The sequence below is a fragment of the Marinobacter sp. genome (genome assembly GCF_041690615.1).
Classification (GTDB): domain Bacteria; phylum Pseudomonadota; class Gammaproteobacteria; order Pseudomonadales; family Oleiphilaceae; genus Marinobacter.
This window is the reverse complement of record NZ_JAWLGY010000018.1, coordinates 1-55,060: the sequence shown is the minus strand read 5'-3', so window position 1 is coordinate 55,060 and position 55,060 is coordinate 1. Positions and strand designations below refer to the sequence as shown.

Genomic DNA, 55,060 nt, shown 5'->3' with positions numbered 1-55,060 from the left:
CAGGAGACCCTGACCGAAGTGGTCGAGGCGCGCTCCCGGGCGACATCTATCCAGGTGGACGAGAGCATTCTCAACGATCCCCAAAAGCTGCAGCAGTTCGAGCAGGCCCAGGGCCAGCTGACCAGTGCCCTGAGCCGGTTGATGGCTGTCTCGGAGCGCTATCCCGAACTGAGATCCAACCAGAACTTCCTGACATTGCAATCCCAGCTTGAGGGCACCGAGAACCGCATTGCGGTCGCCCGGCGGGACTTTATCCAGGCCGTCGAACGCTATAACACGGAACTCCGCACCTTTCCCGGGCGCATCTGGCACAGCCTGCTCTATGGGGATATGGAACTGCGGGAGAACTTTGAGGCGACCACCGAAAACGCCGATGAAGCGCCGCGGGTCCAGTTCTGATGGCCTGGTTGCGTCCGATCCTTGCTGTGATCGCGTTATCTTTACTGCAGGCCCCGGCCTGGGGGCAGGCCGCGCCTGAATTTCCGGAACTTACGGGGCGCGTGGTGGATGAGGCCGGAATGCTCTCGCCGGATGACGAGTCCGCACTCACTGAACTGCTGGCTGCCCATGAAGAAGCTACCACCAACCAGGTGGTGGTTGTGACCCTGCCGGACCTGCAGGGCTACGAGATCGAGGAGTTCGGGTATCAACTTGGCCGGCACTGGGGTATTGGCCAGGAAGGCAGGGATAATGGCGCCCTGCTGATCATTGCCGAGGACGAACGGGCGATCCGGATCGAGGTAGGCTATGGCCTTGAGGGACAGCTGACCGACGCGGCCTCATCCGCCATCATCAACCAGGTCATTACCCCCGCATTCCGCAAGGGAGAGTTCTCCCAGGGTATTATCAATGGTGCCGGAGCCATGGTCCGGGTGCTTGGGGGTGCACCGGTGCCCGAAGGTCAGGCCGCGTCCGATCCTGAGGAAAAACCCAATCTGTTTGCGGTCATTGTCTTCTTTATCATCATCGTGTCGTTTATTTCCCTGGTCGGTGGCGGTCGGGGTGGCCGAGGCCGGGGGATCCTGGCTGCCGGCGCGCTGATGGGTGCCGGTATGGGTGGCCGCGGCGGTGGATTTGGGGGCGGCGGCTTCAGTGGAGGAGGTGGCGGCTTCGGCGGCGGTGGCGCCTCCGGTGGATGGTAGCCGGGTACGACGACAATTTCCCTGAGAGCAAGATCAGTCTATGACGCTATTGACCAGTACTGAACAGGACCAGGTCGCCGCCGCCATCCATGCGGTGGAGCAGGAAACCGATGCCGAGCTGGTGACCGTCCTGGCCCGCCAGGCCGACAACTATAGTTATATCCCGCTGCTGTGGGCCGGCATCCTGGCGTTGCTGCTGCCCGGGCTGGTGAATTATTTCACCGAGTGGTTTGGTGCCCATTTCCTGGTGCTGGTGCAGTGGGCTGTTTTCCTTGTGCTCGGTGCGCTGTTCCGCATACCCAGGGTCAATACCATGCTGATCCCCCGCCACGTGCGGTACTGGCGCGCGTCCAACCTGGCCCGCCGACAGTTTCTGGAGCAGAACCTGCACCATACGAAAGACAGCACCGGCATGCTGATCTTCGTGTCGGAAGCGGAGCGTTATGTGGAAATCCTGGTGGACCAGGGTATTTCCGCCCGGGTCGACAACAGCGTATGGGAAGACATCGTGCAGACCTTCACCCGACAGGTGCGTCAGGGACACACATGCCAGGGTTTCCTCGACTGTATCCAGGCCTGCGGCCAGCATCTCAAGGAACAGGTCCCGGCAACCCACGAGCGTAACCAGTTACCCAACCATCTGGTGATTCTGCCCTGAGCACCGCTCAGGGGATCGTTACCTCGCCGGCCATATAAAATGCCACTTTCCCGGCATTAACGTGGCGCCCGGAATCATGTTTTCCACCACAGGAAAATACGAAAACTGCCTGCGCCTGAATGCGGCCAATCCCTGGACACCCCGGATCGAGGAGGCTGTTCGTACCCTGGGCGAGCTGGCTGCTGCCGTCATATCAGACTGAGGGGCCACGCATTACCAATTCCTAATCTGACCACTATGACCCTCTTACCGCGTCTAGACTGAAGACAGCCCGATCAGCCGCGGCATGGGGTAAGAGGGAGGTTGTCCGATCTTGAAGGGATTTCTGGTAGTGCACATCTCGGCCCTGGTGGTGTGGATCGGGTGTCTGGTCTACCTGCCGGCTCTGATCGCCAGCCATATGGGCAGCAGTCACTCCCTGGAAGAACGCCCCCATCCCTACGATTCCCTTTCCCGGCTACTATTTACCCGGCTTGCGACTCCGTCTGCGCTGGTGGCGATCATTGCCGGCACGGCGGTGTTTGTTATCGATATCACCTTCCACCCCTGGCTGATCGCGAAGCTGACGGTGGTATGCCTGTTGGTGGTTCTGCATACCTTGACCGGCGTGCTGGTCGTGCGGGCGGAAAACAAACCGGAGGCGCCGGTAGCCCTCTGGAGCGGCGTGCTGATGGCGGGCAGTGTCGCTGCGGTACTGATCATTCTCTGGCTGGTGCTGGCCAAGCCGCCGGTGGAGGATTGGCTATGAGCTGGTCAGTCCACCGGCCGGTCTTCCTCCATCTTCCGGATTTCCTCGTTGCGACGGGCCCGGTCTACGCTTTTTTCCGATGCCACCCCGACGGCATGGTCGTATACCAGCTGACCTCCGAGAAAACTGGTGATACTGATCATTACCCCGCTGAGCAGGCTGACATACAATCCCCAGGGTACGATCAGGGCCTGCGCGTCGCCCAGGCGAAGCAGCCAGTTCAGGGTGGCCAGCGACAGCAACATCACGGCCATGATGCCATGGCACCAGGCGATCACGAGCCGGCGTATGGCTTTCACCAGTACCAGGTCCAGCAACCCGATGGCACCGGAAAACCACCCACCCAGCATGCCGATAGCCGCCAGCCAGGTACCCGCCCGGGCCCAGAACGCATCTCCGGAGATGGCATAGCCGATATCCGTACCAATCAGGCCCAGCAGGGCAGCCACCGGGAAATGGATCAGCATTGGGTGAATGGGGTGGCCGAACAGCGCCATCCGGCTGCGAATCGGGGCGACATCCATGGAGTTACCGACTCCTTCCGGCAAGGGACAAGACTTTATCAAACGTTAGCAAAGCTGACGGCGATTACCACTCCGCTTCTGCTGTCCGGTTGCAGCGGACCGCTGTCGGTGCTTGACCCTGCCGGCGATAGTGCCCACTCAGCCGCCTGGCTGTGGTGGGGCATGCTGGGATTGTTGGGCACCATCATGCTGGTGGTGTTTATTCTCTGGTTCATTGCCCTGCGTCGTGCACCGGCACAGACGGAAGCGGCTGCCGGGCGGGCCGCCAGGTGGTGGATTATCGGCGGCGGACTGGTGTTGCCAATGACCGTCATTGTGCTGATCCTGGCGTTCGGCATTCCCCTGGGACAGCGCATGCTGCCGCTACCTGTTGCCGGTGGCGAGCCGCTACAGATCAACGTGACTGCCCGTCAGTGGCAATGGCAAGTGAGCTACCCGGATACCGGAATTCGCCTGACCGACGAGGTCCACATACCGGCGAACACTCCCGTGGACCTCCATCTGTCCAGCGAGGATGTGGTTCATTCCTTCTGGGTGCCCAGGCTCGGAGGCAAGCTGGACATGATTCCCGGGCACACCAACGTTTTGCGGCTGCAGGCGGACGAACCCGGCACCTACCGGGGGCAGTGCGCCGAGTTTTGCGGAACCGGGCACGCGCATATGCGGTTCCGGGTGGTGGTGCATGACCAGGCCGGGTTCCGGCGCTGGCGACAGGAGGCCAGGTAATGAGTCCGGCGCCCTCAGCGGAGCAGCAGACACGCCACGAGCGGTTTGAGCGGGTGTGGGGCAACCGGCCCGGCTGGGGCGCCCTGTCTGCCGTCAATCACACCACCGTTGGTCTTCGCTTCCTCGTCACCGGGCTGGTCTTTTTCCTGATAGGCGGACTGTTGGCCATGCTGATCCGCACTCAGCTGGCCCTGCCTGGGCAGGAGATTATCGGCGCCGACCTGTACAACCAGTTGTTCACCATGCACGGCACGGTGATGATGTTCCTGTTCGCCATTCCGGTGCTGGAAGGGGCGGCCATGTACCTGATCCCCAAGATGATTGGCGCCCGGGACCTGGTGTTTCCGAGGCTCAGTGCGCTGGGTTACTTCTGCTACCTGTTCGGCGGGCTGATCATACTTTCCAGCCTGTTCCTGCAGATTGCTCCGGCCTCCGGATGGTTCATGTACACGCCGCTGAGCAGCAGTGAATTTTCCCCGGGCATGGGGTCGGACTTCTGGCTGCTGGGCATCACCTTCGTGGAAATTTCCGCCATTTCCGCCGGCGTGGAGCTGGTGGTATCCATTCTGCGCTCCCGGGCGCCGGGCATAAGCCTGCAGCGGATGCCGCTTTTCGCCTGGTATATCCTGGCGATGGCGCTGATGATCATTTTCGGCTTTCCGCCGCTGATTCTCGGCAGTGTACTGCTGGAGCTGGAGCGGGCCGCCGGCTGGGTGTTCTTCTCGGTGGAGGGCGGTGGCGACCCGCTGCTGTGGCAACACCTGTTCTGGCTGTTCGGCCACCCGGAGGTGTACATCATCTTCCTGCCGGCGGCGGGCATCGTCTCCACCCTGATTCCCGTGTTCGCCGGTCGGCCCATCATCGGGTATCGCTGGGTCGTGGTGGCCATCATCATGATGGGATTCGTCAGTTTCGGGCTGTGGGTGCACCATATGTTCACCGTGGGTATCCCCCAGATGGCGCAGGCGTTTTTCTCGGTGGCGAGCATGCTGGTGGCCATTCCCACGGCCATCCAGATCTTCGTGTGGCTGGCGACCCTTTGGGCCGGCAAGGTGCGGTTCCACCTGCCCATGTTGTGGATCATGGGGTTTCTGATCGTGTTCGTGTGTGGGGGGCTGACCGGCGTGATGCTGGCGCTGGTGCCCTTCAACTGGCAGGTGCACGACACACACTTCGTGGTGGCGCATATGCACTATGTGCTGGTGGGCGGCATGCTGTTCCCGCTGGTGGCCGGGCTGTATTACTGGTTACCCCACGTATCCGGCCGCATGCCGTCCGACAGCATGGGCCGGTGGGGCTTCTGGCTGTTCTTTGCCGGCTTCAACATGACCTTCCTGCTGATGCACCTGACCGGTCTGCTCGGCATGCCAAGACGGGTCTATACCTACGAGGCAGGGCTGGGCTGGGACTGGCTTAACCTCTTGTCTTCTTTGGGCGGGTTTGTCATGGCCATTGGCGTCGCAACGGTCATTCTCGATATCGTCCTGCATTTCCGCTTCGGCCGCAAAGCAGACCCCAACCCCTGGCAGGCGGATACCCTGGAGTGGGCCATACCGATGCCGGTGAACGCCTACAACTTTGCCAGTATTCCCGAGATACGTTCCCGCCACCCCCTCTGGGACCAGCCGGAACTGATGCAGACTATTCCCGCGGGCGAGCACCGGCTCGGCATGATTGAGGACGGGCGCCGGGACACCATCGGCAGTGACGCCATCTCCGGCGAGGCGAGGGAGGTCATGCATCTGCCGGGTAACGCCTGGGAACCGCTGGTCACCGCTGCCTTGCTGGCCGGAGTGTGTCTTTCGCTGTTACTGAAGACCTACAGCCTGGCGATCATTTTCACCTTACTGGTACTGGTGGCCTGCCTGCGATGGAGCTGGGTCAACGGGCTGCACCCGCGAATGGCCCCCCGTGACCGGACCGGCGGATTGCCTTTGCATTCCCGCACCATCGATGGTCCGGGGCGCTGGGGCATGATCGTGGCGCTGATGGCCGATGGCACCCTGTTCGCCTCACTGATCTTCGGCTGGCTTTACCTTTGGCCCGTGGCCCCGGACTGGCGGATGCCGGAACAGTCTCCGCTCAGTGTCTGGGGCCTGCTTGGCAGCGGCCTGCTGCTTGCTGCCGCAACGGGACTCTGGTGGCGCCAGGCACGTGGTGCTGTATCCATGGGAGGGCTGTTGCTGGTAGCGGGTGTCGGCCTGGCGCACTGTGTCGCACTGGTGGTGACGACCTTTGATGCGGGACTCAGGCCCGGACATACCGCCCACGATTCGATCCTTGCGGTCGTCCTGGCCTATCTGATCTTCCATAGTGGCCTCACCACACTGCTGACAGGGCTGCAGGTAATGCGAGTGAGGTACGGTTATACCAGTCGGACCCTGCCCTATGAGCTACGGGTGCTGGACCCGCTCTGGGGTTATACGGTGGGGGTCTACTGGATCAGTATCGCGGTGTTTCTGGCGATGCCGGCGGCCTTCGGAGGTGGCGCATGACCCGGCGTGGGTTCTGGCAGCACCCGGCCAGTCTGCTGCTGGGGCCGGTGGTCTGGTCCATCTGGTTTGTGGTGCTCTATGCGGTACTCTCACTCGCTTGCCTTCAGGGCTGGCTGGTGAACGGTGGTGATCATCCCGCTGCCATCAATCTTGTACTGGCCGGGGTCGGGCTACTGGTGGCCATGGTACTGATGGCAGCCGCGTGGACGGCGTGGCGAAGCCCCGCAGAGACGGGCTTTATACCCCGGACGTCCGCAATGGTGTCAGCCTGTTCGGCGGTGGCATCGTTGCTCCCGGCGATGCCTGGGCTGATAATGGCCCCGTGCCTGTGAGGTCCTGATCCGGGCGTGCCATTCACCATCAGCCGGAGTATCCATACCCATGAAAGTCGCCGTATTCTGTGGTTCCAGCCATGGCAATGATCCGAAGTTTGCCCGGTGCGCGCGGGAGTTTGGGGATTATCTCGCCAGCCAGGGGGTTGATCTGGTGTTTGGCGGTGGCAACGTGGGACTGATGGGTGAGATGGCCGACGCCGTACTGGCCGGTGGCCGACAGGTATTCGGTGTGATTCCGGAAGCGCTCCGGGATCGGGAACTGGCCCATCAGGGACTGACTGAACTGAAGGTTGTGGGGGGCATGCATGAGCGTAAGGCGCTGATGGCAGACCGGGCCGACGCCTTTGTGGCCCTCCCCGGTGGCCCGGGCACCATGGATGAGCTTTTCGAGGCCTGGACCTGGGCGCAGCTGGGTTACCACGACAAGCCCTGCGCCCTCTACAACGCTTTCGGGTATTACGACCACCTGCTTGCGTTTATCGAGAACATGGCCGCCAGCGGCTTCCTGAAACCTGAACATCAACGAATGCTGGTGGTGGAGGATAAGCCGGAGGCCATGCTGCGGGCGCTGAGAAGTTACCAGCCGCCTGTCCGCAAATGGACCTGAGCGCCCCTCTCAGGGCTGGCAGGCTGGCGGTTATCCCTGTCTCCGGTTAAGCTGGTTTCATTACGCAACCATAACAACCCAGGAGCCGCCATGAACGACATCATCCTGCACCATTACCCCGCCTCCCCGTTTGCCGAGAAAGCCCGCATCATGCTGGGCTTCAAGGGCCTGGCGTGGCATTCGGTGGATATACCCCCGGTCATGCCCAAACCGGACCTGACGGCCCTGACTGGCGGGTACCGTAGAACGCCGGTCATGCAGATTGGTGCCGACATCTATTGCGATACCGCCATGATGGCCCGCCAGCTGGATCGCATCCAGCCCATGCCGGCGCTCTATCCGGAAGGCAAGGAGGCCATTGCCGCCAGCTCGGCCCACTTTGCCGATCAGGTGATGTTCCAGCACGGCGTCGCCCTGAACTTTCAGCCCCATGCCGTCGCCGAGCGCTTCAAGGGGATGCCGGAATCGGTGATGAATGCCTTCCTGGCTGACCGGAAAAAACTGTTCGAAGGCGGTAACGCCGCCCGGCTGCATCCCGCCCAGGCCTTGTCCCAGTGGCCCACCCTGCTGGGCCGCCTGGAACAGCAACTGGAGGATAGCGGCACCTTCCTGCTGGGCGAAGAGCCCTGCATTGCCGACTTTGCCTGGTACCACCCGCTATGGTTCGTGGCCAGTAACAAGGCCTCCGCCCCCGCGCTGGAACCCTATCCGCAGGTGCGTGGCTGGCTGGACGCAGTGGCCGCCTGTGGTCATGGCGAGCGCTCGGAGCTGGCCTCCGAGGAAGCCATTCGCATAGCCCGGGAGGCAGATCCGGCACCTCTGCGAGAAGCCAGCTTTGTCGATCCCAATGGCCTTGCCCTGGGACAGTCCGTTACCGTTGCTGCCGTGGATTACGGTGTGGATCCCGTCGCTGGCACCCTGGTATACCAGGACGCTGAGGAAGTCGTGATAAGCCGTGAAGACGAGCGTGCCGGACATGTGCACGTGCATTTCCCCCGTTACGGTTTCCGGGTGGCAGCGCAGCAATAGGCGGGATTCGTTTGTAGTTGAACCAGCCATAAAAAAGCCCCGGCATCCTGGGGGAGCCGGGGCAAGCCGAACATTCAGTATGCCGTTCGGTAAACGCTTGCAAAGTTATCGGTCAGGGCAGCAGAACACCGTCGATCACATGGACCACGCCGTTGCTGGCTTCAATGTCAGTGGCGGTAACCGTGGCCTTGTTGCCCTGGGCGTCTTCCAGGGTTACGGCGCCGGATTCGGTGCGGGCGATCACGTCACCGTTCATGGTTTCGATGGTGTACATGGTCTCACCTGTCTCGATCAGACCCAGCAGTTCCTGGGAGGAAACCTTACCCTCGACCACGTGATTGGTGAGAATGCCCTGCAGTTTCTCCAGGTTCTCGGGTTTCAGCAAAGACTCCACCGTACCCTCGGGCAACGCCGCAAAGGCGTCGTCGGTGGGTGCAAAGACGGTGAACGGACCTTCCCCGGCAAGGGTTTCGGCAAGGCCGGCTTCGACCACGGCGGTTTCGAGGGTGGTGTGATCGTCGGAATTGACCACGATGTCGGTCACCGTAGGCTTGTCTTTCATACCGCCATGGTGGTCCGCTTGGGCGGCAGCCATCAGGCCGACAGAAGCAACCAATGCAATCGCAAACTTGGGCAGAATCATTTCTCACTCCTTTCAGGGTATCCCTCACGGACACCACTGTGTGTTGTGTTTGGTAGTTGTTGCATCGATGCTGGGATAATTTACGGTGCTTTTGTGGGGCTGGATGGTTGAGATTGCGAATATTTAATATTCGGTGGTATTCCCGCCGCCGTGCGGGGCCGGTTGTGGACTAGGCTTGTGGTCAGGCCCGTTGGGTCATCTCAACGGCAGGTTGGGCCGTAGCCATTGAGGCGCCACCCAACAAACCGACCGAAAAAAAGGAGTCCATGATGCGTAAACTGATGCTTGCACTGATGCCGACCGTTGCCCTGACATTCCCTCTCTCAGCGGCGGCCGCAGACGGATTGGTCAAGGTGAAAAGCGAGCACCCGGTAGCTGCCACGGCCGACAAACTGGCTAATGCAATTACCGGCAAGGGCCTGAACATCTTTGCACGGGTGAACCACACCGAAGGCGCTGAAGAAGCGGGTATGGAATTACGTCCTACCGAACTCATCATCTTTGGCAACCCGAAGGCGGGTACACCGTTGATGCAATGTGCCCAGAGCGTCGGTATTGACCTGCCCCAGAAGGCGCTGATCTGGGAGGATGAAGATGGCGAGGTGTGGTTGGGCTATAACGACCCGGAGTATCTGAAGGAGCGGCACGGAATGGAAGACTGTGACGAGCCCCTGGAGAACGTTGGCAAGGTGCTGGAGAACTTTGCGGAAGTGGCAACCCAATAGGTCAGCCATTGCCCCGGCGCACTGCCTGGCGCCGGGGCTCCTCGTCAGAACCGCTCTGAGTTCTTGAGGGTAATCTGCTCGTTCAGGGTCCAGAAGTCGTACAGTACCCCGACGAAGAAAAGTCCCCCGGTAAACAGGTAAATGATCCCGGTAATCCACTTGCCCATGTACATCCGGTGGAGACCGAATACTCCGAGGAAAGTCAGCAAAATCCAGCTGATGTTGTAGCTCACCGGTCCCTGCTGGTAACGCAGGTCAGCCTCCCGGTCCATGCCGGGTATCAGCACCAGATCAATGATCCAGCCGATAAACAGTAACCCCAGGGTAAAAAACCAGATGGTGCCGGTGACCGGCTTGCCGTAGTAGAAACGGTGGGCCCCCAGGAATCCGAAGATCCAGAGCAGATAGCCCATAACCACGCTGTGGGTGTTGTTGAGGCGCTGAATATTCATCGGGTCTCCTTGATCCGTTCGGGGTTGGCCGTCAACACTCATCATAAAGCATTTTCCATGACCTGCCCCTGAAGCTATGCTTCTGTCATTCTTAAATTTTTTGCATGGAGGCTGGCGTGCGCATCCGTCGAAGCCTGAAGCGGTTGCTTTGGGGGCTGGGATTACTTGCCCTGCTGTTACTGGCCGCCTGGTGGCTGGCCAGGTCGCAGCTGGAAGCCCTGGGCGTGGAGCAGTTCGAGGTGTCGGGCATGGACGTGGGCTGGAACCGCCTCGCCTTCGATTCGGTCAACCTGACCTGGACAGGGGATGGCCGTTCGGTAGTCCTCGAAACTCTGGGACCGGCCTTGACCATGGATTGGGCCCACTGGCAGCTGGACCGGCTGGTAGCCCGTTCCGCCAGTATCCATCAGTTGGCGGCGGCAGGCCCGGAATCGTCCACGGCGCCCCGGGGCGCTGACGCGCTCCGGCTGACCCTGCCGGACTCGGTACCGTTCTGGTTACCCCGCCATTTGTCGGTGAATAACCTTGAGGCGAACTTTCCCTGTCAGGGGGACCAGTGCCGGTTCAGGGGCACCTTGCAGTTTGACCGCGATGACCATTCCGCCACGGCACAGGTGGATGCCACCCTGGCCCGTGGGGCACAGACCCTGACAATACAGGGCGATGTCCGGCTGGGTGACGGCGCTGCAACCACCCCGGGCGGTGACCTGCAGATCAGCGGCCTTTCCCCCTGGTTGGCCGGACTGGTCAGCAAGCAGTGGCAGCCGCTGCTTCCCCGATCCGCTGCACTCCGGTTTTCCCCTTCAGGACAGCCCGCCGCTGAGGGAAAATGGCCCATGGCGGTGACACTGACGACCGAAGGCGGGGCCACGCCAGCGTTCGAGGGTGAGCTGGCGCTGCACACCGGTGACGACTGGCGCCTGGAAGTGAACCGGGGCCGACTCACCGCGGCGGTGGAGCGGTGGCAGCAGGCCGGCTGGGTTCTGGACGGTTTGCGGGTGGACCTGCCGCTCAGTGGCCAGTTGGCGCCGGATAGTAGCCGTATGGAATTGCGGCCCGGGGCTGTTATCCGCGTGCAGCACCTGGACCCGCTGTCCACCGATGACCTGATGTGGCTGGACGATCTGGTGTTATCCGGAGAGGGGCTGGCGCTGGTTCAGCAGAACGGCCGGTTGCGGGCGGAAGGCCCGGTCAGGCTCAGCGCCGGCCAAGTCCGCCATGACGCCCTGATTACCCAGGGCTGGCAGCTTGCGGCTGCCCTGACGTTGGCCGGTGAACTGAACACAGAGGGTACGCTGACAAACGACGTCGGCGCGAAACTGCCTCTGTGGGTTCGCTACCTGCCAACGGATGGAGTGCAGGCTGGTGTGTCCATGACGCTGAACGCCGGTAACCGGGCCAATCAGTTGGCTAAAACCCTGGAGGCCTGGCCGGACTCCCTGACCCTTGAGGAGGGCGAGGCGCGACTTGCCGGTGAGCTGACCTGGCGTCCCGAAAGCCCACTTGCTGCAGGTGCTACCCTGGACTTCGCAGGGGCTTCGGGCCTGTATGAGGAAATGGCCTGGCGGGCGCTTTCGGGGCAGGTTCAGGTGAACCTGGCGAATGACCGGCTAACCATCAGCACATCGGATCTTGAATTGGGGGAGCTTAACCCGGGTATGCCCATCGGCCCGGTCCACCTGGCCGGTAGCTATGGTGCCGACCTTGCCGTGCCCATGACTGGCCAACTGGTTCTGGACAGGGCCGAGGCCGGGTTTTCCGGGGGCACTCTGAGTATTGCACCGCAAAGCTGGCAGCTGGAGCGAATGCCCGTCAGGGTACCGGTCACGGTGCAGGGGTTGCAGTTGTCGGACCTGATGGACCTCTACCCCACCGAGGGTCTGGCCGGCGAGGGCACGCTGGAAGGTGAGCTGCCACTGATCATCAGTGACCGGGGCATACGCATTGAACGTGGACAGCTGTCGGCGCTGCCCCCCGGAGGGCGGCTGCAACTGCCCGCGGACAAGCTGCAGGCCATGGCGGCCAGCAACGAAGCCATGGCCCTGGTCACCCGTGCCATGGAAGACTTTCACTATGAACGGCTGGAGAGCGGGATCAGCTACTCCGAAGACGGCACCCTGGTACTGGACCTGCAGCTTCGTGGCAACAGCCCCGGGGTGGACAGCGACCGCCCGGTGGTGCTCAATATCAACCTTGAGGAAGATATACCGGCATTGCTGACCAGCCTGCAGCTGAGCGGTCGGGTCAACGAGGCAGTCACCGAAAGGGTCCGCGAACGTTTGCAGCAGGACGGTGTCGATACCCAATAGTCAGGTCTTCGCCATGGGGCGAGGCCGGAACAGGCAAGGAGAGACCATGATGGCAAGAACCCGAGCGGGAGCGGCAGTGGCCGCGGTGTTGCTGGGCAGTCTGATGGCCGCCTGCACACCAACCGTGCAGATGGCGGCGCCCAAGGAGCCGATTACAGTCAACCTGAACGTGAAGATCCAGCATGAGATCTACGTGAAAGTGGACCGGGAAGTGGACGAACTCTTTACCGACCAGGGCCTGTTCTGAGCCCGGTCAGCATGGTTTCAAGGAGCTGCATGATGACATTGTTCAAATACGCTACAGCCGTACTGATGGCGCTGATGCTGGCACTGCCGGCGGCTGCCCTGTCCCTGGATGAGGCCAAGAGCCGCCTTGAAAGCGCCAAGAGCGAAGGGCAGGTGGGTGAGATGCCGACAGGCTATCTGGGCGTGGTATCCGAGGGTGGTGAGGCGGAAGCCATCGTTGAGGCGATCAACGAAGCCCGTCGCGCTGAGTACGCACGCATTGCGGACAAGCATGATATCCCTGTCACCCAGGTCGAGGCCGTGGCCGGCAAGAAGGCCCTGGAGAAGACGCCTTCAGGTCAGTTTATCCAGGTAGACGGACGCTGGGTGCGCAAATAGCGACAGTTGGTCAGCGCGGCGTGTGGACGCAAGACCAGCCTGCGCGCCTCTGGTAATTATTCCTGTAGGCAGCTATCTTCACAGATGCGAGAGTCCACGGATAAGCGTCCGTGGGCTTGCTGAACAGGAGCCTCATAATGAAAACAATAACAGATCAGCTGGCCAACTATGCCAGCTACCACCGCGACAGACGCAACATCATCACCCATTTCATTGGCATCCCCATGATTGTGGTGGCCATTGCCATACTGCTGGCCCGTCCCGCATTCGAGGTCGCTGGCATCACCATGGCACCCATCTGGTTCATTGCCCTGGCAAGCGTGCTCTACTACCTGGTCCTTGACCTTCGCTTTGGTATTGTCATGGGCGTGCTTATGGCCCTGGCGGTCTGGGCTGGCATGCAGGTGGGGGCGATGTCCACTGCCGCCTGGCTGACCTGGGGCATCGGGCTGTTTGTGGTGGGCTGGGTGGCCCAGTTCATCGGCCACTACTACGAAGGCCGCAAACCGGCCTTTGTGGACGATATTGTGGGACTGCTGATCGGTCCTCTGTTTGTGGTGGCGGAGGCGGCCTTCGGGTTCGGGCTCTGCAAATCCCTGCAACAGGAGATCGACCGTCGCGCAGGTCCAGTCCATAACGGTCAAGGCGGAACCGCGGCCAGCCACTGAGCACCTGGTACTGCCCCCCCACCCCGGGAGCCCGGAGTCTCTCAGGGGTGGAAAACTCCATTGATTGTATCGATATTTCACCGGCCTCCCGGTTTCCGCCGGACAGGCTGTTCTGAACCCTTTTACTGGAAGCCAAGATGTCTCCGACACCGGAACGCCCGAATCTGCTGATCATGGTGACCTGCGGGCTGCTCACCAGCCTGGTGGTCATTGCCTTTGCCCGTATGGCCTATGGGGTCATCCTGCCGCCCATGCGCGCAGACCTCGGTCTCAGTTACCAGCAGGCAGGAATACTCGGCACTATCACCGCCCTGGGCTATCTGTTGTTCGTGCTTGCCGGGGGTGTGGCTGCCGCCCGTTTCGGGGCGAAGCCCACCATCGTGTTTGGTTTGATTTCGGTAGCGTTGGGGTTTGCCGGGCTGACACTGGCGTCCCATTACTGGCTGTTGCTGGGGCTGATGGCCTTGCTGGGTTTCGGTACCGCTTTCAGCTTTGCGCCAATGGTGTCACTGCTGGCCACCTGGTACCCGGAAAAACGGGGGCTGGTGATTGGCCTGATGACCAGCGGCGTGGGTATGGGGATGTTGCTGGTGGGAGCGCTGGTTCCCCTGATGACCAGCCTGTTCGGTGATAATGGCTGGCGGGTCAGCTGGGGCCTGTTTGGTTGCGTGGCGGTCATCGTAGCGGTGCTGATTACCGTCTTCGCCAAGGACCCGCCGCGATTGGCTGCCAGCTCTGGAGAGACACCACCCTCGGACGACAAGTGGTTGATTTACCGGAATCATCGGGTAGTCACCGTGGCGACCGTTTATGGCATTATTGGCGTGACCTACATCGTTCAGGCCATCTTCATGATCAGCTTCATGGTGGAGGAAGGCCATGCTGAGTCCACTGCCGGTGCCTTCATGGCCATGATGGGGCTGATGTCCATTGCCGCGGGCCCCCTGTGGGGCTGGCTGTCGGACCACTGGGGTCGTGGCAACGCGCTGACCGCCTCGCTGGCCCTGGTAACCCTGGCCATGGGTCTGCCGCTGATTGACCAGTCACTGGCGACCTTCTTCCTGCACTTCCTGGTCATGGGGCTGTCGGTAAACGGCATGTTTGCCCTGATCCAGGCCAGTGCCACGGACCAGGTGGCGCCCAGGTACATTCCCATCGCGTTCAGCTTTGTGACGGTATTCTTCGCTTCCGGTCAGTTGGTGGGGCCGGCGGTGGCCGGCTGGCTGATTGAATTCAGCGGGGGCTTCCGGGTGGCGTTCGGCTTTACCTTTGTGGTGCTGCTGGCGGGTGTCTACCTGACCCTGCGTATCCGACGCTTTCCCGCCGAAGTGGCGGTAGGGGCGCCGACCACCAGAGACTAAGCCCGCAGCCCCGGGTCCCGTTCAGGCGCTTTGCGGCTCGCTGGTCCAGGGCGCCCGGCTGGCCACCCGGTTTCGGCCTGCATCCTTGGCCTCATACATGGCCAGATCTGCCTGGCGGATCAGGTCGTCGGGGGGAACCTCACAGTAGCTGCAGGCCACTCCGGCGGACAGGGTCACCGACAGCAGGTTGTCCCCCACCGCCACTGGCGTCTTCTCGAACATGCGCCGGTAGTCCTCCGCACGAGCTTCGGCGGCCTCCAGCCCCGTGCCCGGCAGCACCACCAGGAATTCCTCACCGCCGAAACGGCAGACGATATCGCTGGCCCGCGACAGGGTGCTCAGTACGGCGGCCAGCTGGTTGATCACCAGGTCCCCGGTGCTGTGGCCGTAGCGATCATTCACCGCCTTGAAGTGGTCCAGGTCGATCAGTACCAGGCTCAGGGGGTCGCTCTGCCGCAGGCAGCGGGTCATTTCCCTGTGCAGGCTGTCCTCCAGGTAGCGGCGGTTGTACAGCCCTGTCAGCGGATCCCGGTTGGCCTGCTCCTGCAACTGTTCCTGCAGCTGCCGGTTTTCCTCGATTTGCTGTTTAAGCTCCTGCTCCGTCTGGCGCTGTCGTTCACGGGCACCATGCAGGGAGTGATTCCGGCTGAACGATACATGGCCCACCATCAACAGGTACATGGAAATGGAGCTGATAGCCATCAGTGTGGTTAGCCAGTGTGTCGCGGGCTGCCACCAGAAACCGGCGAACAGCCCGCCGGCCACGATGCCCCCGGCAAGGCCGGCCAGGGCCTGGAACATGCCAGGCAAACCCCGGAACACGGTCAGGTTCATGGTGATGCTGATGGCAAGAATGAAAGTGATCCAGACCGGGAAGCCAAGGCCGGCGATCCACAGGCCGAAAATGATCGAGTCGATCACCAGGTTGTTGAATTCCGAGTGCATGGAGTCGGCAGACTGCCGGGCTCGGAGGTAAGCCAGCTGGGGCCACACCAGAAAGCTGACAGCCAGGGTCGGATAGAGCCAGGGCGAAAGACCCTGCAGCCAGACATGACTGGCGAGGGTCAGGAACGCCGCCACAAAGGACAGGCTCCGGTTGCGCCGGTTCATGTTGACGACCCAGTGAGGCTGGGGGCTGGGGGTGTGACGGCTGACGGACATGAGCAATACGGCCTGCTTCCACTACAATCCGGATATGAAATACCGCATTCCCGCGGTTCAAGTGTCCCAGTATAGGACAGGTCTGACGAATTTGTGCGCAATTTTTCGGGATAATCCGTAGCTGGATTGCGTGTTTTTTCCTCGCCCCTGAGAAGGAGCTCAACGGTGGATCTGGAGCAGCTTTATCAGCAGCATTCGCGGCAGGTTCTGGCAACATTGATACGCCTGACCGGCGAGTTTGAACTGGCGGAAGAGTGCCTTCAGGAGGCCTTTGCAGCAGCCCTCACCCAATGGCCTGCCGAAGGCGTACCTGGCAACCCGGTCGCCTGGCTGGTGCGTACCGGGCACCACAAGGCCATTGATCACATTCGCCGGCAACAGACCGCCCGGCGTCACAGTGAACAGCTGATCCAGGAGCCGCAGAATGAAGCCGACCACGGGGCGGCCATTTACCAGGATGACTTGCTGCGCCTGGTTTTCACCTGCTGCCATCCGGCCCTGGGCCGTGAGGCCCAGTTGGCCCTCACCCTGCGGGAAGTCTGCGGCCTCACCACTGAGCAGGTCGCCCGTGCGTTGCTGCAGAAACCAGCAACCCTTGCCCAGCGCATTGTCCGGGCCAAGCGCAAGATCCGTGAAGCCGGGATACCCTACGAAGTGCCGGATCAGCGGGAATTGCCGACCCGCCTGCCACCGGTACTGCAGGTGATCTATCTGATGTTCAACGAGGGTTACAGTGCTACCGAGGGGGCCAGGGTGGTGGATGTCAGCCTGGCAGCGGAAGCCATACGGCTCGGCGCGATGATGTCCCGCCTGTTGCCCCGGCCGGAGGTATACGGGCTTCTGGCCCTGCTGTTGCTGCAGGATGCCCGGCGGGTCGCCCGCCAAGACGACACTGGCAACCTTGTTCCCCTGGAAGAACAGGACCGCTCCCTCTGGGACCAGGGTCAGATCGATCAGGGGCGCCACTGGCTGATGCGGGCTCTGGCCCATCCTGACCCGGGACCTTATACGCTCCAGGCTGCCATCGCCGCGTCCCATGTCGATGCGAAAGACGCCGCCTCCACGGACTGGGCCGAAATCGCCGCGCTATATGGTCTGCTCTACCAGAAGTGGCCAACGCCGGTGGTGGCCCTCAACCGGGCCGTGGCTATCGCCATGCGGGATGGCCCGGCGCATGGGCTGGCGCTGCTGGATCAGCTGGCCGCCGACAAGGTCCTGCAGAGCTATCACCTGTTCCATGCTGCCCGGGCCAATCTCTACCGGCGAAGCGGCGACCGGGGCAGGGCCCGGCAAGCCTATCAGCAAGCCCTGACCCTGGCCCGGCAGGAGCCGGAGCGCCGTTTCCTGCAACGGCGCCTGGACGAACTGTCTCTGTCTTAAAAAATGATCGGTACTGTCGAAATCCGGTGTTGTGGTTCGACTTGAAGATAATCCGGGGCTGGAACAGTGCCCGGTTAACTTTCAGACGAACGACAACCAGGGAGGCCAGACAATGAAATTCATGCTGATCAGACGGGGTGACGAAGACACCGAGGCCGGCAAGCTGCCATCGGAGGATATGCTGCAGACCATGTCGGACTATAACCAGAGGATGGCCCGGGCCGGTGTTTTTGTCTTCGGGGAAGGGCTGAAACCCAGCCGTGAGGGCTGCCGCATCGATTTCCACGATGGCCGGCCGGAAGTCCGTCGCGGCACCTTTGCAACGCCGGATGAACTGATTGCCGGTTTCTCCATTATTGAAGCCGACTCCCTTGAAGAGGCCATCGAATGGGCCTGCCAGTGGCCCACCATGGATCGGGACGGGAATACCCGGCTGGAGCTGCGACGCTTCTATGAGCTGGAGGATTTCCAGACAGGTCCGGCGCTGGAGAGCCACCGCCAGCTGGGAGAACGGTTGGCGCGCCAGCCCAGCCAGCTTAACACCCACCTGGTCTTCAACGGCCAGTGCCGGGACGCACTGAATTTCTATGCTGACGTGCTCGGAGGCGAGGTGGAGGCGATGCTGCCTTTCGCCGGGACCCCGGCAGCAGATGACGTGCCGGAAAGTTTTCGTGACCGGATCATTCACGGCGCGGTGAATATCAGTGGTCGTCGCCTTATGGGTGCAGACATGACCGGAGAGTGCTACACCCGGCCCGCCGGTACCCGTATCCAGCTGGAGTACGACGACATTGCTGCCGCAGAAACGGTCTTCGGCCGGCTGGCGGAGGGTAGAGTAGTGGATATGCCGTTTGCGGAGACGTTCTGGGCGGTGCGATTCGGCATGCTCACCGACCGGTACGGCATTGGCTGGATGATCAATTGTGGTACCAAAGACGGGGACTGCGGACCACCGACCAGCGTAAGTTGAGTCGGGATAATGACCTGCCAGTGGGAGATGCCTATGAAATACGTGGCCCTGGTGTACTACCAGGAAAGCACCATCAATGACATGAGCGAGCAGGCCTGGCATGACCTGAACCAGGAATGCCTGGGCTGTGTGGAGAAACTGACGGAGGGAGGCCATTACCTGGCCGGACAGGCGCTGCAGCCGGTGGAAACGGCCACAACGCTGAGGGTCCGCGATGGTGAAGTGCTGCTTTCGGATGGGCCCTTCGCTGAAACCAAGGAGCAGCTGGCGGGTTTCTACCTGCTGGATGCCCGGGACCTTAACGAGGCCCTGCAACTGGCCAGCCACATCCCGCCGGCGCGCCTGGGCAGTATCGAGGTGCGACCAGTGCGGGAGTTGCCGCCCAAAGACGAGGAGACTGAGTCATGAGTTACATCGATGGTTTTGTCGCGGCTGTACCCACAGCCAACCGGGACAAGTACGTGGACCACGCCAGCGATGCCGGTGTGGTGTTCAGGGAATACGGCGCGACGGAGTTCGTGGAATGCTGGGGCGACGACGTGCCTGATGGCGAAGTGACGTCCTTTCCCATGGCCGTAAAATGCAAGCCGGACGAGACCGTGGTGTTCTCGTGGATCGTGTGGCCCGACAAGGCCGCCCGGGATCGGGGCATGCAGCAGGTGATGGAAGATCCGCGCCTTCAACCGGACACCAATCCCATGCCATTTGATGGCAAGCGCCTGATCTACGGTGGTTTTGAGGTGGTGGTCAGGCAATAGAACGGAGCCCTGTATGTCTCATCGGTAATTCTACAACCCTTTAAGTCTTGCCTTCCCGGTGCAATATTACTTGAGATACTTTGCCCGGGGGGCGGATTCTCCAGGCCACGGCTTCGATTCGGAGCCGATGGTATCGGTGCCCCCGGATATGCTCAGCCATTCCCAGGGAGGCACCATGAAAAAATCACTATCCGCTGCCATTACCACCATGTTGCTGATCACGTCGTCGGCCTGGGCTGCCTCTCCCGAAGGCCAGTCTATCCGTCCCACGGGCGACAATATGCCGGAGAAGAGCCCGGAGGAACAGGCTGATGCCCAGCGTGACAATCGTGACGAAGAGAGCCGGGCCGGCCAGCGGGGCGAGCGCATGAAAGAAGAGCATCGCCAGGAGCGCCAGGAGCAGCGTGAAGATCGTGCCCGGAAGGATGAACGCCATGATATGAAACGAGAAAAAAACAAAAAGTAATAATGACTTAGTGGTCATTTAATCCTAATTTTCTCGCAATGTTCTGACCGGCGGATAGCTGGCAGAGTGAACCCTGCAAGTCATTCAATGACAGACAGCAGGAGTTCAATATGAAGACATTGACCAGACTTTCCATCGCAGGTGCTTCACTGATTTTTGCCGCTTCACTGGCCCAGGCAAACCCCCAGGCAGGGCAGAGTGGGCAGGCCGGCGCCCAGAGTGAAGATCAGCGCTATGAGCAACAGCAGCAAGGGGCCCGGCAGGGAGGCGCGACGGGTCAGTCCTCCGGCGCAATGGGCGACTCCCAGGGCTCAGCCGGCGGTCAGGCCGGCAGTGGTCAGGGTTCCATGGGAGGTCAGCAGAGTGGCCAACAGGCAGGTGGCCAGCAGGGTGGCATGAGTGGTGACCAGCAAGGGACCAGTCCGGGCCAGTCAGGCTCCACGGCCGGAACCTCCCCCTATGAAGATCGTGAAGACGAGGATGCCGAATAAAGCGTCCTGAGTGGCACAGGGTTACCCCTGTGCCGCAGGCCACATTGATTATCCGCTACCGTTCTATTTGATGGCTACCGGGTTCACCGGGGAGCCGGTTCCCTGCTCCACTTTCAGGGGCGCAGCCACCAGCATGAAGCTGTACTGACCATCCTCGGCGCTGTCTGCCGCCAGGTCATCCAGCCACCAGATTTCCGACAGTACCACGCCCATATCACGCATCAGTGCGCCGTGCAGCGGGATGATATAGGTTTCACCGTCGATTTCCTGGACCACCTTCTCCACCGCAATGTTGTCAGTGGCGATCATTGGAGTTTCCATCTGGTCCAGCCAACTCAGCAATTCATTGCTGTGGCAAAGGCCCGGTTCGTTCATGGCGTTCCATTCCTCGTCGGGCTCTTCCTCCCAGAAGCGTGCAATGGAGCCGGTACGGATCACCAGGATGTCCCGCTTGTTGATGGTGGTACCCTGGGCTTCGGCCGTGGCTTCCAGGTCTTCCAGATTGATGCAGGTGTCCGTTGGCAGGCGGTGCAGATCATCGCTGCCCATATGCCGACCCACATCGAGCAACACGGCCCGCCCGACAATACCTTTCTCACCGATTTCACCGACATCCGCGTGGGTATGGCCATGCACAGAGGTCTTTTCACTCTTGCCGCCGTAGATCTGGTCGCCATACCAGGCATGGGCCAGGCCATCCACGTGGGTGGTGCCCTGCAGGTACATGAAGGCCACGTCATCGGAGTATTTCATGCCACCCGGTGCAGGCTCAGCCTTGCCGGCCATATAGACGCCCGCATCGGTTGCCATGAAGTGCTGGGTTGGCACCCGTCCGGGGAATACCGGGCCGGAGCCTGAGGTCATGGGAATCTGCAGCGTGAAGGTCTTGCCGCTTTTGATGGTGCCGGCACCGTTTTTGACTTCGGTTTCACCGAGGTAGTTGAGGGCGCCGACCTGATCGTCTTCACCCCATTTGCCCCAGTTGGTGGGAGCCTCGCCTTGCAGCTTCTCCATGGCCGTTTGTTGGGCGATCGCCACGGTCGACAGACCGGCAATGAGGGTTCCTGTGCACAGGGCCAGGATGGATGGTTTGAAGGGCATGGTTGTTCTCCTTGTTGCTTGTTTGTTGTTGTGATTAACCACCGGCAGTCGTTACCGCCGGTGGGTGGTGCAAGGGAGAAAGTGGTAGCCTGAGTGTAGTTGTTATTTACGGAATGTCAGTCGAACAGAACCACCTGTCGCACTGCCTTACCGGCAGCCAGTTTCTCGAATCCTTCGTTGATCTGGTCCAGGGTCAGGGTGTCACTCAGCAGTTTGTCCACCGGCAGCTTGCCCTGACGGAACAGGCTCACGTAACGGGCCACGTCCCGCACCGGCACGCAACTGCCCACGTAACTGCCCTTGAGCGTGCGTTCCTCCGCCACCAGGCTGACCTGCTGCAACGCCACCTTCTTCTCCGGATGGGCCAGGCCTCCGGTCACCGTGGTGCCGCCGCGGCGGGTGATCTGATAGGCAAACTCCAGGGCTTTCTCGGAGCCGGCCATTTCGATGGCGCAGTTGACCCCGCCGTTGGTGAGTTGCTTGATCTTCTCCACAACGCCTTCTTCACCGGAGTTAAAGGCGTGGGTCGCGCCCAGTTCCTTGGCCAGGGCCAGCTTGTTGTCGTCCAGGTCGATGGCGATCACCTCGCTGGCGCCGGCCACCAGGGCACCCAGTACACTGTTCAGGCCCACACCACCCAGACCCACAACGGCCACGGTCTGGCCGGCCTTGATATCAGCGGAGTTGATGGATGCGCCCACGCCGGTCAGTACGGCACAGCCAAACAGGGCCGCGTGGTGCAGGGGCAGTTCCGGGTCCACTTTCACCAGGGAATCCCGGGACACCACCGCATGGTCCGCAAAGGCCGAAACCCCAAGGTGATGGTTGATCGCGGTGCCATCAGGCCGGTGCAGGCGATGTTCGCCGCTCACCAGGGTGCCGGCGTTGTTGGTCTTTGCGGCAGGTTCGCACAGGGCCGGACGACCTTCGGCGCAGGGCTCACAGTGACCACAGCTGGGTACAAAAACTGCGACTACGTGGTCACCGGGCTTGAGGTCGCGAACCCCGTTGCCTACTTCCTTGACGATGCCGGCAGCCTCGTGCCCCAGCGCCATGGGCACCGGTCGTGGACGATTGCCATCAATCACCGACAGGTCCGAGTGACACAGGCCGGCAGCCTTTATCTGTATCAGCACCTCGCTGTCACCGGGCGGATCGAGTTCCAGTTCCTCGATGACCAGGGGCTTTGTTTCCGTGTAGGGCCGCTCGGTGCCAATGGCATGAAGTACGGCAGCACGAATTTTCATGGTTGTTCTCCTTGTTCGGATTGGTCAGTAGTCGGTCAGTCCCGATGATTCTGACCTATCCCCGCGACCTTGTGAAACAGCACCCCGCTCGATACGCGAGGTGGTGTCCACCAGGTCGGCCGAATGGCTGTCGTCGGATTCGGCGATCAGCACGGTAAGGCCTTCGCCCCGCAGGTCGGCAATCACCGACGACAGCCGCTTTGCCAGTACCGGCGCCACCCCCTCAAAAGGCTCGTCCAGCAGGATCAGCTCCCGGCCCGGGATCAGGGCCCGGCCCAGGGCCACCAGTTTCTGCTGACCACCGGAGAGCTGCAGCGCCTTGCGCTCGCCAAAGTCGGCAATTTCCGGCATCAGGGAATAGACCCATTTCAGGCGGTCTTCGCCATCCCGGATCTTGTTGGCCCAGGCCGGCATCAGCATGTTCTCGGTGACTGTCAGTTCCGGGATCAGGCGCCGGTCTTCCGGCATGTAGCTGATACGCATTCGGGCCCGGCGGTGGGACGGCATTCGGGTGATATCTTCGCCCTTGAACACAATGGTGCCCTTGTCGGCAGGCAGCAGCCCCATGATGGCGCGGATCAGGGTGGTCTTGCCGGCCCCGTTGTGGCCTATCAGGCCGGCCATCTTACCCGTGGGGATGGTCAGGTTGACGTCTCGCAGGATACTGATGCCCTCGATGGAGACGTCGAGATTGGATATTTCAAGACTCATATCAGGCGTCTCCTTCGGGTTCTGCAGGCGTTTTCTGTTTGCCGGTGACCAGCTCCTGGACCTGCTCATCGGCCAGTACCTCTGCCACCGGGCCATCCTTGATCACCACACCACTGGCAAAGGCCAGTACCCTGGTGACATAGCGCTGCACGATCTCCATATCGTGTTCCACGAACAGAACCGTCAGCCCGCGGGCCCGCACGGCTTCCATAACGGTGTCCATCAGCGTGTACTTTTCTTCCATGCTCACCCCGCTGGTGGGTTCATCCAGCAGCAGCATCCGTGGGTTACCCAGCATGGCGATGGCAATGTCCAGCAGCTTGCGGGCCCCCTGGGGCATGGCCGTCACCATTTCGTCCCGGTACTGGGTGATGTTCATCTGCGTGAGTATGTCTTCTGCCGCCTTCAGGCGCTCGGGGGTATGCACCGGACGCAGCATCTGGAACTGCTTGTGCTCCGCCGCCGCCAGGGCAATGGCCAGGTTGTCGATCACTGACAGCTCGAGGAACAGCTGGGGAATCTGGAACGAACGGGTCAGGCCCTTGCGCATCAGCTTGCGGGGGCCAAGGCCCTTGATGGGGCTGCCATCAAAGGAAATAGTACCTTTCGAGGGTGGCAGGTAGCCGGTGACCATGTTGATAAACGTGGTCTTGCCGGCCCCGTTGGACCCGATTACCCCGACAATTTCCCCTTCGGTAATGGTGACGTTGATGTCTTCGGCGGCTGTCACGGCACCGAAATAGCGGGACAGTCCCTCGGTTTTCAGAATCTCGGTCATGAGGCAGCCCTTTTCTTGCGGGTGAACAGACTCCAGATGCCTTTTGGCAGGAACAGGATGATCAGCAGCAACACAATGCCCAGGATCATCTGCCAGGCGTTGGGGGCCAGCTCAACGGCGTAGGTTCGTACCATGGTGAAGATCAGTGCCGCAATGAACGGTGCTGCCACATGGCCGGTGCCACCGAGGATGGCGATGAACACGAACTCGCCGGAAATGGTCCAGTAGGCCATGGTGGGGTCCACGTGGCCGGCCGCCAGTGCCGCCATGGAACCGCCTACCGAGCCGATGGCTGCGGCCAGCACATAGTTGATATACAGCACCTGCTGGCGGGAGATGCCCATGTACTCCACCCGCACTTCGTTCTCGCGGATGGCTTCGCAGGCCAGGCCGATGCTTGACCGGAAATACCGGTTAAGAAACAGCGCCGCAGCCAGCCCCAGGGCAATGGCCAGCATCAGCGCGGTGGTACTGCCTTCACCACCTTTCGGGTCGATCCAGAGCAATGTCCAGTCCTTCACCCCGAAGCCGTCGGTGCTTCCCAGGCCGTGGCTCTTGACGAGAATGCCATAGAGAATCATGGAAAATGCCAGCGACAGCATGGCGAAGAATATCTCCCGGTACCGGGTAACCAGCAGGCCAAGCAGCATGGCAACGGCAACCGTGACCACAACACCAAGACCGATAAGCAACAAGGCATCGGTAATGCCCAGGAAACGTCCGCCAAGGCCGACGGCGTAGCCGCCCAGGCAATAGAACAGCCCCTGCCCGAACGATACCAGCCCGGCTCGCATCAGCATCACGACACCCATCACCACGAGAGCGGTGGAAATGGCCAGGGTCAGGGTAAATACCAGCCAGTTGGGACTGAACTGGGCAACGACGGCAACGGCGATGGCTACGCCGATCAGTGACAACTCGGTTTTGTCCAGCTTCATCATATTTTCCTCGCGACCGCCTGCCCAAAGAGCCCGTTGGGCCGGAAAATCAGAACGCCAGCCATGACGGCATAGATGATGAACAGCTCAAGCTGGGGCATGGTGTGAATGGAAGTGGCCCTGGCCAGACCCACAATGATGGCGCCAATGGCGGCACCGGTAATGCTGCCGAGCCCGCCGGTGACGACGACGGCAAAGGCCAGGACAATGACTTCGATACCGATACCCGGTACCACGGAAATGATAGGGGCGGTGATTCCGCCGGCAATCGCGCCGAGGGTGGCGCCGATCATGAAAGTCACGGTGAACATGCGGCCCACGTTCACACCCATGGCTTTCGACACTTCCCGGTCATGGATGATGGAGCGCAGGATCTTGCCGATGCGGGTCCGCTCCAGCCAGAACCACAGGCCAGCGCCGATTACGATGGATACCACCAGGACCATCAGGTCATAGCGGGACACCGTCAGTACGTCGATATTGATTCGCCCCATGGCGGCGTATGGCTGGTAGGCGAAGTAGGGTGTCGTGCCCCAGACCAGCTTCATGACGTCTTCAAGGATCAGCAGTACCGCAAAGGTGATGATCAGCATCAGAATTTCATCGCGGCCATACATCAGGCGCAGCAGGCCTCTCTCTATGGCGAGGCCGGTTATTGCACCGATAGTCACGGCACACACCGCAATGATGGCAAAGGCCATCCACAACTGGTCGCCCCCGCCGGCGTAGTACCAGCCCAGGGCCGAGGCGGCGGCATAGGCACCCAGGGCATAGAGGCTGCCGTGGGCCATGTTGAGAATGCGCATAACACCGTAAATGACGGTCAGCCCGGCGGCTACCAGGAACAGCCAGGAGGCATAGATCAGCCCGTCAATCAGTATCGCCCAGACGGTTAACATCAAGGGTTACTCCTGTGTGTGAGTGCACCGGTGGCGCGAACGCCACCGGTGATCAATTGAGTGAATGGATCAGTCGCAGCTGGAGCCCGGGAACCCCTCCTTGATCCACTCCTGGGCGTTATAGCCGTCCGGTGCGGACACGCAGTCGCCCGGGTAGGATTTGACGTTGCGCAGTTCGCCCTGGCCATTCTCGAAGTGGTATTCACCATAGAGCATGGGCTGAACGGCCTGGTGACCGTTGGCCAGCGACATGCTGACGGTGCCGCTGACGGATTCGAACTCGGCACCCTTGAGGGCCGCAGCCAGTTCTTCCGACGTGGGTACGCCATCGGCGCCGGAGTTGTCCGCGGCGAACTTCAGCGCCAGGATGGCCTGGGCGGCCTTGGAAGCCGGGTAGCTCGGCGGTGTGCCATGTTCTTCCTCGTAGGCCTTGTTGAACCACTCACTGAGGTCGTTTTCCGGCATGAAGCCGCCGAAAGGTCCACGGCCGCCAAGGATGGTGCCGTTGGGCGCCTGTCCGTCAAACCGGTGCAGGCCGGACTCGCCGGTGGTCAGCAGGGCGGTAGCCTGGGCCAGAAGGCCACGGGCATTGGCCTGGGCAACAAAGGATTCCATATCGCCACCCCACATGGACGAATGGATGATTTCCGGGCGGTTGGTCTGCAGTGCTGAAATTTCGCTGCCATAACTGCCCTGGAACAGTTGTGGTGTCTGGTTGTTGACCATTTCCGCTTCGGGCATCAGCTGTTCCATGGCCAGCTCGAAGTCCTGCCAGGAGTCCTGGCCCCAGGCGTAGTTCTGCTGGATGCCGGCGATGCGGCTGGCGTCCGGACGGGTATCCGCCAGGTAGCGGGCTGCCCCCACGTTATCGGCCACCGCGTCCAGGCCGGTACGGAAGACGTACTGCGGGTCCTCCAGTTCCTCAAACATGCGGGAGGTACCGCAGTCGAAGGCAATGGTGAACGTCTTCATTTCTTCCGCCACCGGGCCAACGGCCAGGCAGTCACCAGACGAGATATAGCCGATAACCGCGTTGACCTCCTGACGCTCCACCAGGTTACGGTACTCCTCTACCTGCTTGGTGGGGCCGCCGGCTTCGTCCACTTCCACCATTTCCAGGGTCAGACCGTTCACCCCTTTGGAGTCATAGGGGGCGGGCAGGGTGCCTTCGTTGATGGCTTCCACCACCAGCTTGGCGCCCTGGGAGGCGGGTACACCGAAGGGACCGGACGCGCCGCCGGAGAGAAAGGTGACAAAGCCTACCTTGAAGCTGTCCTCGGCGTGGGCAGTTGTGGCCAGGCCCACCATGCCTGCGGAGGCGAGGGCGACAGAAGTTGCCGTGCTCAACAGGGTTTTTTGCCAGATGTTTCGTTGTTGGGTTGTTTTCATTGCGTGCTCCTTGGTTGTTTTTGTGCGCTTACGGATGCTGCATGGGTTTCGGGGTTTTCGGCGGCTAGCCGCCGGTTTCTCCACGTCGCTTTCGGATCAAAGCGGGCGAGGGTTTGAGGGATTCTGCATCGTAAACCCGCCACTCCCCCAGCAGGACCTGTGCCGGCGGATAGCGGTCATCGGGCACGGGGGTGCCGATGGCCTGGGCCTGCACGATCTGGTGGGTTTGCGGATCAATGTAGGAGGTAAAGCCTGCAGGGTCTTTGGGCAGGGGCACTTCCAGCCCCTCCAGGGCCGTGATCATTGCCCGGGTATCGCTGACGTCTCCGGCCAGCCGGATCGCCCGGGCAATGGCCACGATGCCTGCATAGGCCCCCTGGGCGGAATAACTGGGGTAGCGGCCGGAAAGGTCATGGAAGCCCTGCACAAACTGATGGTTGCGGTCAGTGTCCGGCCAGTTGACATGATGGCGTGCCGACAGGATCAGTCCGGATGGCGGCTCCGACCCCAGGGCCACCAGGGTTTCATAGTCACCCCCGGTATCGAAGTTGGCGACCCTCATATGACGGAACAGGCGGGTGGTGCGGGCCTGCTCGAGAAAGGCGGTAAAATCTCCACCCCACAGGCCTACCACCAGGATATCCGGCGGGTTCTCCAGCAGAGACTGGATATAGAGGGAGTAGTCCGGCTCGTACAGCCGTGGCCAGTAGGTGCCGGTCTGTTCAAAACGGACACCTTCAAGGGCCAGGGCCTGCTGCAGGTCCCGCCAGGCAACCCGGCCGTACTCGTAGTCCGGCCCCAGGAACGCCAGCTTCCGCCAGTTGTTTTCCGTCTGCAGCTCTTTCAGGTAGCGGGCACCGGCGGCATGGGAGGTCCAGGTATCGCTGGACACCCGGAAGTAGTAATCGTGGCCTTCTTCCAGCGCCGCACGGGAGGAGGCATGGTCAGTGCCGATCAGGATCACCTGCCTTTGCCGGGCCAATCGGCTGACCGCCATGCCCACACCGGAGCTGACGATGCCGCAGAGGATGTCAGCGTTGTCGTTGCGAAGGAAGTCCTCGGCCATTCTTACGGCAAAAGAGGCCTTGGAGCGGGAGTCATCGACGATGACGCGGAGACTGGGGCTTCGGGGGTCGCTGGCCAGTTCCTGCAGTGCCAGACGAATGGCCACAATGCTGTCCCGGCCATAGCTGGCGGATCGCCCGGTCATGGGGTACATGCACGCCACGGTGGCGTCTGCCTGGTCTGCGGGGGCGCCCAGCTCCACACGACCCACCGGCGCATCGGCAGGCACCGCCATGGCTGGCAGTGAGGCCAGAAGACACAGCAAGGCGATCGCACCGCCACCGAGGCGGCCGATACAGGCAAGGAATGTTCTGGTGTCGTTATGACGATGGCGGGTGAGGGTTCCCGGCACGTCGGCCTCCTGATCCGGGTCGGCCCGGTATCGGATGATCGATTGTTATTGTCCTGATCCGGGAAACCTGTAGCAAAACAGGGACCAACCACTCGGGTGGCATTCTCAGCGGCTACGGGAGAGTATGAGCGGTAGTCTGAGCGGTTTCCGCTCGTTTTTGCCGGCTGGTTAGAGCGGTTTCCGCTCAGTCAGGTCTGCAGAAGGCCCAGGCGTTGCAGGCGGCGCTTGAAAGCATGGCGGGACATGCCCAGCTGTTCCGCGGCCTTGCCCTTGTGGCCGCCCGTCTGGTTCAGGGCCTGGCGGATCATCTGGCGCTCCGTATCCTCAAGCTGCTGCTCCAGCGAGGCGGGAACGGAAGGACGGGTGTCGGAGCCGGTGATGAGACCCGGGCCCGCATGAAACTCGTTGGGCAGCTGCTCAGGACGGATGCGCTGGCCAGGGTGCAATATGGTGAGCCGCTCCACCAGGTTGCGCAGCTCACGTACGTTGCCCGGCCAGCCATAGGCCTGCAGCCGTTCCAGGGTCTCCGGGGGAATGGTCACCGGCCGGCAGCCTTCCTCCCGGGCCTGGGCTTCGATAAACCTGTCCAGCAGTTCCTGCAGGTCTTCGCCCCGTTCCCGTAATGGCGGAATGGTCAGTTCAATCACATTAAGGCGGAAGTACAGGTCTTCCCGGAAGCGTCCGGCGCGGACTTCCTCTTCCAGGGACCGGTTGGTGGCGGCGACCACCCGGACATCCGCCGTATGGCTGACGGTGGCGCCCACTGCCCGGTAGTCCCCGTTTTCCAGGAAGTGCAGGAACTTGGCCTGCAGTGGCAGTGGCAGTTCGCCGATCTCGTCAAGGAACAGGGTGCCGCCATGGGCCAGGCTCACCAGGCCGGCCCGCTTCTGATGGGCCCCGGTGTAGGCGCCCTTTTCAGCGCCAAACAGCTCCGCCTCAATCAGCTGTTCCGGCAGCGCAGCGCAGTTGATTTCCACAAACGCACCGTCTGAACGGGGGCTTTGCTGGTGAATGGCGCGGGCGACCACAGCCTTGCCGGTGCCGGATTCGCCCAGCAACAAGACCCGGCCAGTGCTGCTGGCGGCGACCCGCTGCACCGTTTCCCACAGGTTCTGCATGGCCTGGCTGGAGCCCACCAGGCCGGAGGCGTTGGCGCTGCGGTTGCGGTGGTAATCCAGCTCCTCCCGCATGCGGGTGCGGTCGGTCACAGCGTGAATGATGTGCAGCAGTTCGTCCAGGGCGAAGGGCTTGGTGAGGTAGTCGGTAGCGCCGGCCTTTACGGCCTGGACGGCGGCGCGGGTATCGCCGTGGGCGGAGATCATGATGACCGGTAGCCCTGGATAGAGGCGGGTGACTTCCGCCAGCACGTCCATGCCATCCATACCCGGCAGCCGCAGGTCCAGCAAGACCAGGTCTGCCGGTTCATCCGCCAGCATCGTCAGGGCGGCTTCGCCGGTGTGGGCGCTGCGAGTGCGGAAACCGGCTTCGCCGAGGGCGAAGGCCATGGAACGGACGAAACTCTTCTCATCGTCAACGATCAGGATCTGTGAGCGCATCATGGTGCTTGTCTGGTGATTGTTCTTTTGGCTGTCCACTCTTCCCCAGCTTATCACTGTTTGCCACCGGCAGGGTGACCGAGACGGTGGTGCCCTCGCCCGGAACACTGTGGATCTGCAGGTCCCCGCCGTTGAGCTCGATCAGCTGGCGGGTGATGCTCAGGCCCAGACCGGTGCCTTCCTGCCGCGTGGTGAAGAAGGGCTCGGTCACCCGTTGCAGGGTTTCGGCGTCCATGCCGCAACCGGTATCAGTGATATCCACATTGATCCGGTCCCCATTGCGAAAGGCCCGCAGGTGCACGGTCCCACCCTGGCTGCAGGCCTCAATGGCATTGGCCAGCAGGTTAACCAGGCACTGAATGATCTGGTCCGGGCTGGCGTATACGGCCAGCCGTGAGTCGCCGGTGGCGGAGATGGTGACCTGGTGCTTGTCCGCCAGGCCGGAGGTCAGTACCGTTGCGTGGCGAAATACCCGCCGGATATCCACGGCCTGGGGCTCGCCGGCCACGGGGCGTCCGTAATCCAGCAGGTCTCCAACCACCCGGTTCAGGCGATCGATTTCCTCCTCCACGGCCACCAGCAGGCCCCGTCGCTGGTCATTGGGTTCGCCTTTTTCCAGGGCCTGCACCGTGAGCTTGATGGTGGCCAGGGGGTTGCGGACCTCATGGGCCACGCCAGTGGCGAACTCCCCCAGCACCGCCATCTTCTCCGCCTGCACCGTGCGACCAATCATGTCCTGAAGCCGGTCAGCCATGGCGTTGAAGGCGTGGGCGAGTACGTCGATTTCGTCCTTGTCGTTCCTGGGGGTTTGCAGCCGGAAGTGCAGGTCACCACTGGCGAGGGTCTCGGCTCCGTCCACCAGTCGTGTAACCCGGCGCCGCAGACTGCGGGCCAGTGCCCAGAACAGGGCCACCGTACCCAGGGCCATGACCCCGGCGAGGGCATAAAGCCCCCACTGGGCGCTGCGCAGGGGGCTGAGGATATCGCCGGCGGCCACCTGGTAATCAATCCGCCAGCCCGGTAGCACCTCCGGGCCCTGCTGCAGGTCGTCCGGTGTTGCCTGCACCGGGTTTCCCGTGGGTTCCAGCAGGTCGCCCGCCGGGGTTCTCAGGTAGGGGCGCAGTACCCCTGCCAGGTTCTCGGTGCGCATGAGTTCAGTCAGGGAAGCCAGCCGCACATGCAGCCCGACGGCGCCGGCTACCTCCTGCCGGCCCGAATCGCGCAGTGGCTGGCGGATCAGCAGCCAGCCGGGGCCTGAATCGCTGGCCCTGCGAGGGCCGATAATCTCACTGTTGCCCAGCGTGATCAGCGGCAGTCCGCGCACGGTCCAGTTGGCACGGTCCCAGTAGGGTGCCCCGGACGCTGCCTGGCCCGGCACTACCTCGGTGAGTTCGTCGCGGTTATTGAAGAACAGGATGCCGTACAGATCCGGCGAGTCCGCCTCCACCCTCACCAGTTCCCGCACGCCTTCCGGCACCCCGTCACTGAACGCCAGGTACAGGGGCATGGAGGGATGGGTAGACAGGGTTTCCAGCTGGTAGATGCGATTCTCGATGAAGTTGGTCAGCCGGTTGGCGGTACCGGCCACCTGGGCTTCCAGCCGTTCCCCGGCCAGCCGCTCGGTCACGGAGTCGGCAACAGTGGCGTACAGGCTGCTGAGAATGGCCACCGACCCGACAATCAGGGTCAGGGAGAGTAGCGAATAACGTCCTACCAGGCTGAATCTGGGTTTCATGGCCAGTCTCGTCGTTATTTTTATCGAAATACGATAATATTTTTATACATTATGAGAAAATAAGGGGTCAGACAGCATGTCAGCAGCAGGAGAATCCTCGGGTAATGCCCGTAAATCGGCCACCGGGAGCACTACCCTGACCAGAGCCTGTGTGTTACTCAGGGCTGTGTCCACCGTCTTCCCCACCGGCGGCAGCCTGTCCAATATCGCCCGGGAAGTGGGCATGAACACCGCAACAGCACACCGTCTGCTGACGGCTCTGGCCGGCGAAGGTCTGCTTACTTTCGACCCCTATGCCAAAACCTATCACATCGGATTCGACCTGCTGCGCATGGCAGAGTCGGCCCAGGAGGTTGCGCCTGACCTGAGGTTGCGACATGCCCTGCAACCAGTGCTGGGTCGGATCGCTGCCAGAACTGAAGATTACACCTACCTGAGCATACGGGCGAACCGGGATGCAGTGTGCATTGATGTGGCCGAAGGCACCTACCCGGTCACGGCCAATACGCTGGTGGCCGGTTCACGAAGGCCCCTGGGTATCGGAGCGGCGGCTGTCGCCCTGCTTGCAGCCTTGCCTGAGCGGGAGGCGAGCCGCGTCATGGAGTTGAACGCCCCCCGTTATCCCCGGTATTCAGGTATTACCCGTGAAGAAGTCGAACAATGGTTGGACCAGGCCCGGGAGCAGGGCTACTCGGTTAATGAAGGGCGTATCGTGCCCGAGGTATCTGCGGTAGGCGTGGCTTTCTCAGAACCGGGCTCCGCCGATTACGCGGCCATCAGTGTTGCGTCTGTCACTTCACGGATGAGCGAGGCGCGACGGCGAGAGGTATTGGCGATTATTCGGGAAGAGGTGGGTAACTGGCGTCGGGGGCAGGAATAGGCCCGAGTCTTTCTTCTCACTATGCGGTAAAAACTTACAGCATATTGATAAAAATTTGACTGGGGAGGTTGCCAGCGGCTAATTTGTTTACGGGTCTGAAATGTGAACTATGTTTGAAAGCCAACCAAACAACAAAAAGCCTATGGAGATCCCTATGCCTTTTGCCAGCTCTTTCGTGACTAAAACACTGTCTGCAGCCGCCCTCGGGGCGTCTGTTCTGTTTGCCGGATCCGCAGCCGCCCAGGAGTTGCCGGATACCATGACCTGGTCGTCCTATGATGTAGGGTCTGCGGGCTACGCCGAAGCGTCTGCCATTGCCGATGCCTTTGGCAAGAAATACGGTACCCGTGTCCGCATTCAGCCGTCCGGCTCTGCCATCGGGCGACTGCAGCCGTTGCTCAATGGCCGTGCTGACTATGCTTTCCTGGCTACTGAAACCTTCTTTGCTGCAGAAGGCATCCACGATTTCTCGACTCGCCGTTGGGGGCCGCAGGATCTGCGCGCTGTCGCCGGCAGGCCGTCCTCTTTTGGTATTTTCACGGCGGCTGACGCCAACATCATGAAGCTGGAAGACCTGAAAGGGTCCCGGTTTGCCTATGTAGCGGGTAACCCGTCCATCAACGTCAAGTGTGACGCCTTCCTGGCGTTTGTCGGTCTGACCCGTGACGACGTTGAAGCCATCATGTTCCCTACCTATGCCAGTACCATGAGCTCTCTGGCCCGTGGCGAGGCTGATGCTTCGTGCACCACCACTACCCCGAGTCACGTCTATGAACTGGCGGAATCGCCCCGGGGTATCCGCTGGCTTGACGTACCGAAAGACGATGAGGAAGGCTGGAAGCGCCTGCGTGAAGTGGCGCCGTTTTTCCAGCCCTACACTGAGACCATCGGCGCGGGCATCAGTGAAGAAAACCCGGTGGATATCTTCGCGTACCGGTATCCGGTGCTGACAGTGCGCGCCGACATGGATGAGGAAGCGGTCTACAACTACATCAAGGCGCTGGATGAGACCTACGGCATGTACAAGGATGCCACGGCAGCCATGCATCGCTGGGACCTTGAAGAAGCAGGAACCCCGGCGATCGATGTTCCTTTCCACGATGGTGCCATCCGCTACCTGAAGGAAAAGGGTATCTGGACCGAGGAACACCAGGCCTGGAACGACCAGCGCACCGAGCGCCTCAATGCACTGATGGATGCCTGGCCTGAAGCGCTGGCCGAAGCTGACGGCAAGAGCGACGAGGAGTTCGCCGAAATCTGGGAAGCTCACCGTACCCGCGCCCTAGAGTCCGTCAAGTAACCCTGCGATTCCCTCGCAAGGGCAGCCACCCGCCCGGGTGGCTGCCTGTTTTCCGGAGAAACCACGTCATGAGTGCTTCCACTTCCGCTGAGCAGGCGGCGCCTGCGGTTGAACCCAAGGCCGGCCGTCTCAGGGGGGCCGGGTACTGGGCCATTATCCTGCTGGGCAGCCTCGGTCTGCTTATGGCCATCAACCAGACCTTCAACCTGAAGCTGCTGGGCTTCGAGCCCCTTGGTAATGCCTATCTCTATTACCTGATCGGTATCTTTCTGGCAGCGGCCTACATAGCGTTTCCGGCCTGGAAGGGAGCGACAGACAAGGTTTCCTGGTACGACTGGCCCCTTGCCGGGCTAGCGCTGATCTGCGCCGGTTACCTGGGCTACCATGGCCTCACCATGATCAATTTTGGCTGGGAGTTCGAGGCACCCGTGGAAGCGACGGTGCTGTCGGGTATCCTTCTGGTGCTGATTCTCGAGGGTGTGCGGCGCTGTGGTGGGTGGCCCCTGCTCTTCGTGGCCCTGTTCTTCGGAACCTACCCCCTGTATGCCGACTCCATGCCCGGCTTCCTGTGGGGTAACCAGTACACCCTGCCGGAGATCATCCGCGCCCATGTTATTGGTGTGGAAAGTGTTATTGGCATTCCGATGCAGGTCGTTGCCCAGCTGGTGATTGGCTTTGTGGTATTCGGTGCGGCGCTGACTGCCACCGGTGGCGGTGAGTTCTTCATGCAGTTCGCCACCTCCCTGATGGGCAAGAGCCGGGGTGGTCCGGCCAAGGTGTCAGTGCTGTCCAGCGGTATCATGGGCAGCCTGTCCGGAAGTGTTATCTCCAACATCCTGACGACCGGCCCGATCACCATTCCGACCATGAAAAAAACCGGTTACCCGGCGCATTATGCCGGGGCCGTGGAAGCCTGTGCCTCCACGGGCGGCACGCTGATGCCTCCCGTGATGGGGGCGGTGGCCTTCATCATGGCCTCCTTCCTCGGCGTACCCTATGCCGAGATCATGATTGCTGCGTTCCTGCCGGCGCTGCTGTTCTATCTGGCACTGATCTTCCAGGTGGATATCTACGCGGCCCGGCGAGGCCTGAAAGGGCTGCCGGAATCCGAGATTCCGAACCTGTGGGAGACCCTCAAGGACGGCTGGCCCTACCTGCTGGCCCTGTTCATGCTGATCTACATGTTGCTGGTGATGCGCCTTGAGGCCTATGCCCCCTACTATGCCACCGTGGTGCTGCTGGGTATTTCCATGTTCAAGCGCAACCATCGCCTGAACCTAAAAAGGGCGCTGGCGTTCATGCAGGATCTGACCACCAGTGTGGCCAACCTGGTGGCGATTCTGGCAGGTATCGGCCTGGTGGTGGGCGGTCTTTCCTACACCGGGGTAGCGGGGGCCTTCTCCCGGGAACTGTTGCTCTACGCTGACGGCAGTATTCCGCTGATGCTGATTGCGGGTGCGGTGACCAGCTTTGTACTGGGTATGGGCATGACCGTCAGTGCCTGTTACATCTTCCTGTCGATCCTGCTGGCACCGGCACTGGTCAACGCCGGGCTCAATCCGCTCGCCAGTCACCTGTTCATTCTGTACTGGGGCATGCTTTCCTACATCACGCCTCCGGTTTCACTGGCGGCGATTACCGCCGCTGGCGTCGCCAATGCCAAGGCCGGCCGGACCGGTGTTTACGCCATGCGTCTGGGGGGCATCCTGTTCATCCTGCCTTTCCTGTTCGTGATCAACCCGTCGCTGATCCTGCAGGGGGAGATCAGCAAGATCCTGACCTCGGCCTTCACGGCAATCACTGCTATCTGGTTACTGTCTTCGGCCATGGAGGGATACCTGTACCGCATCGGTGTGCTCGCCTGGCCATCGCGGATACTGGTACTGGCTGCTGGTGGTGCGCTGATCTACCCGGAACTGATGACGGATCTGATCGGTTTTGGCCTGATCGCGGTGATTTATCTGAGCAGTCGTTTTCTTAACTACCCGGCTGTGACCATTGGCAGCAGCCGTTAAACACGTTTCAACGCAGTTGGTGAATACATCGTGATCAATAAAATCGGTAACTCCATGGCGGAGGCAGTCTCCGTCGTCAGGGATGGTGATGTCGTCATGATCGGCGGCTTCGGCAGTTCCGGTATCCCGCTGGAGCTGATCGAGGCGCTGCGTCGTCATGCTCCAAAGGACCTGACCATCATCTCCAACAACGCCGGTGTAGCGGAAGAGGGCATTGCCTCCCTGCTGCGGGACGGCCTGGTGCGCAAGATGGTGTGCTCCTTCCCACGGTCGAAAGGGTCGGTATGGCTGCAAAAGCGTTACAAGGAAGGCTCCATAGACTTTGAGTTGGTGCCCCAGGGGACGCTGGGTGAGCGTATCCGGGCCGCCGGCGCCGGGCTGGCGGCGTTCTATACGCCGACCGCCTACGGCACCCTGCTGGCTGAAGGCAAGGAAACCCGTGAGTTCAACGGTAAGGGCTATGTGCTTGAGACCGCCCTGCACGCCGATGTCGCACTGATCCGCGGGGAGAAGGGCGATGCCTGGGGCAATCTGACCTACAACACCGCCGGTCGCAACTTCAATCCGTCCATGGCCATGGCCGCGAAAACCACCATCGCCGAGGTAAAGCAAATCGTCGAAGTTGGTGATCTGGACCCGGAGGCCGTCGTTACGCCGGGTATCTTTGTGGACACTGTTGTCCTGCAGGAGGGGCTGCTCGATGCAATCGCTTAGTAAAGAAGATATGGCCCGCCGGGTAGCCCGCGACATCCCTGATGGCGCCTATGTAAACCTGGGGATTGGCATGCCGACGCAGGTAGCAAACTATGTATCTGATGACCGGCATGTGATATACCATAGCGAGAACGGCATCCTTGGGGTGGGGCCCGCACCGGCGCCTGGTGAGGAAAATCCGGACCTGATCAATGCCGGCAAGCAGTTCGTTACCTTGTTGCCGGGGGGCTGTTATTTCGATAATGCGGATTCCTTCGCCATGATGCGGGGTGGTCACCTGGATATTGCCGTGCTGGGTGCTTTCCAGGTGTCCGCCACCGGCGACCTGGCCAGTTGGGCGACCAATGACCTCAGTGAACCACCTGCAGTTGGTGGCGCCATGGACCTGGCTGTTGGTGCCCGACAGCTTTATGTACTGATGAAACATTGCACCCGTGATGGTGAACCCAAGATTCTGGGTGAGTGTGACTACCCCCTCACCGGCAAGGGCGTGGTCAACAGGATCTACACCGATCTGGCCGTGCTTGAGGTTACCGACGAAGGGTTGCGGGTCGTAGAGCTGGCTGGTGACAACACCCTGGAGCAGGTTCAGGCAGTGACGGGCGCCAGACTTCTGCCACCCCTGGCCTGATTCGCACCGCTGCTGTAAACATGGGCCGTGGCTGGTGCAGGCAGACTGTTCCACCCGGCCCTGAACGAGTCCTCCATGACACAGACAACTCCCGCCGGCCCGCTGACCCTGATACGGTCAGCGCTGGCCTATTTGGCATTGTTATGCGGTGTGTTATCGCTGATTCCCGGTATGGCCGTGGTCGGTGCATCTGCCATCGTGCTCGCGATTCTGCTGGGGTGGCGTGACCTGCGCCTGGTAGCCCGGGTCATTTTCGGACTGTTGGTGGTTATGTCCCTGCTGGCCCTGGTGGATGAGCCTGGTGCCCTGATGGACGGGGCCGTCAACATGACACGGCTGACCGCACTGATTCTGACCGTCATGCTGCTGTCCACACTGCTGGGCCGCTCCCGCGATCTTGAGCGAATTTCCGCCAGCCTGTTCGCCGGCCGGCCCACAGTCCGCTACCTGAGTGTGACGTTTGGCACCACGGTGCTTTCCGTGCCGTTGAACTTCGGCTCTGTCGGCGTTGTGTCATCAATGATTGCCGGACAAGTGAGGCGCCACGGGGACTCCGCCATGGCCCGCAATGCCGCCCGGGGTACCCTGAGGGGATTCGGGGCGTCACCGACCTGTTCCCCGCTGTCCATATCCGTCGTCATGACAGTTACGTTCCTGCCGGGGCTGCACAGCTGGCAGCTGATCTCGGTCAGTCTGCCCCTCGCCACCGTGTACCTGCTTAGCGGTCTGATATTCTCAGAACGGGAACCCGGAGGGCCCACCGGAGATAGTCAGGGCGAGAGTGGTCTGCAAAAGTACCTGCCCTGGTTACGTTTCATGGCGATCATTGGTGCCATCTGCCTCGGGGCTTTTGTACTCAGTGGGCCTTTTGGCCTCAGTTATTCCAAGGCTGTGACGCTCAGCTGCCTGGGCGCCGTCGGGGTGCTGTTCGCTCACGCCGTGAGCGGGTCCTCCTGCAGCCGGGGTAACCCGCTGCCATCCATGGCACCGGTGAGCAATGAACTGGTCATCGTGGGAGGCTCTGCGTTTCTCGGGGCGCTGATCAGCAGTTTTGCACTGAAATGGCTGGGGGCCGGATTCAGCCTTCCGGGCTGGGGTTATCCGGTGGTGGCGGCTCTCGTGCCCTGGGTCTTCTTTCTGGGGGGCATGATTGGTCTCAATCCCATCGTCATCGGGACGCTGACCGGTGGCGTACTGGGGCCGATCTGGTTGCCGGAAGCGGTGCTCGGACTTGGTGTTGGCATGGTCTCAGGCTGGGGCATCACCACCGGGGGTACGCCGTATTCAGCCAACTCGTTGCTGATGGAGCGGGTGACCGGATACTCCGCCAAGGTAGCGGCCTACCGCTGGAACCTGGCCCATTCCATTCTCAGCCTGCTGATTGGCGGCCTGCTCGCCGCTGCGCTGACAGCCTGGCTGGCGGTATAGCGCTGCCAGCCAGGCTTCGTGGGGGCTGATCAGGGCTTCGGGCCCCCCATCATGGTTTCCAGGTCCTTCGGATTCGGCACGCCGGGCTTCATGGCGATCTTGCCCTCCGGATTCCTGTAAAAGGTGCTGGGGGTGGCTTGCAGGCCGAGGCTGCTCATCAGTTCGCCGTTGGCCATTACGTCGTTATAGGTCTGGCTGACCACGGACCTGTCCACCTCGATGCCCCCGTTCTCGTAATTTTCATGGTGTTCCCGGAGGGCCTTTTCAGGGTCGTCCGCTGCCAGGATGGTGGCGGCCTTGGGTGCACTGTCTTCCTTCAGAATACCCACCATAATATGGCGCAACTGTACCTTGCCGGCCTGGATCCAGGGGTCGGCCATCTCCCGGAACCGGTAGCAGTAGGGGCAGTTCGGATCGGTGAAGGTGTACAGCACAACGTCGGCATCATCGGAACCATCGGCAACCCAGTCGCTGTCTTCCAGCTGGCCCCAGGCTTCCGCAAAGCGTGGCTCCATCAACAGCTTTTCCACCTGCTCCTGGGAGATGTTGGTGCCATCTTCTGCCAGCAGCGTGCCGATGATCACATGCTTGCCGTCGGCGGTCAGGAATGCCGACATGGGGCGGCCCTGCATTTCCCCCACATAGCCTTTCATACCTCCCGGGGCGTCGAATTCCCCGACGATCTCTGCGCCCCGGGACTCCAGCTGCGCAATGGCCCGCGGATAGTCTTCTGCAATAGCGGTGGTGGCGGTCAGTGTCAGCAGAGCGCCGGCCAGGGCTGCGGCGTTTCCTCGCGCGCGGTTTGCATGTAAACGAATTGGCATATCGATATAGCTCCTTTTGTGGTCAGTGGCTCCTGACCGGGGAGCAGGCGTGGAGTTCCGTGGGTATATAGGTGGATTTGCGGTGGCTATCCCCCAGGCAACCTGTTAATGTGCCCGCATCCTGCCTCTAAGGATCCGCAGTTTTTGGCGTACAGCCTGCTAGCGAATACTTCATACGACCCGCCAGAGGACGTCCTCCCGTTACCGGTGAGCGACTGTAGTCGTCTTATTCCCATGCATCGTCATGGCATCTGCCCGCGTTGATTACCGGTTTATCCCGGCGTTCGTGGAGGCAGAACAATCAAGAGTTTACCCAATATGAGTTTTTCTTCCCTCGGTCTTTCCGAGCAACTGGTCCGTGCAACTACCGACCAGGGTTATGAAACCCCGTCTCCCATCCAGCTCCAGGCGATTCCTGCCGTACTGTCCGGCAAGGATGTGATGGCAGCCGCCCAGACCGGCACCGGCAAGACCGCCGGTTTTACACTGCCGTTGCTGCAGCGGCTCAGTGAAAATCCCCGCGATGGCAAGGGTCCACGGGCCCTGATCCTGACGCCGACCCGTGAACTGGCGGCCCAGGTACACGACAGCGTGAACCTCTACAGCAAATACGTGCCCACCAAGGCTGCCGTGGTATTCGGTGGCGTCAAGATCAACCCGCAGATGATGAAGCTGCGCAAGGGTCTGGACGTGCTGGTAGCGACCCCCGGCCGTTTGATGGATCTGTATCAGCAGAACGCCGTACGCTTCAACGAAGTGGAAATTCTGGTGCTGGACGAAGCGGACCGCATGCTCGACATGGGCTTCATTCGCGACATCCGCAAGATCCTGGCGTTGCTGCCGGCCAAGCGGCAGAACCTGCTGTTCTCGGCGACCTTCTCCAATGAGATCCGGACCCTGGCCCAGGGCCTGCTGAACAACCCGGTGCAGGTAGAAGTCGCCGCCCGTAATACCACCGCTGAAAAGGTCAAACAGTCGGTCTATCCGGTGGATCAGAGCCAGAAAAGTGCGCTGCTGAGCAAGCTGGTACGGGACAATGACTGGGACCAGGTGCTGGTATTCACCCGCACCAAGCATGGCGCCAACCGCCTGACCAAGAAGCTGGAAAGCGACGGCATTACCGCTGCTGCGATCCACGGCAACAAATCCCAGGGCGCCCGTACTCGTGCCCTGGCGGAGTTCAAGCAGGGGGACATCCGCGTGCTGGTCGCGACTGACATTGCGGCCCGTGGCCTGGACATCAAACAGTTGCCCCAGGTGGTCAACTTCGAGCTGCCCAACGTGCCGGAGGACTATGTTCACCGTATCGGCCGTACCGGCCGCGCCGGTGAAAGTGGCCATGCCCTGTCGCTGGTAAGCGCAGACGAAGGCAAACTGCTGGCGGGTATCGAGAAGCTGATCAAGAAGCAGCTGCCCCGCCAGGAAGTGGAGGGTTTCGAGCCCCAGAACAACCTGCCGCTCAAACCGAAGGCCAAGGCTGACCCGAGCCGGGCCCGTAACCGCAGTGGCGGCGGTGGCAATGGTCGCAGCGGCGCAGGTCGCCCCGGTGGTCAGCGCCAGGCCAGCCCGGGTGCGGGTGGTCGCGGACGTGGTCGTGGTCAGGGCCAGGGTCGTTCAGGCCAGCGACAGTCTGCCTGATGTGACCTGAACCATAGCCAGGCTAAAAAGCCGCTTCCGGGTAACCGGAAGCGGCTTTTTTTTGTGTCTTGTGGGGCCGAAAAAAAGCGGGGTACCGGAATACCGGCCCCCGCAAAGGGAGAACGCGACCGGCACCACCAGTCCAGGGTACCGGGCACGGTCGTCTCACACTGCAAATCAGAAGCTGTAGGTGAAGCCCACCATGTAGACCATGGGGTCGATGTCGACATCTACCTTGGCGGTGCCAAGTTTGGTGCCAGCAGCATCGTAGGCGTTGATTTTGGCGGTAGTGTCAATGTCCGCGTACCAGATGCCCGCGTTGATACCAAAGCGATCATCCAGGCGGATATCCACACCAATTTCAGCAGCAACACCAAAGCTGTCATCCAGGTCCATGTCGGTCGAGCTGACCACGCCACCACCGAGGTAGTTGTCTACCGCACCAGTCAGTGTGTCGCTGGTTTTTTCCTCAAAGAACACGGTGTAGTTCACACCCACGCCAACGTAAGGCTGGACCTTATGACTGCTGTGCAACGGGTAATACTGTACGGTCAGAGTGGGGGGCAGATGCTTTGTGCTGCCGAGATCCGCAGCCTTGGGCAGGCTGCCTGACCCATACAGATTGTGTTGGAACGGAGTAGCAGCGAGCAGGCTCAGGCCGAAAGAATCGGTCATCATCCAGGTGCCGGACAGCCCCAGCTGGGTGTCAGAGTCGACGCCTACTTTCCAGCCTTCATCAGCGAGACCAGTCCCGGCCAGACCGACGTTATCACTGGACTCGTTCGGATCGACAGTAACAGCGCCGGCGCGGACGATTATGTCACCAGCCTGATAAGCCTGTGCGGAGCCTGCTGCAAGCAAGCCGGCTGCGAGGATGCCCAGAGTGAGTTTACGGGACATAGAAATGACTCCTTGACCAAAAGTTAATGATGGGCCAAGGCTACACCGGTGGTGACAAAGAAAATTGATCTAACGCAAGTGATACCAGAGGCTGCAGGGAATGCGATCGGAACATTGATCCAGCTCAAAAGGTCCGGATTGGACCCAACAGGCCGGAGGGGGGATTGGGTCAGGCCTGCTTCGTGTCGTCCTGCGGATCTTGCTGAACGAAAACGTCCCGCACGGACAGGGGATGGCCCTCGGCATCCTGCACTTCCAGCTGGCGGATGGGCTGCCCGGTGCGCCGGTCACGCAGGTCCAGGGGGGGCTTTTCAGGACAGGGGTTGTACTTGTCGCCCCACTGGCGCAGGGCAATAACCACCGGGAACAGGTCGCGGCCCTTGTCGGTCAGGCGGTACTCGAAACGGGGGCCGTGCTCCCCCACATCCACCTTGCGCAGTACGTCGTTGTCCACAAGGCGGCACAGGCGGTCCACCAGGATATTGCGGGCAATGCCCAGCTCCTGCTGGAAGTCCACAAACCGGCGGGTGCCGTACATGGCCTGCAGCACAATCAGTAGCGACCACCAGTCACCCACCTCATTGAGTGCACGCGCAACTGAACAACTTGAATCGTCAAAACGTTTTCTGGCCATGGTTAAATTGTACCCAACAGGGTTGCAAACTGAAACCGGATTTAATAAGGTTGCTTAATGAAACCAGATTTCCGGGCCCGTCCCGATCACCTATAACGCAGGAGTGATACCCCCATGTCCATGAATCTTGGCCCCCTGTTCGAACCGTTCGAAGTGAAATCCCTGAAACTGGCCAACCGAGTGGCCATGGCGCCCATGACCCGGAATTTTTCCCCGGGCAACGTGCCCACGGATGATGTGGTGGCCTACTACAAGCGTCGCGCTGAAGGCGGCGTCGGACTGATCATTACCGAGGGTACCACTGTCAATCATCCAGCCGCCAACGGCTACGAGAATGTGCCTTTCTTCCATGGTGAGAAGGCGCTGGCCGGCTGGAAAAAGGTAGTGGACGCAGTCCATGAGGCTGGCGGAAAGATCTTCCCCCAGCTCTGGCACGTGGGTGCGGTGCGCAAGGAAGGCATGGAGCCGGATCCTTCGGTGCCGGGCTATGCGCCTTCCGGCATGAATCGTCCGGGCAAGGTGGTCTGCAAGGTCATGACCAGGGAAGACATCCAGGACGTGGTCAGGGCCTTTGCCGATGCGGCCGCTGACGCCAAGGCCATCGGCTGCGACGGCGTGGAAGTCCACGGTGCACACGGTTACCTGATCGACCAGTTTTTCTGGGAAGGCACCAACCAGCGGGACGATGAATACGGCGGCAGCATGGCCAACCGCCAGCGTTTTGCCATCAAGATCATCGAAGCCATCCGTGAAAAAGTCGGCCCGGACTTCCCCATCATGCTGCGTTTCTCCCAGTGGAAGATGCAGGACTACGACGCCAGGTTGTGCCAGACCCCTGAAGAGCTGGAGGCTTTCCTCAAGCCCCTGGCGGATGCCGGTGTGGATATCTTCCACGCCTCCACCCGTCGCTTCTGGGAGCCGGAGTTTGAAGGTTCCAGCCTCAACCTGGCCGGCTGGGTGAAGAAGCTGACCGGACTGCCCACCATGTCTGTCGGCAGCGTTGGCCTGACCGAGGACTTCATCGCCGGCACCTTTGCCAGCAAGAAGGAAGCGGTTGAAGACGCCGGTATCGACGAGCTGATCGAGCGCATGAACAACGACGAGTTCGACCTGATCGCTGTTGGCCGGGCCCTGCTGCAGGATCCTGAATGGCTGATCAAGGTGAAGGAAGGCCGCGCCGAAGAGGTAGAGCCTTTCCGCAAGGCGTCTCTGGGTGAGCTTTACTGAGCGCCGTGCATTACGGCACCCGCTCTTTCTGAACGGGTGCCGCTGTTTTCAGCTGGCCGGATTCAGTCCGTGGACTTCCAGGCGCCAAATGAGCCCAGGAAGACATCCACCTTGCTGAACCCGGCCCGTTCCAGCACCGAGGCGGCAATCGTCGCCCGGGCACCGCTGGCGCACATGACCGTGTAGTGCCGGGCCTTGTCCAGCTGGTCTGTGTTGTCTGCCAGTTCCCCCGCATAGATGTGCACCGACCCTTCAATTGCTTCCTCCTCGTACTCTGTCTTGCTGCGTACATCCAGTAATTGCCAGTTCTCCGGCGGGTTCCGGAAGCGTTCCCGGATATCGTCCACGTGCATAACAGGCAGAGAGTGAAATGGAAGCCCGCGGGCTGACCATTCCGGCATGTCGGTGGTGAGGAAACCGGTCAGGTTGTCCAGGCCGATTCGTATCAGGTGCTGCGCTGCTTCACGGGCTTGTCCGGGGTCTGAAGCCACGAGTACCACTGGCTGGCCGGGCTCGATATACCAGCCGGCGAAGGCGGGGATCATCGGCGCTGGAATGGCCAGGCTGCCGGGCAGGTGAGCCCCGAGAAAGGCACTGACCGTGCGCACATCCACGATGGCAGTCTCTGCGGGCAGCTTCCGGAATTCCGCCGGTGACAGGGGGCGTGGCGTTACGACTACTGGGGCCGGCTCGGCTCCGGTCAGATTGAGCTTTTCCATCAGCCGGAAGTACGGGGGCTGGTAATGATGTTCGGCGAGCTTGGCGTCGATAAAATCGTTGCGGGACAATCCAAGCATGTCGTTGTGCTTGCGCTCGTACCCCAGGGAAGAAAACTCCCTGTCAGCCATGTTGTCACCGCATACCGAGCCCGCGCCATGGGCGGGATAGACCAGGGCCTGATCGCCGAGTTTCAGGATTTTCTGCAGGCTGTCACAGAGCATGCCGGCCACCTCCCCGGCCCGGTCCGGGTAGAAGTCCGTGCGGCCCACGTCACCGATAAAAAGGGCATCCCCGGTGAACACGCCTATCGCGTCCTCGCCGAAGTCTGTGTCGTATATGGCGAAGGACAGGCTGTCGTCGGTATGGCCCGGAGTTTCCAGTACCCGGACCCTCAGGTTGCCGAACTCGAAGGTGTCTCCGTCCCGTGTGGTGTCCGCGTAGGCAACGTCACCGGCGGCATTGGGGCCATGCAGAACCCGAGCGCCGGTGAGGCTGGCCAGTATGGGTGCCCCGGATATCAGGTCCTCGTTCCTGTGGGTCTCGAAAATATGGGTGATGCGGCAGCCGGCCCTGGCCGCTTCCTCCACATAGATCTCGCAGTCCCGGCGGGGGTCGACAACAAAGGCCTGCCCGTCATTGCCCACCAGGTAGGAGAGGTGGGACAGTCCTTCCGATTTGACCTTGTGAACAAACATTGGAGCCTCCTGCTGATGTTGATAGCCATGTAACAGGGGTAGCACACATCAGCAGGGGGTGAAGGGACGTAACGATTACGATTCTGTCAGTGGCGGCCCTGATGCGGATTCTGGCCAGAGCCCATGGCCCAGTGATGAGGTTGGTGATGGTTCCCGTAGGCCATCAGGCCGATATAGCCCAACCCGTTGAGTATGGCCGTGTCTTCCGGGTCTTCGCTGGTGGTCGTGATCCTGTATCGGTCGCCCTGGCTCCCGACAATCATCTCCCAGCCGGTTTCCCGGCGTAGCTGTTCGGGGTGTGCGGCCAGTACCCGTTCCAGTGCCTCTTCGGCGCGGGAGGTTAATGGGGCAACCAGCAATGTAACGCCTTGGTTTATTGGCCGTTTTTCGAGGACCTCGACGTTCTCGGCGATGTCCTTCATATCCAGCAGGTGCTGGCGCAGTGCTTCCAGGTCAACCTTGCTCCAGTCGGTATCCGGGTTCTGCTGAAGGTGTTGGATGACCTCCTGGATGGTTCCAAAGATCGCGTTGCCCGGCTCGGTCAGCGCTGGCTGCTTCATGGCAGAGGAATGACTCCCGCCGTGGGCATCATGCTGGGTATGATCCTGGCTGTATACCGGCAGGGTCAGGGCACACAACAGAAGGCTCAGGGTGGTTTTTTTCATTGTCTGCTCACTCTACAGGATGGTGTGGTTCTGTTAAGACGAGAACTTCTGACAGTAGTTCCATACGTCATTTCTGGCAAACGGGACTGGTTTCCGCTGGATCGATCGGGATGTTTCCGGGGGACGGTTGTCACCAGGGTGTAAAAGCCTTGTAAACATGGCCACTTGACCTACTCTGCGGCCATCGCATTACCGATAATCCATCCTGACTTGACTGACCGTGAGTGAGGATGGACATGGCAACGCCGGTAAAGGGCGGATTTCACAGGGGCCTTGGCGGCTTTCTGCTGCTGGTACTGGTGGCAGCGGGCCTGGTAGCGGGTTGGTGGTACCTCAGCCGTCCGGTTGCGGAGGCAGCGGTTCTGACCGTACCGGTTGAACGGGGTGACCTGGAAGACCTGGTCACAGCCACCGGTGTACTCCAGCCCCGGGATTATGTGGACGTGGGCGCCCAGGTATCGGGCCAGCTCGACACCATCCATGTGCGTACCGGTGACCGGGTTCGCAAGGGTGATCTGCTGGCGGAAATCGACCCGACTGTCTACGTGGCCCGGGTTGACGCCACCCGTGCCCAGCTGCGTAATCAGCAGGCCCAGCTGATGGAGCGTGAAGCCCAGCTCACCCTCGCCCAGATCCAGCACCGCCGCCAGCAGAACCTGCTGAAAGAGGAAGCCACCAGCCGCGAAGCTGCCCAGGTGGCGGAAGCCACACTGCGTTCTGCCCGTGCCCAGATCGAAGCCATCAGCGCCCAGATCCAGCAGACCGAATCCACCCTGCGGGCGGAAGAGGCCAACCTGGAGTACGCGAAGATCTATGCCCCCATGGACGGCACTGTTGTCTCCATCGAGGCCCGTCAGGGCCAGACCCTCAATACCAACCAGCAGGCCCCGGTGCTATTGCGCATCGCCGACCTGTCCACCATGACCGTGGAAGCCCAGGTGTCCGAAGCGGATATTGGCAAGTTGCGAACCGGTATGCCGGTGTACTTCACCACCCTGGGCAGTCAGCAGCGGCGCTGGGAGAGCACCCTCGACCGGCTGGAGCCAACCCCCACGGTGGAAAACAACGTCGTGCTGTACAACGCGGTATTCGAGGTGCCCAATCCGGAGGGGCGCCTGATGACGCAGATGACGGCCCAGGTTTTCTTCATTAACAATGCCGCCAGGAATACCCTGCTTGTGCCGGTCACTGCCATACAACGGAGCGGGCAGAGGGCCACGGTTCAGGTAGTGGGTGCTGACGGTCAGGCGCAGCAGCGGGAGGTTACTGTGGGCGTTACCAACCGGGTACAGGCAGAAATCCGCGACGGCCTGGAGGAGGGCGAAGAGGTAGTCAGCAGCCCCCGGTCTGCCGGCGCCAAAAGTGACGGTAACCGGGACCGCCGCATGGTCGGTATGAGGTTCTGACCGTGACCACACCGCTGATCGAGCTACGGGACATCACCCGCACCTATTACAATGGTGAAGTGGCGGTACCGGTGCTGCGGGGCATCAACCTGGCCATCCGCCGGGGAGAGTTCGTGGCCATTATGGGCGCCTCGGGGTCCGGCAAGTCCACGCTGATGAACATCCTCGGGTGCCTGGACCGGCCCAGCAGCGGACAGTACCGGTTTGATGGCGAGGACGTATCCGCCCTGGACAGTGACGGCCTGGCCCGCCTGCGCCGGGAGGCGTTCGGCTTTGTCTTCCAGAGCTACAACCTGTTGCCCGGTGCCTCCGCCGCCGAAAATGTGGAAATGCCGGCCAGCTACGCCAGCCTCAAGGCCCGCGAGCGCCATGCCCGGGCAAGGGCCTTGCTGGCGCGACTGGGCCTGGACGAGCGCATGGGCCACCGGCCGGGCCAGCTTTCCGGCGGTCAGCAGCAGCGGGTGTCCATCGCCCGGGCGCTTATGAATGGCGGCGAGATCATCCTGGCTGACGAGCCCACCGGGGCCCTTGACAGCCAGAGTGGCCGGGAAGTCATGGCCCTGCTGCAGGAGCTCTCCGACGAAGGCTACACCATTGTCCTGATTACCCATGACAGCAAGGTGGCGGACCACGCCCACCGGCGCATCGAGATTGCCGACGGCCAGATCATCAGTGACCCCGGCCCTGATCTCTCCCGCCAGCCAAAACCGCTGCAACGGGAACCCCTGCAGCACTCGCCATCACTGCTCCGGGAGCTCTACCAGGGCGCCCGCACCGCGATGCGATCCATGACCGGCAACCTGTTTCGCACGGCGCTGACGCTGTTGGGCATTGTCATCGGGGTGGCGTCGGTGATCACCATGCTCGCCATCGGTGACGGCGCACGGGAGCAGGTGGTAGAGCGCATCAGTGCCATGGGCAGCAACCTGTTGCTGGTCCGGCCGGGGGCCCCGGGGCAACGGCGGGGCAGTTGGAACATCGCCACCCTGGTTCCGGAGGACGTGGATGCCATCAACACCCTTCCCAATATCACCGCGGCGATTCCTGAGCTCACGGGCAGCCAGACCCTGCGATATGACAACGCCGACCACCAGGCGGAAGTGAACGCCACCTCCTGGCAGTTTCCTGTCGCCCGTCAGTGGCCGGTGGCACGGGGCAGCTTCTTTGACCAGTTCGATGAGAGCGAATACGCGCCGGTGGCCGTGCTGGGCAAGACCACCGCAGAGGCCCTGTTTGGCCAGCAGGATCCGCTGGGCCATTACATCATGATGAACAACGTATTGTTCCAGGTTGTCGGTGTGATGGACGAGCGGGGCGCCTCACCCATGGGCCAGGACCAGGATGATGTGGTTTTCGTGCCCTACACAACCGGAAGCATGCGCCTGTTCGGCCAGCGCCATCTGCGCAACGTGACCATCGCCGTGGACGATACCACCCTGATGGACGAGGTGCAGGCCCAGGTGCATCAGCTGCTACTCCAGCGCCACGGCGTGGAGGATTTCCAGATTCGCAATATGGCCTCGCTGATCGATACCGTCTCCGAAACCCAGGATACCTTCACCTGGCTGCTCGGGTCGGTGGCGGCCATATCGCTGCTGGTGGGGGGCATTGGCGTTATGAACATCATGCTGGTGAGTGTCACCGAACGTACCCGGGAAATCGGTGTCCGCATGGCCACCGGCACCCGCACCCGCCATATCCTGCAGCAATTCCTGCTGGAGGCCCTGGCGGTGTCGGCGCTTGGCGGGCTGATCGGTGTCGCGCTGGGTCTGGGGGCGGCCGCCACCATTAACGGGCTGGGAACACCGGTCAGTTATTCACTGTTGCCGGTGGTGCTGGCCTTTGGCTGCGCCTTCGGTACCGGCCTGCTGTTCGGTTTCCTGCCCGCCCGCAAGGCGTCGCGGCTGGATCCGGTCACGGCACTGGCGACGGAATAGGGGGGCATATGCTCAACGCTTGCATCAGAACGGTAGTGGTTACGGGAATTATCCTCGCCCTTGCCGGTTGTGCCACCACCGTGCCGGTTGAGCAACCGGACCTGCCGGCGGCAGATCAATGGAACGCACCGCCGATGGAAAGTGCCCAGGCGCCGGATCAACAGTGGTGGCAGGCCTTCGGTTCGGAGCAGCTCAATGGCCTGATCGAGCAGGCCTTTGCCGGCAGCCCGGACCTGGCGGCGACGGCCGAGCGGGTGTTCCAGGCAGAGCAGCAGGTCCGGGTCGCCGGCAGTAGTCTGTTCCCGTCCCTGAATCTTAATGCCAGCACCGGGGAGCGAGCCACGGATGATGGTGGCTCCGAAAGCCGCAGTGAGTCCACCTCCGCCAACCTTAATGTGAGTTACGAGCTGGATCTCTGGGGCCGGCTGGCGGCGTCACGGGATGAATCGGAAGCGGGGTACCGGGCCACGGTGTTCGAATACGACAGTGCCCGCCTGTCCCTGGCCAGCAGCGTCGCCACTACCTGGTTCCGGCTGATGGCCCTGGAGGAGCAGTTACGGGTGGCCCGGGAAAACCTGGCCATCGCCGAGCGCACTGAGGACATTGTGGATGCCCGCTACCGCAACGGGGCGGCCAGTCGCGCCGAGCTGCTGCGCCAACAGACGGAAGTGCTCAACCAGCGGGCCAGCCTGGAACCTGTCGCGTTGGAATACCGGCAAACCCGGTCCGCGCTGGCGGTACTGGTTGGGGTCTCGCCCCTGGATTTCGAGGCCGACGCGGGGACCCAATCACTGATGGACCTGACACTCCCTGCCGTGGATGCCGGGTTGCCATCCGACCTGCTCACACGGCGGCCGGACCTGGCCAGTGCCGAGGCGCAACTGCAGGCAGCGGACGCCAACCTGGCCCGGGCCCGGGCCGCCTGGCTGCCGTCGGTATCCCTTGGCCTGAACGCCGGGGCCAGCACCGCGAACCTGGCGAGTCTGGCCAATCCGGTGGAAACCCTGGGCTGGACCATCACCCTGGCCCAGAGCCTGTTTGACGGCGGCGAGCGGGATGCTCAAACTGCTATCAGCGAGTCCCGCCGCCGTGCCCTGGTGGAAGACTACCGTGGCGCGATACTCTCCGCCCTGCAGGAAACTGATGATGCGCTTGACCGACTACAGACCAGTGAGCGTCGGGAGGCCCTGCAGCAGACGGTGAGTGAGCGGGCCGGGCGTACCCTGGAGCTGACCGATTTGCGTTATCGCGCCGGCAGTGATGAACTGCTGACCCTGCTGGATGCCCAGCGCACCCTGTTCCAGACCCGGGAGCAGCTGGTGCAACTGCGACTGACCCGTCTGCAGGCCACCGTAGATCTATACAGGGCGGTTGGTGGAGGCTGGAGTCAGACAAAGGAAGATGAATAAGCGTTCATTTTTCGACGGGATGCTGAGCCGGTATCTTGGTTTATCAAACAGAGACGGAAGGAACAGCAGTTGGCCAGCCTGATGGTCACGACAAGCCCATGACCGACCCCGCCAATCTCCAGGAAGTCCTCGATCGTATTACCGAAACCGCCACCGGCCGGCCTCGGGTGACCCTGGGTGCGATTATCGACACCGTGGGGCGCCGCTCCTATGGCCCGGTGCTGATGATCATCGGTATCCTGCTGTTCTCACCGTTAAGTGGCATTCCCGGGGTGCCGACCCTCAGCGGACTGCTAATCCTGTTTATCTCTGTCCAGATGCTGGTGCTCAGCGGTGGCTTCTGGCTGCCAGAGCTGCTCATGAACCGCTCCCTGCCCACGGAAAAACTCCTCCGTGGCATCCGCTTTATCGAACCGGCGGCGGCCTATATCGATGCACGGCTTCATCCTCGCCTGGAACTGGTGGTAAGACGTCCGGGCAGTTACCTGCTCGGAGGCGTGTGTGTGCTGATCGCCTGCGCCATGCCATTGATGGAGATCATTCCTTTCTCTGCCACCGGTGCCGGGTTTGCCATCGCCGTATTTGGCCTCGCCATGGTCTCGCTGGACGGATTACTGGCAATTCTGGGGCTGATCTACACGGTGACCATTGCCGGCCTGATTGCTGTTAACATGCTCTGATCGTTTCGCCTGTGTGGTTGCCCCGCCGGAGTTGCAGGGTCAGCCGGGCGTTGCCACCGACGAGTTGTTCAGTCATGGCCAATACGCGAACTGCCCTTTGGGTGATTGTTGTCGCCCAGTTTTTCGGAACCTCGCTGTGGTTCACACCCAACGCTGTTATGCCCGGCCTGGCAGACGCCTGGGGCGTGACCGCGGAAGATCTGGGCCGCCTGACCGGCTCGGTGCAGCTGGGTTTTATCATCGGTACCCTTGCCTTTGCCCTGTCCGGGCTGGCGGACCGCTGGCGGGCAAGTCGAATTTTTCTGGTCAGTGCGGTCACCGGCGCCCTGGCCAACGGCCTGTTCGCGTTGTCCCCCTCCCTGGAAACCGGTCTGGCCTTGCGGTTTGCCACCGGGCTTTGTCTAGCGGGCATCTACCCGGTGGGCATGAAGCTGGTGGCCAGCTGGGCCCCCGAGAAAAAGGGTCTGGCCCTTGGCTGGCTGGTGGGCATGCTGACCCTCGGCACGGCCTTCCCGCACCTGGTGCGTGCCATCAGCCCTGGCTGGGGCTGGCAGCCGGTGATTCTGGCCTCTTCCGTACTGGCGGTTTCAGCCGGACTGATGATAGCCAGGCTGGGAGATGGTCCGGGCCTGCCTGCGACGGGATGCTTCGACTGGGGCGGTGTGGTCCGGTCATTTGCCGAGCCCCGTTTCCGGGCGGCGGCCCTGGGGTATTTCGGCCACATGTGGGAACTGTATGCGGTGTGGGCACTGGCACCCTTGCTGGTGGCCGCAAGCCTGGGCCAGCACGGGAATGATCCGGCCCTGGTATCGATCACCTCCTTTGCCTTTATCGCTGCGGGTACCGTGGGGTGCGTTCTCGGCGGCATGCTCAGCCGTCGGGTCGGTAGTGCCCGGGTGGCGTTCGGCGCCCTGTGGGTGTCCGGGCTGATGTGCCTGTTGTGGCCGTGGTTCGGAGCGGTTCCCACCTGGCTGGCCGTGATCCTTCTGCTGGTCTGGGGCATGGCGGTGATTGCGGACTCGCCGCAGTTTTCGGCACTGGCGGCGGAAGCGGCCCCCGGCCATGCTGTCGGCAGTTCCCTGGCCATCATGAACAGCATCGGCTTTCTGCTGACGGTGTTTGCCATCGAACTGACCGCCAGCTACTGGCAGTCCCTGGGCACCGGCGTTACCTGGCTGTTGGTCATCGGCCCGGTGCTGGGGCTGCTGGCGCTGATGCCGTTATGCCGTGATCGTTGATGTGTTGCCAAGGCAAGGAGGAGGGTGCAGGATGAGTGCTCTTTCCAACCCTGTGAGGAAACCGGTCCATGCCCTACGTAAACATCAAGATCACCGACGAGAACGTGTCCGCCGAGGACAAGAAAGCCCTGATTGAAGGCGCGACCAGGCTGCTTCAGGATGTGCTGGGCAAGAACCCGGCCACAACGGTTGTGGTGATCGACGAAGTGAACACCGATAACTGGGGCATTGCCGGCGAGCCGGTGACTGAGCGCCGCAAACGCGGGCAGTAGGGCCACCTCCCCCGGTGTTCCTGCTGGAGCCGTCTGACTGGAGTCTCGTCCAGGCGCTGATTGTTTTCGGTGTCTGTGCGCTGGTTATTGCCATTGCCGGCACCCGGATTACCCGGGTGGTGGATCAGCTGGCTGACCGTACCGGCATCGGTGAAGCCGCGGCCGGTGCGGTGCTGCTGGGCGCAGCCACGTCCCTTGGCGGTTCGGTCCTTTCCGTGACCGCGGCCTGGAACGGCCATGCGGAACTGGCGGTCAGTAACGCCCTGGGCGGTATTGCCGTGCAGACCTTCTTCCTGGCCGTGGCGGATATGGTTTACCGCCGCGCCAACCTGGAACACGCTGCCGCTTCCGCCCCTAACATGATGCAGAACGGGCTGCTGATCTGCCTGCTGACCGTGATCATGCTGGCACCGATGCTGCCGGATATTACCGTGTTCGGCATTCACCCGGTCACACCGGCCCTGTTCGGGTTCTACCTTTACGGCCTCAAACTGGTTCAGGGCGCGACTGAATCGCCGATGTGGCGCCCGGCCATGACGGTCGAAACCCGTGAAGACAAACCCGACGACACCACACTGATGCCCTCCATGGTGCGGCTGTGGTCGGAATTCCTCGGCCTGATGGCGGTACTGGGTGTGGCTGGCTGGGCACTGGAGCCATCGGCGACCACCATCGCCCGGGAAACCGGTCTGGGCCAGACCGTCGTTGGCGTCATGCTGACGGCCATCAGTACCTCCATTCCCGAACTGGTCACCTCGGTAGCGGCGGTACGCCGTGGTGCGCTTACCCTGGCGGTAGGGGGCATTATCGGCGGCAATGCCTTTGACACCCTGTTTACGGCAGCGTCTGACCTGGCCTACCGGGATGGTTCGATCTACCACGCCATGAGCAACGATGCCCGCTTCTGGGTGGCGCTGACCATTCTCATGTCCGGCATCCTGATGATGGGGCTGATCCGTCGGGAGCGGCAGGGCCCCGGACGAATCGGTGTTGAAAGCGTTGCCATCCTGCTGCTCTACCTGGGAGGTGTGTTCCTGCTGCTGAGTCAGTGATTTGCTCCGCCCGGCCATTGCCGTTACGTAACCCTGTGGAATGCCTGGCGTGTGTCCGGGCACTTGCAGAACCACTCCCCCAGCCCCATCCTAATGACCTTACCCACAACACTTCCACGGTCCGGTCAGCACAAGGTTCCATTGCGACAACCGGATTCGCGACAGGAGGACACTATGGCCTTTGACGCACTACCCCCCATCGGTATGGGAACCTTTCGCCTGAAAGGTGATGACGCCCGGGAGGCGGTCCGCAGTGCCCTGTCCCTGGGCTACCGCCACATCGACACCGCCCAGATCTATCGCAACGAGGCGGCAGTTGGCGACGGTATTACCACCAGCGGCATTCCCCGCCGGGAAATCTTCATTACCACCAAGATCTGGTTCGACAGTTACCACCGCAGTGACCTGATCAATAGCCTGCAAACCAGCCTGCAGCAGCTGAAAACCGACCATGTGGACCTGACCCTGATCCACTGGCCGTCCCCCGGCGATGAAGTGCCCATGGAGGAGTACCTGGGGGCGCTGAGAGAGGCCCAGAAGGAAGGCCTCACCGATCACATCGGTATTTCCAACTTCACCTGCGCCCAGATGGACCAGGCCAGGGAAATACTGGGGGATACGCCGATCTTCACCAACCAGGTGGAGGTGCATCCCTTCCTGGCCAACCGTAAGGTGGTGGAGCATGCCCAGCAGCTGAATATCCCGGTAACCGGGTATATGCCGCTGGCGGTGGGCAAGGTGATGGAAGATGA

At 61.5% G+C, this 55,060-nt stretch carries 57 protein-coding genes (1 of these 57 cut by a window edge); 38 read left to right on the top strand and 19 right to left on the bottom strand.

What is annotated here, in order from left to right:
• The 5 genes from ACESMZ_RS13165 to ACESMZ_RS13145 form a co-directional block, all read left to right on the top strand.
• Positions 1-399, top strand: the 3' portion of a protein-coding gene (locus ACESMZ_RS13165; RefSeq protein WP_372958179.1) for a LemA family protein. The gene continues 210 nt to the left of window position 1, outside the view; the window shows 399 of its 609 coding nt (coding positions 211-609); its start codon lies beyond the left edge, outside the window; it ends in the stop codon at positions 397-399.
• On the top strand, positions 399-1,142 hold the full coding sequence (locus ACESMZ_RS13160) for a TPM domain-containing protein (protein WP_372958167.1): 744 nt from the start codon (positions 399-401) through the stop codon (positions 1,140-1,142). Before ACESMZ_RS13165 ends, ACESMZ_RS13160 begins: the two co-directional genes overlap by 1 nt.
• A 40-nt stretch (positions 1,143-1,182) precedes the next feature.
• Positions 1,183-1,800, top strand: coding sequence for a TPM domain-containing protein (locus ACESMZ_RS13155; RefSeq protein WP_372958168.1), 618 nt, complete (start codon positions 1,183-1,185; stop codon positions 1,798-1,800).
• A 76-nt stretch (positions 1,801-1,876) separates the two neighbouring features.
• Positions 1,877-2,002, top strand: coding sequence for a hypothetical protein (locus ACESMZ_RS13150; RefSeq protein WP_372958169.1), 126 nt, complete (start codon positions 1,877-1,879; stop codon positions 2,000-2,002).
• A 111-nt stretch (positions 2,003-2,113) separates the two neighbouring features.
• Complete coding sequence (locus ACESMZ_RS13145) at positions 2,114-2,548, top strand: CopD family protein (protein ID WP_372958170.1); 435 nt, start codon at positions 2,114-2,116, stop codon at positions 2,546-2,548.
• Positions 2,549-2,553: 5 nt separating this feature from the next.
• Here the strand turns inward: ACESMZ_RS13145 and ACESMZ_RS13140 are convergent, their stop codons facing one another.
• Entirely contained in the window at positions 2,554-3,072 is a 519-nt protein-coding gene (locus tag ACESMZ_RS13140) for a DUF2231 domain-containing protein (protein WP_372958171.1), read from the bottom strand.
• A 108-nt stretch (positions 3,073-3,180) separates the two neighbouring features.
• Between ACESMZ_RS13140 and coxB the strand changes: the two genes are divergently transcribed.
• From coxB to ACESMZ_RS13115, 5 genes are all read left to right on the top strand, one after another.
• Positions 3,181-3,798, top strand: coding sequence for a cytochrome c oxidase subunit II (gene coxB, locus ACESMZ_RS13135; protein ID WP_372958172.1), 618 nt, complete (start codon positions 3,181-3,183; stop codon positions 3,796-3,798).
• A complete protein-coding gene (gene ctaD, locus ACESMZ_RS13130; protein WP_372958173.1) occupies positions 3,798-6,293 on the top strand; it encodes a cytochrome c oxidase subunit I in 2,496 nt (831 codons plus the stop codon). The genes coxB and ctaD overlap by 1 nt, the downstream gene beginning before the upstream one ends.
• Positions 6,290-6,625: a hypothetical protein gene (locus ACESMZ_RS13125; RefSeq protein WP_372958174.1), complete on the top strand. Its 336-nt coding sequence runs from the start codon at positions 6,290-6,292 to the stop codon at positions 6,623-6,625. Before ctaD ends, ACESMZ_RS13125 begins: the two co-directional genes overlap by 4 nt.
• 49 nt (positions 6,626-6,674) lie before the next feature.
• A complete protein-coding gene (locus ACESMZ_RS13120) occupies positions 6,675-7,235 on the top strand; it encodes a TIGR00730 family Rossman fold protein (protein WP_372958175.1) in 561 nt (186 codons plus the stop codon).
• Positions 7,236-7,325: 90 nt separating this feature from the next.
• Positions 7,326-8,264, top strand: coding sequence for a glutathione S-transferase family protein (locus tag ACESMZ_RS13115; RefSeq protein ID WP_372958176.1), 939 nt, complete (start codon positions 7,326-7,328; stop codon positions 8,262-8,264).
• 112 nt (positions 8,265-8,376) lie between these two features.
• On the opposite strand, the gene ACESMZ_RS13110 is transcribed toward ACESMZ_RS13115, so the two are convergent.
• Positions 8,377-8,907: a fasciclin domain-containing protein gene (locus ACESMZ_RS13110; protein ID WP_372972756.1), complete on the bottom strand. Its 531-nt coding sequence runs from the start codon at positions 8,905-8,907 to the stop codon at positions 8,377-8,379.
• Positions 8,908-9,173: 266 nt separating this feature from the next.
• Between ACESMZ_RS13110 and ACESMZ_RS13105 the strand changes: the two genes are divergently transcribed.
• Positions 9,174-9,632: a DUF302 domain-containing protein gene (locus ACESMZ_RS13105; protein ID WP_372972755.1), complete on the top strand. Its 459-nt coding sequence runs from the start codon at positions 9,174-9,176 to the stop codon at positions 9,630-9,632.
• Between the two features lie 44 nt (positions 9,633-9,676).
• Here ACESMZ_RS13105 and ACESMZ_RS13100 read toward each other — a convergent pair whose 3' ends face one another.
• Positions 9,677-10,084, bottom strand: a complete 408-nt coding sequence (locus ACESMZ_RS13100) for an NINE protein (RefSeq protein ID WP_372958475.1) — start codon at positions 10,082-10,084, stop codon at positions 9,677-9,679.
• A gap of 116 nt (positions 10,085-10,200) precedes the next feature.
• Here ACESMZ_RS13100 and ACESMZ_RS13095 point away from each other — a divergent pair, with 116 nt between their 5' ends.
• The 5 genes from ACESMZ_RS13095 (at position 10,201) to ACESMZ_RS13075 (ending at position 15,046) form a co-directional block, all read left to right on the top strand.
• Positions 10,201-12,393 (top strand): YdbH domain-containing protein, encoded by a 2,193-nt coding sequence (locus tag ACESMZ_RS13095; RefSeq protein WP_372972754.1) that lies wholly within the window; start codon positions 10,201-10,203, stop codon positions 12,391-12,393.
• 46 nt (positions 12,394-12,439) lie between these two features.
• Positions 12,440-12,640: a YnbE family lipoprotein gene (locus ACESMZ_RS13090; RefSeq protein WP_372958473.1), complete on the top strand. Its 201-nt coding sequence runs from the start codon at positions 12,440-12,442 to the stop codon at positions 12,638-12,640.
• A 32-nt stretch (positions 12,641-12,672) separates the two neighbouring features.
• Positions 12,673-13,017, top strand: a complete 345-nt coding sequence (locus ACESMZ_RS13085) for a YdbL family protein (protein ID WP_372958478.1) — start codon at positions 12,673-12,675, stop codon at positions 13,015-13,017.
• 137 nt (positions 13,018-13,154) lie between these two features.
• The gene (locus ACESMZ_RS13080; protein WP_372958472.1) at positions 13,155-13,685 is read left to right on the top strand and encodes a DUF962 domain-containing protein; all 531 of its coding nucleotides are present in this window, start codon (positions 13,155-13,157) and stop codon (positions 13,683-13,685) included.
• A 137-nt stretch (positions 13,686-13,822) separates the two neighbouring features.
• Positions 13,823-15,046, top strand: coding sequence for an MFS transporter (locus ACESMZ_RS13075; RefSeq protein ID WP_372972753.1), 1,224 nt, complete (start codon positions 13,823-13,825; stop codon positions 15,044-15,046).
• Positions 15,047-15,067: 21 nt separating this feature from the next.
• On the opposite strand, the gene ACESMZ_RS13070 is transcribed toward ACESMZ_RS13075, so the two are convergent.
• Positions 15,068-16,207: a diguanylate cyclase gene (locus ACESMZ_RS13070; RefSeq protein WP_372958470.1), complete on the bottom strand. Its 1,140-nt coding sequence runs from the start codon at positions 16,205-16,207 to the stop codon at positions 15,068-15,070.
• A 165-nt stretch (positions 16,208-16,372) separates the two neighbouring features.
• Here ACESMZ_RS13070 and ACESMZ_RS13065 point away from each other — a divergent pair, with 165 nt between their 5' ends.
• The 6 genes from ACESMZ_RS13065 to ACESMZ_RS13040 all read left to right on the top strand — a co-directional run bounded on the left by ACESMZ_RS13065 (position 16,373) and on the right by ACESMZ_RS13040 (position 20,272).
• The gene (locus ACESMZ_RS13065) at positions 16,373-17,587 is read left to right on the top strand and encodes an RNA polymerase sigma factor (protein WP_372972752.1); all 1,215 of its coding nucleotides are present in this window, start codon (positions 16,373-16,375) and stop codon (positions 17,585-17,587) included.
• Between the two features lie 112 nt (positions 17,588-17,699).
• The gene (locus ACESMZ_RS13060) at positions 17,700-18,557 is read left to right on the top strand and encodes a YciI family protein (RefSeq protein WP_372972751.1); all 858 of its coding nucleotides are present in this window, start codon (positions 17,700-17,702) and stop codon (positions 18,555-18,557) included.
• Between the two features lie 33 nt (positions 18,558-18,590).
• Positions 18,591-18,965, top strand: coding sequence for a YciI family protein (locus tag ACESMZ_RS13055; protein WP_372958467.1), 375 nt, complete (start codon positions 18,591-18,593; stop codon positions 18,963-18,965).
• Positions 18,962-19,315 (top strand): DUF1428 domain-containing protein, encoded by a 354-nt coding sequence (locus ACESMZ_RS13050; RefSeq protein WP_372958466.1) that lies wholly within the window; start codon positions 18,962-18,964, stop codon positions 19,313-19,315. The genes ACESMZ_RS13055 and ACESMZ_RS13050 overlap by 4 nt, the downstream gene beginning before the upstream one ends.
• Positions 19,316-19,490: 175 nt before the next feature.
• A complete protein-coding gene (locus ACESMZ_RS13045; RefSeq protein WP_372958465.1) occupies positions 19,491-19,781 on the top strand; it encodes a hypothetical protein in 291 nt (96 codons plus the stop codon).
• Positions 19,782-19,891: 110 nt separating this feature from the next.
• Positions 19,892-20,272 carry a hypothetical protein gene (locus ACESMZ_RS13040; RefSeq protein ID WP_372958464.1) on the top strand — a complete coding sequence of 127 codons (381 nt, stop codon included), beginning with the start codon at positions 19,892-19,894 and terminating at the stop codon, positions 20,270-20,272.
• A 63-nt stretch (positions 20,273-20,335) separates the two neighbouring features.
• Here ACESMZ_RS13040 and ACESMZ_RS13035 read toward each other — a convergent pair whose 3' ends face one another.
• The 10 genes from ACESMZ_RS13035 to ACESMZ_RS12990 form a co-directional block, all read right to left on the bottom strand.
• Positions 20,336-21,373 (bottom strand): cyclase family protein, encoded by a 1,038-nt coding sequence (locus ACESMZ_RS13035; protein WP_372958463.1) that lies wholly within the window; start codon positions 21,371-21,373, stop codon positions 20,336-20,338.
• Positions 21,374-21,489: 116 nt separating this feature from the next.
• The gene (locus ACESMZ_RS13030; RefSeq protein ID WP_372972750.1) at positions 21,490-22,620 is read right to left on the bottom strand and encodes a zinc-dependent alcohol dehydrogenase family protein; all 1,131 of its coding nucleotides are present in this window, start codon (positions 22,618-22,620) and stop codon (positions 21,490-21,492) included.
• Positions 22,621-22,644: 24 nt separating this feature from the next.
• Entirely contained in the window at positions 22,645-23,331 is a 687-nt protein-coding gene (locus ACESMZ_RS13025; RefSeq protein WP_372958461.1) for an ATP-binding cassette domain-containing protein, read from the bottom strand.
• 1 nt (position 23,332) lies between these two features.
• Entirely contained in the window at positions 23,333-24,109 is a 777-nt protein-coding gene (locus ACESMZ_RS13020) for an ABC transporter ATP-binding protein (protein ID WP_372958460.1), read from the bottom strand.
• Positions 24,106-25,050 carry a branched-chain amino acid ABC transporter permease gene (locus tag ACESMZ_RS13015; protein WP_372972749.1) on the bottom strand — a complete coding sequence of 315 codons (945 nt, stop codon included), beginning with the start codon at positions 25,048-25,050 and terminating at the stop codon, positions 24,106-24,108. The genes ACESMZ_RS13020 and ACESMZ_RS13015 overlap by 4 nt, the downstream gene beginning before the upstream one ends.
• A complete protein-coding gene (locus ACESMZ_RS13010) occupies positions 25,047-25,946 on the bottom strand; it encodes a branched-chain amino acid ABC transporter permease (RefSeq protein ID WP_372958477.1) in 900 nt (299 codons plus the stop codon). Before ACESMZ_RS13010 ends, ACESMZ_RS13015 begins: the two co-directional genes overlap by 4 nt.
• A 69-nt stretch (positions 25,947-26,015) precedes the next feature.
• Complete coding sequence (locus ACESMZ_RS13005) at positions 26,016-27,335, bottom strand: ABC transporter substrate-binding protein (RefSeq protein ID WP_372958458.1); 1,320 nt, start codon at positions 27,333-27,335, stop codon at positions 26,016-26,018.
• A gap of 64 nt (positions 27,336-27,399) precedes the next feature.
• Complete coding sequence (locus ACESMZ_RS13000; protein ID WP_372958457.1) at positions 27,400-28,752, bottom strand: ABC transporter substrate-binding protein; 1,353 nt, start codon at positions 28,750-28,752, stop codon at positions 27,400-27,402.
• Between the two features lie 188 nt (positions 28,753-28,940).
• Positions 28,941-30,311 (bottom strand): sigma-54-dependent transcriptional regulator, encoded by a 1,371-nt coding sequence (locus ACESMZ_RS12995; RefSeq protein ID WP_372958456.1) that lies wholly within the window; start codon positions 30,309-30,311, stop codon positions 28,941-28,943.
• On the bottom strand, positions 30,283-32,043 hold the full coding sequence (locus ACESMZ_RS12990; RefSeq protein ID WP_372958455.1) for a sensor histidine kinase: 1,761 nt from the start codon (positions 32,041-32,043) through the stop codon (positions 30,283-30,285). Before ACESMZ_RS12990 ends, ACESMZ_RS12995 begins: the two co-directional genes overlap by 29 nt.
• A 76-nt stretch (positions 32,044-32,119) precedes the next feature.
• On the opposite strand from ACESMZ_RS12990, the gene ACESMZ_RS12985 reads away from it, so the two are divergent.
• The 6 genes from ACESMZ_RS12985 (at position 32,120) to ACESMZ_RS12960 (ending at position 39,011) form a co-directional block, all read left to right on the top strand.
• Positions 32,120-32,923: an IclR family transcriptional regulator gene (locus tag ACESMZ_RS12985; protein WP_372972748.1), complete on the top strand. Its 804-nt coding sequence runs from the start codon at positions 32,120-32,122 to the stop codon at positions 32,921-32,923.
• 154 nt (positions 32,924-33,077) lie between these two features.
• A complete protein-coding gene (locus tag ACESMZ_RS12980; protein ID WP_372972747.1) occupies positions 33,078-34,223 on the top strand; it encodes a TAXI family TRAP transporter solute-binding subunit in 1,146 nt (381 codons plus the stop codon).
• 68 nt (positions 34,224-34,291) lie between these two features.
• The gene (locus tag ACESMZ_RS12975; RefSeq protein ID WP_372972746.1) at positions 34,292-36,238 is read left to right on the top strand and encodes a TRAP transporter permease; all 1,947 of its coding nucleotides are present in this window, start codon (positions 34,292-34,294) and stop codon (positions 36,236-36,238) included.
• Positions 36,239-36,268: 30 nt separating this feature from the next.
• Positions 36,269-36,952: a 3-oxoacid CoA-transferase subunit A gene (locus ACESMZ_RS12970; RefSeq protein ID WP_372972745.1), complete on the top strand. Its 684-nt coding sequence runs from the start codon at positions 36,269-36,271 to the stop codon at positions 36,950-36,952.
• Positions 36,939-37,583 carry a 3-oxoacid CoA-transferase subunit B gene (locus tag ACESMZ_RS12965; protein ID WP_372972744.1) on the top strand — a complete coding sequence of 215 codons (645 nt, stop codon included), beginning with the start codon at positions 36,939-36,941 and terminating at the stop codon, positions 37,581-37,583. The genes ACESMZ_RS12970 and ACESMZ_RS12965 overlap by 14 nt, the downstream gene beginning before the upstream one ends.
• 75 nt (positions 37,584-37,658) lie before the next feature.
• Entirely contained in the window at positions 37,659-39,011 is a 1,353-nt protein-coding gene (locus ACESMZ_RS12960) for a hypothetical protein (protein ID WP_372972743.1), read from the top strand.
• Between the two features lie 29 nt (positions 39,012-39,040).
• Here the strand turns inward: ACESMZ_RS12960 and dsbG are convergent, their stop codons facing one another.
• Entirely contained in the window at positions 39,041-39,835 is a 795-nt protein-coding gene (dsbG, locus tag ACESMZ_RS12955) for a thiol:disulfide interchange protein DsbG (protein ID WP_372972742.1), read from the bottom strand.
• A 318-nt stretch (positions 39,836-40,153) separates the two neighbouring features.
• Between dsbG and ACESMZ_RS12950 the strand changes: the two genes are divergently transcribed.
• Positions 40,154-41,473: a DEAD/DEAH box helicase gene (locus tag ACESMZ_RS12950; RefSeq protein WP_372972741.1), complete on the top strand. Its 1,320-nt coding sequence runs from the start codon at positions 40,154-40,156 to the stop codon at positions 41,471-41,473.
• A gap of 177 nt (positions 41,474-41,650) precedes the next feature.
• On the opposite strand, the gene ACESMZ_RS12945 is transcribed toward ACESMZ_RS12950, so the two are convergent.
• Together ACESMZ_RS12945 and ACESMZ_RS12940 are read right to left on the bottom strand one after the other, a co-directional pair.
• A complete protein-coding gene (locus tag ACESMZ_RS12945) occupies positions 41,651-42,373 on the bottom strand; it encodes an OmpW/AlkL family protein (protein ID WP_372972740.1) in 723 nt (240 codons plus the stop codon).
• A 169-nt stretch (positions 42,374-42,542) separates the two neighbouring features.
• Complete coding sequence (locus ACESMZ_RS12940) at positions 42,543-43,007, bottom strand: winged helix-turn-helix transcriptional regulator (RefSeq protein ID WP_372972739.1); 465 nt, start codon at positions 43,005-43,007, stop codon at positions 42,543-42,545.
• A 114-nt stretch (positions 43,008-43,121) separates the two neighbouring features.
• On the opposite strand from ACESMZ_RS12940, the gene ACESMZ_RS12935 reads away from it, so the two are divergent.
• The gene (locus ACESMZ_RS12935; RefSeq protein ID WP_372972738.1) at positions 43,122-44,234 is read left to right on the top strand and encodes an NADH:flavin oxidoreductase; all 1,113 of its coding nucleotides are present in this window, start codon (positions 43,122-43,124) and stop codon (positions 44,232-44,234) included.
• Between the two features lie 62 nt (positions 44,235-44,296).
• Here the strand turns inward: ACESMZ_RS12935 and ACESMZ_RS12930 are convergent, their stop codons facing one another.
• Together ACESMZ_RS12930 and ACESMZ_RS12925 are read right to left on the bottom strand one after the other, a co-directional pair.
• Positions 44,297-45,649, bottom strand: a complete 1,353-nt coding sequence (locus tag ACESMZ_RS12930; RefSeq protein ID WP_372972737.1) for an MBL fold metallo-hydrolase — start codon at positions 45,647-45,649, stop codon at positions 44,297-44,299.
• A gap of 86 nt (positions 45,650-45,735) precedes the next feature.
• Positions 45,736-46,314 carry a hypothetical protein gene (locus ACESMZ_RS12925; RefSeq protein ID WP_372972736.1) on the bottom strand — a complete coding sequence of 193 codons (579 nt, stop codon included), beginning with the start codon at positions 46,312-46,314 and terminating at the stop codon, positions 45,736-45,738.
• A 236-nt stretch (positions 46,315-46,550) separates the two neighbouring features.
• Between ACESMZ_RS12925 and ACESMZ_RS12920 the strand changes: the two genes are divergently transcribed.
• From ACESMZ_RS12920 to ACESMZ_RS12885, 8 genes are all read left to right on the top strand, one after another.
• Complete coding sequence (locus tag ACESMZ_RS12920; RefSeq protein WP_372972735.1) at positions 46,551-47,720, top strand: efflux RND transporter periplasmic adaptor subunit; 1,170 nt, start codon at positions 46,551-46,553, stop codon at positions 47,718-47,720.
• A gap of 2 nt (positions 47,721-47,722) precedes the next feature.
• On the top strand, positions 47,723-49,657 hold the full coding sequence (locus ACESMZ_RS12915; RefSeq protein ID WP_372972734.1) for a MacB family efflux pump subunit: 1,935 nt from the start codon (positions 47,723-47,725) through the stop codon (positions 49,655-49,657).
• Between the two features lie 8 nt (positions 49,658-49,665).
• Positions 49,666-51,066 (top strand): efflux transporter outer membrane subunit, encoded by a 1,401-nt coding sequence (locus ACESMZ_RS12910; RefSeq protein WP_372958563.1) that lies wholly within the window; start codon positions 49,666-49,668, stop codon positions 51,064-51,066.
• 98 nt (positions 51,067-51,164) lie between these two features.
• Positions 51,165-51,746: an exopolysaccharide biosynthesis protein gene (locus ACESMZ_RS12905; protein ID WP_372958562.1), complete on the top strand. Its 582-nt coding sequence runs from the start codon at positions 51,165-51,167 to the stop codon at positions 51,744-51,746.
• A gap of 74 nt (positions 51,747-51,820) precedes the next feature.
• Positions 51,821-52,984 carry an MFS transporter gene (locus ACESMZ_RS12900; protein ID WP_372958561.1) on the top strand — a complete coding sequence of 388 codons (1,164 nt, stop codon included), beginning with the start codon at positions 51,821-51,823 and terminating at the stop codon, positions 52,982-52,984.
• Positions 52,985-53,052: 68 nt separating this feature from the next.
• Positions 53,053-53,256 (top strand): 2-hydroxymuconate tautomerase family protein, encoded by a 204-nt coding sequence (locus ACESMZ_RS12895; RefSeq protein WP_372958560.1) that lies wholly within the window; start codon positions 53,053-53,055, stop codon positions 53,254-53,256.
• A gap of 14 nt (positions 53,257-53,270) precedes the next feature.
• On the top strand, positions 53,271-54,308 hold the full coding sequence (locus ACESMZ_RS12890) for a sodium:calcium antiporter (protein ID WP_372958559.1): 1,038 nt from the start codon (positions 53,271-53,273) through the stop codon (positions 54,306-54,308).
• 174 nt (positions 54,309-54,482) lie between these two features.
• The coding region (locus ACESMZ_RS12885; RefSeq protein ID WP_372972733.1) for an aldo/keto reductase at positions 54,483-55,060 on the top strand (578 nt) is incomplete at its 3' end.

Excerpts from the sequence above, each read along its gene's own strand:
- ACESMZ_RS13160 (WP_372958167.1), top strand. The coding sequence starts at position 399 with ATGGCCTGGTTGCGTCCGATCCTTGCTGTGATCGCGTTATCTTTACTG.
- ACESMZ_RS13155 (WP_372958168.1), top strand. The coding sequence starts at position 1,183 with ATGACGCTATTGACCAGTACTGAACAGGACCAGGTCGCCGCCGCCATC.
- ACESMZ_RS13150 (WP_372958169.1), top strand. The coding sequence starts at position 1,877 with ATGTTTTCCACCACAGGAAAATACGAAAACTGCCTGCGCCTGAATGCG.
- ACESMZ_RS13140 (WP_372958171.1), bottom strand. The coding sequence starts at position 3,072 with ATGGATGTCGCCCCGATTCGCAGCCGGATGGCGCTGTTCGGCCACCCC.
- ctaD (WP_372958173.1), top strand. The coding sequence starts at position 3,798 with ATGAGTCCGGCGCCCTCAGCGGAGCAGCAGACACGCCACGAGCGGTTT.
- ACESMZ_RS13125 (WP_372958174.1), top strand. The coding sequence starts at position 6,290 with ATGACCCGGCGTGGGTTCTGGCAGCACCCGGCCAGTCTGCTGCTGGGG.
- ACESMZ_RS13120 (WP_372958175.1), top strand. The coding sequence starts at position 6,675 with ATGAAAGTCGCCGTATTCTGTGGTTCCAGCCATGGCAATGATCCGAAG.
- ACESMZ_RS13115 (WP_372958176.1), top strand. The coding sequence starts at position 7,326 with ATGAACGACATCATCCTGCACCATTACCCCGCCTCCCCGTTTGCCGAG.
- ACESMZ_RS13110 (WP_372972756.1), bottom strand. The coding sequence starts at position 8,907 with ATGATTCTGCCCAAGTTTGCGATTGCATTGGTTGCTTCTGTCGGCCTG.
- ACESMZ_RS13105 (WP_372972755.1), top strand. The coding sequence starts at position 9,174 with ATGATGCGTAAACTGATGCTTGCACTGATGCCGACCGTTGCCCTGACA.
- ACESMZ_RS13100 (WP_372958475.1), bottom strand. The coding sequence starts at position 10,084 with ATGAATATTCAGCGCCTCAACAACACCCACAGCGTGGTTATGGGCTAT.
- ACESMZ_RS13090 (WP_372958473.1), top strand. The coding sequence starts at position 12,440 with ATGATGGCAAGAACCCGAGCGGGAGCGGCAGTGGCCGCGGTGTTGCTG.
- ACESMZ_RS13085 (WP_372958478.1), top strand. The coding sequence starts at position 12,673 with ATGACATTGTTCAAATACGCTACAGCCGTACTGATGGCGCTGATGCTG.
- ACESMZ_RS13080 (WP_372958472.1), top strand. The coding sequence starts at position 13,155 with ATGAAAACAATAACAGATCAGCTGGCCAACTATGCCAGCTACCACCGC.
- ACESMZ_RS13075 (WP_372972753.1), top strand. The coding sequence starts at position 13,823 with ATGTCTCCGACACCGGAACGCCCGAATCTGCTGATCATGGTGACCTGC.
- ACESMZ_RS13070 (WP_372958470.1), bottom strand. The coding sequence starts at position 16,207 with ATGTCCGTCAGCCGTCACACCCCCAGCCCCCAGCCTCACTGGGTCGTC.
- ACESMZ_RS13060 (WP_372972751.1), top strand. The coding sequence starts at position 17,700 with ATGAAATTCATGCTGATCAGACGGGGTGACGAAGACACCGAGGCCGGC.
- ACESMZ_RS13055 (WP_372958467.1), top strand. The coding sequence starts at position 18,591 with ATGAAATACGTGGCCCTGGTGTACTACCAGGAAAGCACCATCAATGAC.
- ACESMZ_RS13050 (WP_372958466.1), top strand. The coding sequence starts at position 18,962 with ATGAGTTACATCGATGGTTTTGTCGCGGCTGTACCCACAGCCAACCGG.
- ACESMZ_RS13045 (WP_372958465.1), top strand. The coding sequence starts at position 19,491 with ATGAAAAAATCACTATCCGCTGCCATTACCACCATGTTGCTGATCACG.
- ACESMZ_RS13040 (WP_372958464.1), top strand. The coding sequence starts at position 19,892 with ATGAAGACATTGACCAGACTTTCCATCGCAGGTGCTTCACTGATTTTT.
- ACESMZ_RS13035 (WP_372958463.1), bottom strand. The coding sequence starts at position 21,373 with ATGCCCTTCAAACCATCCATCCTGGCCCTGTGCACAGGAACCCTCATT.
- ACESMZ_RS13030 (WP_372972750.1), bottom strand. The coding sequence starts at position 22,620 with ATGAAAATTCGTGCTGCCGTACTTCATGCCATTGGCACCGAGCGGCCC.
- ACESMZ_RS13025 (WP_372958461.1), bottom strand. The coding sequence starts at position 23,331 with ATGAGTCTTGAAATATCCAATCTCGACGTCTCCATCGAGGGCATCAGT.
- ACESMZ_RS13020 (WP_372958460.1), bottom strand. The coding sequence starts at position 24,109 with ATGACCGAGATTCTGAAAACCGAGGGACTGTCCCGCTATTTCGGTGCC.
- ACESMZ_RS13015 (WP_372972749.1), bottom strand. The coding sequence starts at position 25,050 with ATGATGAAGCTGGACAAAACCGAGTTGTCACTGATCGGCGTAGCCATC.
- ACESMZ_RS13010 (WP_372958477.1), bottom strand. The coding sequence starts at position 25,946 with ATGTTAACCGTCTGGGCGATACTGATTGACGGGCTGATCTATGCCTCC.
- ACESMZ_RS13005 (WP_372958458.1), bottom strand. The coding sequence starts at position 27,335 with ATGAAAACAACCCAACAACGAAACATCTGGCAAAAAACCCTGTTGAGC.
- ACESMZ_RS12995 (WP_372958456.1), bottom strand. The coding sequence starts at position 30,311 with ATGATGCGCTCACAGATCCTGATCGTTGACGATGAGAAGAGTTTCGTC.
- ACESMZ_RS12990 (WP_372958455.1), bottom strand. The coding sequence starts at position 32,043 with ATGAAACCCAGATTCAGCCTGGTAGGACGTTATTCGCTACTCTCCCTG.
- ACESMZ_RS12985 (WP_372972748.1), top strand. The coding sequence starts at position 32,120 with ATGTCAGCAGCAGGAGAATCCTCGGGTAATGCCCGTAAATCGGCCACC.
- ACESMZ_RS12980 (WP_372972747.1), top strand. The coding sequence starts at position 33,078 with ATGCCTTTTGCCAGCTCTTTCGTGACTAAAACACTGTCTGCAGCCGCC.
- ACESMZ_RS12975 (WP_372972746.1), top strand. The coding sequence starts at position 34,292 with ATGAGTGCTTCCACTTCCGCTGAGCAGGCGGCGCCTGCGGTTGAACCC.
- ACESMZ_RS12965 (WP_372972744.1), top strand. The coding sequence starts at position 36,939 with ATGCAATCGCTTAGTAAAGAAGATATGGCCCGCCGGGTAGCCCGCGAC.
- ACESMZ_RS12960 (WP_372972743.1), top strand. The coding sequence starts at position 37,659 with ATGACACAGACAACTCCCGCCGGCCCGCTGACCCTGATACGGTCAGCG.
- dsbG (WP_372972742.1), bottom strand. The coding sequence starts at position 39,835 with ATGCCAATTCGTTTACATGCAAACCGCGCGCGAGGAAACGCCGCAGCC.
- ACESMZ_RS12950 (WP_372972741.1), top strand. The coding sequence starts at position 40,154 with ATGAGTTTTTCTTCCCTCGGTCTTTCCGAGCAACTGGTCCGTGCAACT.
- ACESMZ_RS12945 (WP_372972740.1), bottom strand. The coding sequence starts at position 42,373 with ATGTCCCGTAAACTCACTCTGGGCATCCTCGCAGCCGGCTTGCTTGCA.
- ACESMZ_RS12940 (WP_372972739.1), bottom strand. The coding sequence starts at position 43,007 with ATGGCCAGAAAACGTTTTGACGATTCAAGTTGTTCAGTTGCGCGTGCA.
- ACESMZ_RS12935 (WP_372972738.1), top strand. The coding sequence starts at position 43,122 with ATGTCCATGAATCTTGGCCCCCTGTTCGAACCGTTCGAAGTGAAATCC.
- ACESMZ_RS12930 (WP_372972737.1), bottom strand. The coding sequence starts at position 45,649 with ATGTTTGTTCACAAGGTCAAATCGGAAGGACTGTCCCACCTCTCCTAC.
- ACESMZ_RS12925 (WP_372972736.1), bottom strand. The coding sequence starts at position 46,314 with ATGAAAAAAACCACCCTGAGCCTTCTGTTGTGTGCCCTGACCCTGCCG.
- ACESMZ_RS12920 (WP_372972735.1), top strand. The coding sequence starts at position 46,551 with ATGGCAACGCCGGTAAAGGGCGGATTTCACAGGGGCCTTGGCGGCTTT.
- ACESMZ_RS12910 (WP_372958563.1), top strand. The coding sequence starts at position 49,666 with ATGCTCAACGCTTGCATCAGAACGGTAGTGGTTACGGGAATTATCCTC.
- ACESMZ_RS12905 (WP_372958562.1), top strand. The coding sequence starts at position 51,165 with ATGACCGACCCCGCCAATCTCCAGGAAGTCCTCGATCGTATTACCGAA.
- ACESMZ_RS12900 (WP_372958561.1), top strand. The coding sequence starts at position 51,821 with ATGGCCAATACGCGAACTGCCCTTTGGGTGATTGTTGTCGCCCAGTTT.
- ACESMZ_RS12895 (WP_372958560.1), top strand. The coding sequence starts at position 53,053 with ATGCCCTACGTAAACATCAAGATCACCGACGAGAACGTGTCCGCCGAG.